Source organism: Streptomyces sp. NPDC047072, from assembly GCF_040643855.1.
Lineage (GTDB): Bacteria > Actinomycetota > Actinomycetes > Streptomycetales > Streptomycetaceae > Streptomyces.
The window spans coordinates 1-43,146 of record NZ_JBEYVC010000083.1; the positions used below are offsets into that span (position 1 = coordinate 1).

At 71.7% G+C, this 43,146-nt stretch carries 37 protein-coding genes and 1 rRNA gene; 26 read left to right on the forward strand and 12 right to left on the reverse strand.

All coding sequences use genetic code 11. The features are described from left to right. From ABZ896_RS29795 to ABZ896_RS29810, 4 genes are all read left to right on the forward strand, one after another. A 23S ribosomal RNA gene (locus ABZ896_RS29795) occupies positions 1-100 on the forward strand; the annotation flags it as partial. A gap of 244 nt (positions 101-344) precedes the next feature. Next, positions 345-887, forward strand: a complete 543-nt coding sequence (locus tag ABZ896_RS29800) for a sigma-70 family RNA polymerase sigma factor (RefSeq protein WP_360935855.1) — start codon at positions 345-347, stop codon at positions 885-887. Beyond that, positions 884-1,723, forward strand: coding sequence for an anti-sigma factor (locus tag ABZ896_RS29805; protein WP_360935858.1), 840 nt, complete (start codon positions 884-886; stop codon positions 1,721-1,723). The genes ABZ896_RS29800 and ABZ896_RS29805 overlap by 4 nt, the downstream gene beginning before the upstream one ends. A 126-nt stretch (positions 1,724-1,849) precedes the next feature. Further along, entirely contained in the window at positions 1,850-2,119 is a 270-nt protein-coding gene (locus ABZ896_RS29810) for a hypothetical protein (protein WP_059207754.1), read from the forward strand. Between the two features lie 140 nt (positions 2,120-2,259). Here ABZ896_RS29810 and ABZ896_RS29815 read toward each other — a convergent pair whose 3' ends face one another. Beyond that, on the reverse strand, positions 2,260-3,048 hold the full coding sequence (locus ABZ896_RS29815; RefSeq protein ID WP_360935861.1) for an ABC transporter permease: 789 nt from the start codon (positions 3,046-3,048) through the stop codon (positions 2,260-2,262). Then, entirely contained in the window at positions 3,045-3,983 is a 939-nt protein-coding gene (locus ABZ896_RS29820) for an ATP-binding cassette domain-containing protein (protein WP_360935864.1), read from the reverse strand. Before ABZ896_RS29820 ends, ABZ896_RS29815 begins: the two co-directional genes overlap by 4 nt. A gap of 63 nt (positions 3,984-4,046) precedes the next feature. Here ABZ896_RS29820 and ABZ896_RS29825 point away from each other — a divergent pair, with 63 nt between their 5' ends. Beyond that, positions 4,047-4,763: a TetR/AcrR family transcriptional regulator gene (locus ABZ896_RS29825; RefSeq protein ID WP_360935867.1), complete on the forward strand. Its 717-nt coding sequence runs from the start codon at positions 4,047-4,049 to the stop codon at positions 4,761-4,763. On the opposite strand, the gene ABZ896_RS29830 is transcribed toward ABZ896_RS29825, so the two are convergent. From ABZ896_RS29830 to hmgA, 3 genes are read right to left on the reverse strand one after another with little or no spacing between them, the layout of a single operon-like run. Continuing rightward, positions 4,760-5,923 (reverse strand): type ISP restriction/modification enzyme, encoded by a 1,164-nt coding sequence (locus ABZ896_RS29830; protein WP_360935870.1) that lies wholly within the window; start codon positions 5,921-5,923, stop codon positions 4,760-4,762. The genes ABZ896_RS29825 and ABZ896_RS29830 overlap by 4 nt on opposite strands. A 26-nt stretch (positions 5,924-5,949) precedes the next feature. Beyond that, complete coding sequence (locus ABZ896_RS29835) at positions 5,950-6,699, reverse strand: GntR family transcriptional regulator (protein ID WP_360935873.1); 750 nt, start codon at positions 6,697-6,699, stop codon at positions 5,950-5,952. Positions 6,700-6,727: 28 nt separating this feature from the next. Beyond that, on the reverse strand, positions 6,728-8,053 hold the full coding sequence (gene hmgA, locus ABZ896_RS29840; protein ID WP_360935876.1) for a homogentisate 1,2-dioxygenase: 1,326 nt from the start codon (positions 8,051-8,053) through the stop codon (positions 6,728-6,730). Between the two features lie 172 nt (positions 8,054-8,225). Between hmgA and ABZ896_RS29845 the strand changes: the two genes are divergently transcribed. The 12 genes from ABZ896_RS29845 to ABZ896_RS29900 all read left to right on the forward strand — a co-directional run bounded on the left by ABZ896_RS29845 (position 8,226) and on the right by ABZ896_RS29900 (position 26,694). After that, positions 8,226-8,756 (forward strand): hypothetical protein, encoded by a 531-nt coding sequence (locus ABZ896_RS29845; RefSeq protein ID WP_360935879.1) that lies wholly within the window; start codon positions 8,226-8,228, stop codon positions 8,754-8,756. Positions 8,757-8,820: 64 nt separating this feature from the next. After that, positions 8,821-9,450 carry a TetR/AcrR family transcriptional regulator gene (locus tag ABZ896_RS29850; protein WP_360935882.1) on the forward strand — a complete coding sequence of 210 codons (630 nt, stop codon included), beginning with the start codon at positions 8,821-8,823 and terminating at the stop codon, positions 9,448-9,450. Between the two features lie 24 nt (positions 9,451-9,474). Then, entirely contained in the window at positions 9,475-10,335 is an 861-nt protein-coding gene (locus ABZ896_RS29855) for a hypothetical protein (protein ID WP_360935885.1), read from the forward strand. Further along, positions 10,316-15,673 (forward strand): caspase family protein, encoded by a 5,358-nt coding sequence (locus tag ABZ896_RS29860; RefSeq protein WP_360935888.1) that lies wholly within the window; start codon positions 10,316-10,318, stop codon positions 15,671-15,673. The genes ABZ896_RS29855 and ABZ896_RS29860 overlap by 20 nt, the downstream gene beginning before the upstream one ends. A gap of 80 nt (positions 15,674-15,753) precedes the next feature. Beyond that, a complete protein-coding gene (locus ABZ896_RS29865) occupies positions 15,754-17,985 on the forward strand; it encodes a molybdopterin oxidoreductase family protein (protein ID WP_360935891.1) in 2,232 nt (743 codons plus the stop codon). A 121-nt stretch (positions 17,986-18,106) separates the two neighbouring features. Beyond that, on the forward strand, positions 18,107-19,522 hold the full coding sequence (locus ABZ896_RS29870; RefSeq protein ID WP_360935894.1) for a citrate:proton symporter: 1,416 nt from the start codon (positions 18,107-18,109) through the stop codon (positions 19,520-19,522). Positions 19,523-19,547: 25 nt separating this feature from the next. Continuing rightward, positions 19,548-20,825 (forward strand): MFS transporter, encoded by a 1,278-nt coding sequence (locus ABZ896_RS29875; RefSeq protein WP_360935897.1) that lies wholly within the window; start codon positions 19,548-19,550, stop codon positions 20,823-20,825. A gap of 81 nt (positions 20,826-20,906) precedes the next feature. Continuing rightward, on the forward strand, positions 20,907-22,244 hold the full coding sequence (locus tag ABZ896_RS29880) for an ABC transporter ATP-binding protein (RefSeq protein ID WP_360935900.1): 1,338 nt from the start codon (positions 20,907-20,909) through the stop codon (positions 22,242-22,244). Between the two features lie 53 nt (positions 22,245-22,297). Next, positions 22,298-22,756 (forward strand): DUF3574 domain-containing protein, encoded by a 459-nt coding sequence (locus ABZ896_RS29885; RefSeq protein WP_360935903.1) that lies wholly within the window; start codon positions 22,298-22,300, stop codon positions 22,754-22,756. 86 nt (positions 22,757-22,842) lie between these two features. Further along, complete coding sequence (locus tag ABZ896_RS29890; protein WP_360935906.1) at positions 22,843-24,231, forward strand: aldehyde dehydrogenase family protein; 1,389 nt, start codon at positions 22,843-22,845, stop codon at positions 24,229-24,231. A gap of 13 nt (positions 24,232-24,244) precedes the next feature. Then, complete coding sequence (locus ABZ896_RS29895; RefSeq protein ID WP_360935908.1) at positions 24,245-25,324, forward strand: Zn-dependent alcohol dehydrogenase; 1,080 nt, start codon at positions 24,245-24,247, stop codon at positions 25,322-25,324. Positions 25,325-25,530: 206 nt separating this feature from the next. After that, complete coding sequence (locus tag ABZ896_RS29900; RefSeq protein ID WP_360935912.1) at positions 25,531-26,694, forward strand: MFS transporter; 1,164 nt, start codon at positions 25,531-25,533, stop codon at positions 26,692-26,694. On the opposite strand, the gene ABZ896_RS29905 is transcribed toward ABZ896_RS29900, so the two are convergent. Next, complete coding sequence (locus ABZ896_RS29905; RefSeq protein ID WP_360935946.1) at positions 26,680-27,618, reverse strand: DMT family transporter; 939 nt, start codon at positions 27,616-27,618, stop codon at positions 26,680-26,682. The genes ABZ896_RS29900 and ABZ896_RS29905 overlap by 15 nt on opposite strands. 131 nt (positions 27,619-27,749) lie before the next feature. Continuing rightward, positions 27,750-28,391, reverse strand: a complete 642-nt coding sequence (locus ABZ896_RS29910; protein WP_360935915.1) for a TetR/AcrR family transcriptional regulator — start codon at positions 28,389-28,391, stop codon at positions 27,750-27,752. Between the two features lie 76 nt (positions 28,392-28,467). Between ABZ896_RS29910 and ABZ896_RS29915 the strand changes: the two genes are divergently transcribed. The 3 genes from ABZ896_RS29915 to ABZ896_RS29925 all read left to right on the forward strand — a co-directional run bounded on the left by ABZ896_RS29915 (position 28,468) and on the right by ABZ896_RS29925 (position 30,650). Further along, complete coding sequence (locus tag ABZ896_RS29915) at positions 28,468-29,622, forward strand: acyl-CoA dehydrogenase family protein (RefSeq protein ID WP_360935918.1); 1,155 nt, start codon at positions 28,468-28,470, stop codon at positions 29,620-29,622. Positions 29,623-29,707: 85 nt separating this feature from the next. Beyond that, complete coding sequence (locus ABZ896_RS29920; RefSeq protein ID WP_360935921.1) at positions 29,708-29,953, forward strand: YiaA/YiaB family inner membrane protein; 246 nt, start codon at positions 29,708-29,710, stop codon at positions 29,951-29,953. Positions 29,954-30,023: 70 nt separating this feature from the next. Beyond that, positions 30,024-30,650, forward strand: a complete 627-nt coding sequence (locus tag ABZ896_RS29925; protein WP_360935923.1) for a TetR/AcrR family transcriptional regulator — start codon at positions 30,024-30,026, stop codon at positions 30,648-30,650. Between the two features lie 11 nt (positions 30,651-30,661). Here the strand turns inward: ABZ896_RS29925 and ABZ896_RS29930 are convergent, their stop codons facing one another. Beyond that, positions 30,662-31,123 (reverse strand): MaoC family dehydratase, encoded by a 462-nt coding sequence (locus ABZ896_RS29930; RefSeq protein WP_360935925.1) that lies wholly within the window; start codon positions 31,121-31,123, stop codon positions 30,662-30,664. Positions 31,124-31,230: 107 nt separating this feature from the next. On the opposite strand from ABZ896_RS29930, the gene soxR reads away from it, so the two are divergent. Together soxR and ABZ896_RS29940 are read left to right on the forward strand one after the other, a co-directional pair. Then, positions 31,231-31,731: a redox-sensitive transcriptional activator SoxR gene (gene soxR, locus ABZ896_RS29935; RefSeq protein ID WP_360935927.1), complete on the forward strand. Its 501-nt coding sequence runs from the start codon at positions 31,231-31,233 to the stop codon at positions 31,729-31,731. Positions 31,732-31,919: 188 nt separating this feature from the next. After that, a complete protein-coding gene (locus ABZ896_RS29940) occupies positions 31,920-32,651 on the forward strand; it encodes a hypothetical protein (protein ID WP_360935929.1) in 732 nt (243 codons plus the stop codon). Here the strand turns inward: ABZ896_RS29940 and ABZ896_RS29945 are convergent. Together ABZ896_RS29945 and ABZ896_RS29950 are read right to left on the reverse strand one after the other, a co-directional pair. Continuing rightward, positions 32,597-33,325, reverse strand: a complete 729-nt coding sequence (locus ABZ896_RS29945; protein WP_360935931.1) for a 3-keto-5-aminohexanoate cleavage protein — start codon at positions 33,323-33,325, stop codon at positions 32,597-32,599. The genes ABZ896_RS29940 and ABZ896_RS29945 overlap by 55 nt on opposite strands. Before the next feature lie 115 nt (positions 33,326-33,440). Next, complete coding sequence (locus tag ABZ896_RS29950) at positions 33,441-34,043, reverse strand: hypothetical protein (protein ID WP_360935933.1); 603 nt, start codon at positions 34,041-34,043, stop codon at positions 33,441-33,443. A 232-nt stretch (positions 34,044-34,275) separates the two neighbouring features. Here ABZ896_RS29950 and ABZ896_RS29955 point away from each other — a divergent pair, with 232 nt between their 5' ends. Continuing rightward, positions 34,276-37,056: a penicillin acylase family protein gene (locus ABZ896_RS29955; protein WP_360935935.1), complete on the forward strand. Its 2,781-nt coding sequence runs from the start codon at positions 34,276-34,278 to the stop codon at positions 37,054-37,056. 22 nt (positions 37,057-37,078) lie between these two features. Here the strand turns inward: ABZ896_RS29955 and ABZ896_RS29960 are convergent, their stop codons facing one another. Together ABZ896_RS29960 and ABZ896_RS29965 are read right to left on the reverse strand one after the other, a co-directional pair. Further along, positions 37,079-38,383, reverse strand: a complete 1,305-nt coding sequence (locus ABZ896_RS29960) for a serine-threonine protein kinase (RefSeq protein WP_360935937.1) — start codon at positions 38,381-38,383, stop codon at positions 37,079-37,081. Positions 38,384-38,455: 72 nt separating this feature from the next. Beyond that, complete coding sequence (locus tag ABZ896_RS29965) at positions 38,456-39,688, reverse strand: DUF1343 domain-containing protein (RefSeq protein ID WP_360935939.1); 1,233 nt, start codon at positions 39,686-39,688, stop codon at positions 38,456-38,458. Between the two features lie 111 nt (positions 39,689-39,799). On the opposite strand from ABZ896_RS29965, the gene ABZ896_RS29970 reads away from it, so the two are divergent. Genes ABZ896_RS29970 through ABZ896_RS29980 form a run of 3 tightly spaced genes read left to right on the forward strand, consistent with a single transcriptional unit; the run spans position 39,800 to position 42,854 of the window. Continuing rightward, complete coding sequence (locus tag ABZ896_RS29970; RefSeq protein ID WP_360935940.1) at positions 39,800-40,573, forward strand: SDR family oxidoreductase; 774 nt, start codon at positions 39,800-39,802, stop codon at positions 40,571-40,573. Further along, the gene (locus ABZ896_RS29975; RefSeq protein WP_360935942.1) at positions 40,570-42,234 is read left to right on the forward strand and encodes an AMP-binding protein; all 1,665 of its coding nucleotides are present in this window, start codon (positions 40,570-40,572) and stop codon (positions 42,232-42,234) included. The genes ABZ896_RS29970 and ABZ896_RS29975 overlap by 4 nt, the downstream gene beginning before the upstream one ends. Before the next feature lie 26 nt (positions 42,235-42,260). Then, entirely contained in the window at positions 42,261-42,854 is a 594-nt protein-coding gene (locus tag ABZ896_RS29980) for a TetR/AcrR family transcriptional regulator (RefSeq protein WP_360935944.1), read from the forward strand. Positions 42,855-43,146 lie beyond the last annotated feature (292 nt).

A 43,146-nucleotide genomic window follows, 5' to 3' on the forward strand; every position in this document is an offset into this window, starting at 1 on the left:
GTCGGCTTGTCGCATCCTGGGGCTGGAGTCGGTCCCAAGGGTTGGGCTGTTCGCCCATTAAAGCGGCCGGCTCGTCGCGCTCGTGGGGCGGGTGCGCGCGGTGCTGCTCGCCGGGACCGCCCAGATCGGCGCCCTCGTCGTCATGGGCTCGGTGCGCAGCCGAAACGCCCGCGTGACTCCGCCACGCGGGCGCTCCGGCGCCTTGCGATCGCACGCCCCAGACGACGCGCGCTGATCCGGCCGGGAAGATGACACAGGCTCAACCCCATCCGGAGGTGTGTGCGTTGCGAATACCACGTGGGACGGGACGGCCCAGGTGCGGCTTTGCGGGAGGGGGCGGCGAGTTGGAGGCTGATGAGCTTCTGGTGCTCGTGGCGGGCGGGGACCAGAACGCGTTCGAGGAGCTCTACGGGCTCGTGGCCGGGCCGGTGTTCGGCCTGGTACGGCGTGTGGTGCGCGATCCGGCGCAGTCCGAGGAGGTGTCGCAGGAGGTGCTGCTCGAACTCTGGCGCTCCGCCGCGCGGTTCGACCCCCGCAAGGGCAGTGCCCTGTCCTGGATCCTCACCCTCGCCCACCGCCGGGCCGTCGACCGGGTGCGCAGCGCCCGCGCGGCCGGCGAGCGCGAGCAGCGCGAGGCACGCCGGGCGCACCACCCCGCCTTCGACCATGTGACCGAGGAGGTGGAGGCGGGCCTGGAGCGCGAGTGGGTGCGCCGCTGCCTGGAGCGGCTCACCGAACTCCAGCGGCAGTCGGTGACCCTCGCCTACTACGACGGCTACACGTACCGTGAAGTGGCCGAGCGGCTCTCGCTGCCGCTGGGGACGGTGAAGACGCGGATGCGTGACGGACTGACCCGCTTGCGGGAGTGCCTGGGAGGTGTGGCGTGAGTCTGTTCCGCCGAGAAGACCTCCACTCCCTCGCGGCCCCGTACGCCCTCGACGCGCTGGAGCCCGCCGAGCGGGCCCGCTTCGAGAAGCACCTCAAGGAGTGCGACAGCTGTCCGGCGGAGGTGCGCACGCTGGCCGAGGACGCCGTACGGCTCGCCTGGTCGGCCGCCGCCCCCGCGCCGCCCGCGATGCGCGACCGGGTCCTCGCCGCCGTCCGCGCGACGCCCCAGGAGCAGTCGCCGCAGCGGGCGTCCGACTGGGGGCGGGAGTCCGTCCGGCGGCCGGAGCCGGTCCGGGCGCGCAAGTCGCAGCTGCCGCCCCATGTGTGGGGGGTCCAGCCGCCGCCCAGGAAGCGGCAGCGGCGTCCGCTGTTCGCGCCCTTCGCGACGGCCACCGCGGCCGCGGCGCTGGTCGTCGCCTCGCTCTTCGCCGTCCAGGCCAACCGGACCCAGGACGAACTGGACGCGCAGAAGGCCCAGGCCAGTGAGATCGCCCACGTTCTCCAGGCCTCGGACGCGCTCGCGACCCGCGGTCAGGACGCCCAGGGCCACACCATCGGAGTGGTCGCCTCCGCATCGGAGGGGCGCGCGGTGGTCACCCTGAGCGGGTACAGCGCGCCACCGAGCGGCAGGGTGCGCCAACTATGGCTCATGCGCCCCGACGAGCAACCGCGCTCCCTCGGGCTCTTCAGCGCCGACACGCCCTTGGTCGCGACGGGTCTCGACAAGTCCGCAACATCACTCGCTGTGACCGTCGAGCCCGATGGTGGCTCTCCGCAGCCCACAAGCCAGCCGATTGTCCAACTCGCCCTGAAATCGGTTGGATTCGGAGAGTAATCAAAGAGGGGTCGTCAACACCCTTACGGGGAAGGTGAATCCTGTGACGCCGATACACGTGTGCCCCGGCGGGGCGATAGGGTTAACCTGCCCGGGCCGGGTGGACTCGTACGGGTGGGGAGTGACATGGAACAGATAGCAGTGCGCAGGGCGAGGGTCCCTGCGATCACCTGCGGCAGCAGCGCGACCAGTTCGCGCCTCGACCGCCATCTCTCGGTGCTGTCGGGACCCGCGGTCCCACAGCGGGAGGCGGCCGAGGCGACGTCACTGATGCGTGAGCTGACCGCGCGGGACACCACGAAGCAGGAGCGCAGCGACCGGGGCGCCCGCGTACGCCGTGTCTCGCTGTTCGCGCCGCTGCGCCGGCTGCGCCGTTCGCTGTTCGGCGGGCGCTGAGCCCTACGGCTCGACCGGGCCCACCGGCCCGGGCGCCCCGCTCGGCCGGTCCACCGCCGGCAGCTCGGTGCTGCGCACGTACCGCTCCCTCCCCGCCCGCAACACCCGTGTGCATCACGTCCGTTGACCCGGCGGCGTGATCACCGCTCGCCGTGCGCGTATGTCCGTACGGCGAGCGGAGCGAACACCGCCAGCAGTACCGCACACCAGATCAGCGACCCGGCCACCGGATGCGCCACCGGCCAGGCCGCGCCCTGAGGCACGGGCGCGTTGCCGAACAGCTCCCGCAGGGCCGTGGTCACCGCGCTGATCGGATTCCACTCCGCGACCGTGCGCAGCCAGCCCGGCAGGCCCTCGGTCGGGATGTACGCGTTCGACAGCAGCGGCAGCACGAAGGTCGCCCCGCCCAGCTGACCGGCCGCCTCCTCGCTCCCGGTGAGCAGCCCCAGGAAGATACCGATCCAGGTGGTGGCGAACCGGAACAGCAGCAACAGGCCCACCGCGCCCGCCGCTTCGAGCGCGGCCCCCTCGACCCGCCAGCCCACCGCGAGCCCCACGAGCAGGAACGGCACCATGCCGGCCGCCGTGACCAGCACATCCGCGACCGCCTGTCCGAGCGGTACGGCGGCCCGGCTGACCGGCAGCGTGCGCAGCCGGTCCGTCACGCCCCGGTGGACGTCCTGGGCGGCCTGGAACATCCCGGTCATGATCCCGTTCGCCGCCGTCGCCACCAGCAGCCCCGGCACCAGGAAGGACCGGTACTGGGCGCCCGGCATCGCCAGCGCGCTGCCGAAGACGTAGCCGAAGAACAGCAGCATGGTGATCGGCATGGTCTGGGTCAGGATCAGCAGGCCCGGGGTGTTGCGCACCCGCCGCAGCTGACGTCCGAGCATGGCCGTGCTGTCGTGGGCGTGGGTCAACATGCTCATGCTGCACGCTCCTTGGTGAGCCGGAGGAAGACGTCGTCGAGGGTCGGCGGGCGGATGCTCGCGTCGAGCAACGGCACGCCCGCCGCGTCCAGTTCACGCACCACACGCGGGAGCGTGAGGGTCGTGTCCCGGGTGACCGCGCCGACCGATCCGCGCTCGTGGTCGAACACCGGCTCGCCGCCGGTCAGTTGGTCGAGCACGTCCGCGGCCTTCACCAGGAGGTCCGGGTCGGCGACAACCGCCTCGACGTACGTCCCGACGACCGCCTTGAGCTGGGACGGTGAGCCCGTGCGCGCGACCTGCCCCTGGTCCACCAGGGCGATGTGGTCGGCGAGTTGGTCGGCCTCCTCCAGGTACTGCGTGGTCAGCAGGACCGTCGTGCCCTCCTCCTTCAGCGCGCGGACCGCGCCCCAGATGTCGTTGCGGCTCGCGGGGTCCAGCCCGGTCGTCGGCTCGTCGAGGAAGAGGATCTCCGGGCGGCGGACCAGGCTCGCGGCGAGGTCGAGACGGCGGCGCATCCCGCCGGAATAGGTGGACGCACGCCGGTCGGCGGCCTCGGTCAGCCCGAAGCGGTCGAGCAGTTCGGCGGCCCGCTCCGCCGGCCCCCGCACCCGGTGCAGCCGGGCGAACAGCCGCAGGTTCTGCCGCCCGGTCAGGTCCCCGTCGACCGACGCGTACTGCCCGGTGACGGCGATGGACCGCCGTACCGCCTCCGGCTCGCGGACCAGGTCGTGCCCCGCGACCCTGGCCGACCCGGCGTCCGGGCGCAGCAGCGTGGTCAACAGCCGGACGGCCGTCGTCTTGCCCGCGCCGTTGGGGCCGAGGATGCCGCAGACCGCGCCCCGCTCGACCGCCAGATCCAGGCCGCGCAGGGCGTGGATGGCACCGAACCGCTTCTCCAGACCCTCACTAAGTACAGCGTACGTAGAAATCATGGGTCGACCATAGCGCACTACGTACGCTGTACGTAACTAGGATGGTGTCCGAGGTGATGATCGATGGCAGGCCGAGCGGCCGTACCCGAAGTGATCTGGGCCCGCCCCGAGCGCGCGGGCCGGGGTCCGAGACCGGCGTTCACCCGCGCCGACATCGCGGCCGCCGCGGTGCGGCTCGCCGACGCCGGGGGTCTGGAGGCCGTGTCGATGCGCCATGTCGCGGCCGAGCTGGGCTGCGGGACGATGTCGCTGTACAACTACGTCCCCCGCAAGGAGGACCTGTACGAGCTGATGATCGACGCGATCGGCGCCGAGCACGAGATCCGGGAGCCCACGGGGGACTGGCGCGCCGACATGCGCTACAACGCACTCCAGACGCGCGCGATCATGCTCCGCCACACCTGGGTGCCCCGCCTGATCTCCGGGGTGTACGGCTTCAGCCCGCACACCCTGCGCTACCTGGAGCACTGTCTGCACTGCCTGGAGCCGCTCGCCCAGCCCTACAGCGTCAAGATGGAGCTGGTCGCGCTTCTCAACGGCGTGGTGACGACGTACACCGGCAACGAGATCGCCACCGCCGAGCGCACCCGCAACCTCCCCTGGACCGAGGAGGAGGAGAACGCGGTCCGGATGGCCTACCTCGGCAGCCAGGTGGCCACGGGCGCGTATCCGCGGCTCGCGGCGGCCTTCACGGAGAACAGTGAACCCGTCGACCTGGAAGCGGTGTTCGGGCTCGCGTTGGAACGGGTGTTGGACGCGTTCGACCCCGACTTGCGTTAGATCAGGGCGAGTTGGCCCTCCGGGCCCTCCTCGTGGCCGTCCAGGACGGACGCCGGTCTGCGCGCCGGGTCCGGCACGGGCAGTACGCCGGCCTCGCGCAGCTCGCGCGCGGTGACGGGGGAGGCCAACTCGTTGGCGGGAGGCTCCACTTCGCCTGAGGCTTCGGCCAGCAGCGCCAACACCGTGATCAGCTCCAGCAGCTCCGACGTCCACGCCTGCTGCCAGGTCGCCGGGCGGATCGCCGCGAGCGTGCCCGGCTCCGGCTCGGCGACCCGTGCGCCGAACCACTGCTCCAGGACCCGGACTCCGCCCGCCTCGAAGTCCCAGGACTCCGGCGGCACCGGGGAGATACGGCCCTCGTCGAGCAGCAGGGCCTCCTCCTCGCGGTCGTAGGCCACGGTCAGCGGGCGGGAGGGCAGCGGGGCGCGGACGTAGGGCCGACGGCCGCCGGGCAGCTTCGGGCGGTCGCCGTCGCGGCGCATCAGCCAGAGCGTGCGGCGGCCCGACTCGACGCCCCGCGCCCAGAGTTCGGGATCCGCGGTGAGCGGGACGGTGAGGTCGGGGCGGACGGCGGCGAGTATCCAGGCGAGAAGGTCGAGCGGCCGCACCGGGCTCCCGAGCCGGTCGGTCAGGAACTCGGAAAGACCCGGCGCCAGGTTCGGCTCCGCACCGCCCGGGCGCCGGAAGAGCGGCCGGATGCGACCGGGCCGCAGCAGCGGGAGCACCGATGTGGCGAGGAGTACCGGGCCCGGACCGTCCCCCGACTCCACGACGAACACCTGGTGTTCGTCCGCCACCCGCCACAACTCGGGGCGGGCCGCGTCGATCAGCCGGTGGTCCGGGATCAGCCACTGCTCGTCGAAGGGCGCGTGCAGCACCCGTACGGGCTCGGGGCAGGGACCGGTGGCGCGCGCCAGCCTCTCGGTGCCGCCCGACTGCCCCGGCAGCTGCCCCACCGCCGAGCGCAGGGTGCGGGAGCGGGTCGGCTCGAACAGGGCCTCCCGGTCCGGGCCCTCGGCCTTCGTCAGCGCGTCCCAGCGGGCCTTGAGGGATGCGGCGTCGGGGCCCGTCGGCCACCCCCGGCCGAGCCGCGGCGGTGCGACGGACCACGGCATGAGGTCCGCCAGCGGCGGAGCGTCGTCGTGCGTCACGCTGGGCATCGTACGACCTGCTACGGACAGTGGACTCATGAGGCGTCCAGAGTGACGGTGAAGGAGAACCGGTCGCCGCGGTAGTGGATCACCGCCGCGTCCAGCACCCTTCCCTCCCGGTCGTACGTCACACCCGTGTAGTGCAGGATCGGGCTGAGCAGCGGGACGTGCAGCAGCCGGGCCGTCTCCGGGTCGGCGAGGCGGGCCTGGACGGTGTCCGTGATCCGGCCGATGTCCGCCCCGACCACGTCCCGCAGCACCTTGGTCATCGGCCAACGCGCCAGGTCCGCCGGGTCGATGAGGGCGGCCACCTCCGGACGGACGTAGTTGCGGGCGTGGTTGGTCGGCTCGCCCGTCTTCTCGTCGCTGCGCAGCCGGTGGTACGTCGCCACCTCGTCGATCTCCGGGTAGTACTCGGCGAGTTCGGCCGGCACCGGGCCCTTGCCGTGCTCCAGCAGTTCCGTCGTCATGCCGGACTGCTGGGCCACGATCGCGTCCACCGAGCCGAGCAGCCGTACCGGGCTGGCGCGGCGGGCGTCCGGCTCGATGAAGGTGCCCCGGCGCCGGTGCCGGGTGATCAGGCCCTCGTCCTCCAGCTCCTTCAGCGCCTGCCGCATGGTCAGCACGCTCACCCCGTAGTGCCCCGCCAGCTGCTCCTCCGTGGGCAGCCGCAGCGGGTCCCGCGGCGAGCGGCCGAGTATCGAGGCGCGCAGCGACTGCGACACCTGGTACCAGAGCGGCAGCTTGCGGTTCAGGACGACGGAGTCCGGCGCGAAGGAGGTCACGGGGCTATCCGTACCTTTTACGGATCGCTCAGTGCAACGGGCGGAAGTGCCGCTGAAGGCCCCGCCACACGTCGTCGTAGTGCGGTTGCAGATGGTCCGCGCGGGCCGCCTGGGCGGTGAGGGTGACCGGCCAGCGGGTCTCGAACATGAAGGCGAGGCCGTCGTCGACCTTCTGCGGCCTCAGCTCGGCCGCGCTCGCCCCGTCGAAGGTCTCCCGGTCCGGGCCGTGCGCCGACATCATGTTGTGCAGCGAGCCGCCGCCCGGCACGAAACCCCCTTCTCCGGAGGCCTTCGCGTCGTAGGCGCCCTCGATCAGGCCCATGTACTCGCTCATCACGTTCCGGTGGAAGTACGGCGGCCGGAAGGTGTCCTCACCGACCAGCCAGCGCGGCGCGAAGACCACGAAGTCGACACCGGCCAGGCCCGGGGTGTCGGACGGGGACGTCAGCACCGTGAAGATCGACGGGTCGGGATGGTCGTACGAGATGGAGCCCAGCACATTGAAACGGCGCAGGTCGTAGGCGTACGGCACATGTGTGCCGTGCCAGGCGACAACGTCGAGCGGGGAGTGGTCGTAGGTGGCCGCCCACAGGTTGCCGCAGAACTTGTTGACCACCTCCACCGGCCCCTCGACGTCCTCGTACGCGGCGACGGGGGCCCGGAAGTCGCGGGCGTTGGCGAGGCCGTTGGCGCCGATCGGGCCCAGGTCGGGGAGCTGGAAGGGGGCTCCGTAGTTCTCGCACACATATCCGCGGGCGGAAGCATCCAGCAGCTCCACACGGAACCGCACCCCACGAGGGATCAGCGCGATATGTCCCGGCTCCACATGCAGCAGCCCGAACTCGGTGCGCAGCAGGAGGCCGCCGTGCTCCGGGACGATCAGCAGCTCGCCGTCGGCGTCGCTGAAGACGCGGTCCATGGAGTCGGTGGCGTGGTAGAGGTGCACGGCCATGCCGGTGCGCTGGGTCGCGTCGCCGTTGCCGCCGAGGGTCCACAGGCCGGCCAGGAAGTCGGTCCCCTCGCCGGGCGCCGGGAGCGGGTCCCAGCGCAGCCGGTTCGGGTCGGGGACGGACTCGGTGAAGGGGGCGGTGCGGATCCGGCCGTTGTGGGTGTGGGTGAACGGCGGGTGCGCGGCCGAGGGGCGGATCCGGTAGAGCCAGGAGCGGCGGTTGTGGGCGCGGGGTTCGGTGAAGGCCGTACCGCTGAGCTGCTCGGCGTAGAGGCCGAGAGGCGCGCGCTGGGGGGAGTTGCGGCCGTCGGGCAGGGCGCCCGGGACGGCCTCGGAGGCGTGTTCGTTGCCGAAGCCGTGGAGATGGGCCAGGCCCTCGGCGGTCTTCCGCGCGTCCCCGCTCATGGTCGCTCCTTCGCGTCCGATTCCTATGGGACACCATAGGAATGCGATTTCCGGCTCGCAAGAGGGCGCCGAACGGAACCGACCCCGACGCCGTGACCTCCTCAGGGAGGAGGATGCAAACCAGACTCCAGGGGGATTCGACGTGTCGCACCCGTGTTCTACGCTCCAGCTCATGTCGTGGATGCGGGGACTTCTTGCCGTGCTCGCGCTCTGTGTCCTCCTGCTGACCGGTGTCGCGAGTTGTGGGAGCGGTGGGGCGGAGGAGGGGGGCGGTGGCAAGGCGGTGACACCCGTGGGGAAGGTGCTCGACGACACCGACGACGAGGGGCGCCACTACCGCGAGGTGGGCAAGGGCAACGCCCCCGAGGTGGGCATAGAGGTGCAGCCGAACGACGACGACAGCTGGTCGGTCCGGCTGACCGTGAAGGACTTCCGCTTCTCGGACGCGGGGGCGGGCGAGAAGGCGGTGGCCGGCCGGGGCGTCGCCGTCCTCCTCGTGGACGACCGCCCGGTCACCACCCTGCGCACCCCCTCCTACCGCCTCGCGGCCTCCTACGTCCCGCAGGGCACCCACCGCGTCACCGCCCGCCTGTACGCCGACGACGGCACGGTGTGGGCCGTGGACGGCGACCCGGTCGAGAGCACGGCGGACGTCACGGCCTCGGAGCTGCAGCCCACGCACAGCCCGCAGGGCGGGCGATGAGTACCGCACGCCTCCTGCCCCGTACCGGAGGGCAGGCTTCACCGGACCACGGCGGAAAGGCATCATGAAGCCCGTGCCCCAAGCGACCTCGCTGCGCCGCGCCCCCGTGCAGCGGCGCAGTGCCGAACGGCTGACCAGAATCCTCGACGCCTGCGCCGACCTCCTGGACGAGGTCGGCTACGACTCCCTGAGCACCCGCGCCGTCGCCCTGCGGGCCGGCGTCCCCATCGGCTCGGTCTACCGGTTCTTCGGCAACAAGCGGCAGATGGCCGACGCCCTCGCCCAGCGCAACCTCGAACGCTTCACGGCCAGCGTCACCGAACGCCTCAGTGCGACGGGCGAGGACGGCGACGAGGGCGGCTGGCGCACCGCGATGGACGTCGTCCTCGACGAGTACCTGTCCATGAAGCGCACCGCCCCCGGCTTCTCCCTCGTCGACTTCGGCAACCAGATCCCGGTCGGCGCCCGCCACGCCGAGCCCAACCACCGCGTCGCCGACCGCCTGACCGACCTCCTCTCCGGCTACCTCGACCGCACCCCCGACGACGACCTGCGCCGCACCTTCCTGATCGCCGTGGAAACCGCCGACACCCTGGTCCACCTCGCCTTCCGGGTGGCCCCCGAGGGAGACGAGCGGATCATCCAGGAGATGCGGGAGATGTTGCGGGCGTATCTGGCGCGGGTACTGGACTGACACGGGGGTCCACGGGGGGTACGGATGGCTCGGGTGGTCGGCGTCCACGGCATCGGGCACCAGCACGCGGGGGAGCGGCATCTGCACGCCTCCTGGTACCCCGCGCTCGCCGACGGCCTTGCGCGGGCCGGCTCCGAGGCCGCCTTCGGCCCGGACGACCTGCGCTGCGCGTTCTACGGCGACCTGTTCCGCCCGCCCGGCCGCACCCTCTCCGTCCTGGATCCGCCCCTGACCGCCTCCGACGTCCAGGAGGGCTTCGAGACCCACCTCCTGCTCGCCCTGTGGACGGAGGCCGCCCGCACCGACCCGGCCGTCGTGCCGCCCGACGCCCGCACCCTCGCCCGCGTCCCCGGCACCGCTCAGCGCGCCCTCAACGCCCTCAGCCGCTCCCGGTTCTTCGCCGACGTGGCCCTGCGCGCCCTGGTCCTCGACCTGAGACAGGTCCGCGCCTACCTGTGCGACCCCGCCGTCCGGGACGCCGTACAGGAACGGCTCGCCGCCGCCGTCACCGACGACACCCGGGTCCTCGTCGGACACTCGCTCGGCAGCGTCGTCGCTTACGAGGCCCTGTGCGCCCACCCCGAGTGGCCGGTCCGGACCCTGGTGACCCTGGGCTCCCCGCTCGGTATCCGGAACCTCGTCTTCGACCGGCTCCGAGCGGGCCCCGACGGCAGACCCGGCGACTGGCCGGGCGGCCTGCGCACCTGGACGGCCATCGCCGACGAGGGGGACGTGGTCGCCCTCGTGAAGGACCTGCGCCCCCTGTTCGGGGACCGGATCGCCGGCCACCTCGTCCACAACGGCGCCCGCGCCCACGACGCGACCCGCTACCTCAACACCCCGCAGACCGGCCGGGCGGTGTCCGATGGCTACGGCCCCGGCTGAGCCGCCCGCGCCGCGGCGCTTCCTCATCACCACCGCCGTCACCGACGTCCGCGCCCACCCCGAGGCCGAACGCCCCGAACTCACCGACGACGTCCACCGCATCGACGACCTCTTCCTCGGCGGCCTCGGACTCGGCTACGTCCGTGGCGCGGACCCCGGCCTCAACCCCACCCGGGACCGTCTGACGGCCACCCTGCGCGCCTTCGCCACCGACCCCGACCGGCGCCCCGACGACCACGTCGTCCTCTACCTCGCCGCCCACGGCGTCACCGCCGAGCACAGCGGCCGGCACTACCTCCTGCTCCACGACAGCGACGCCCGCGACCTGCGCGGCACCGCCCTGCCCACTGAGGACCTGGTGTCGTACCTCTGGGAGGACACCGCCGTCGAACGCCTGCTCGTCCTCATCGACGCCTGCTATGCCGAGGAGGGCACCGACCGAGCCCTGCGCCGTGCCCTGGAGGACCGGCGCTTCCGCGAACCCGGCACCGGCCACGGCGGCACCGGGCTCGTCCTGGTCGCCTCGTCCCGCCGCAAGGAGGAGACCTGGACCGGAGCCCTGGCCGCCGCCTTCGACCGGGCCGTACGACGCGAGGCGGTCGCCGGGCACGCGCCCGACCGGATCGCCCTGGACCAGGTCATGGCCGCCATCAGCGCCGACCCCGAGGTCCCGCCCTCCCAGCGCCCCGTCTGGTCCCTCACCCACGCCACCGGCGACATCCCCGCCTTCCTGCCCAACCCCCGCCACCTTCCCGACGCGGACGGGCTCAAGCTGGACGAGATCGACCGGATCGTCGCCGTCCGCACCCGCGAACGCGACACCCGGGAACAGGACATGCGGGGCTTCTTCCTGCCCCGCGCCCGAGGCACCGACGTCCCCACCGAGGAGGTCTGGGACTTCACCGGCCGCCACACCGCCCTGGGGGACCTCACCACCTGGCTCGACCCGCGCCGCACCGAGGAACGCCTCTGCGTGGTCACCGGCGACCCCGGCTCCGGAAAGTCCTCGCTGCTCGGCATGGCCGCCGTCCTCACCGACCCGCAGCGCGCCGCCGCCGTACCCCGCCGGGAACTGCCGTCCGTGCTGCCCCGGCCCGACGACATCGACGTTCGTATCAACGCGAGCCACCTCTCCACCCGGCAACTGCTGGACGCCCTCTCCGCCGCAGCCGGCTGCGCCGCCGACTCCCTGGGCGCCCTCACCGCCCACCTCCAGACCCGCGCCCGCCCCCTCGTCGTCCTCATCGACTCCCTCGACGAGGCCCTGGCCCCCCACGAGACCGTCGACGAACTCGTCGCTCCCCTCGCCGACCCCGCTCGCCGCCTCCCCGTCCGCCTCCTCGTCGGCGCCCGCCCCCACATCGCCGCTCGCCTCCCCGCCGACGCGCCCCGCATCGACCTCGACTCCGACCGCTACGGCGACCCCGGTGCCGTCCGCGCCTACACCCGCAAGCTCCTGGGCGCCCCCGGCTCCCTGCTGCGCACCGCCGACCCTCGCCTCCTCGACGCCGTCGCCGAAGCCGTCGCCGAGGCGGCCGGGCGCTCCTTCCTCGTCGCCCGCATCACCGCCCGCACCCTCGCCCGCGACCCCCATCCGCCCGACCCGCACGACCGGCGCTGGCGCGAGGAACTCCCGCGCCTGCCCGGTGAGGCCATGGAACGCGACCTCGTCCAGCGCCTCGGCCCCCTCGCTTCCCGGGCCCGCGAACTCCTCCTCCCGCTCGCGTACACCCAGGGCGCGGGCCTCCCCTGGGCGGGCGTGTGGCCGCGCATCGCCACCGCCCTCACCGGCCGGGAGTACGGCGACGAGGACATCGTCTGGCTCAGACACGCGGCCGGGTCGTACGTCGTGGAGAGCGTCGAGGAGGGCGGGTCGGTGTACCGGGTGTACCACCGGGCCCTCATCGAGTACCTGCGGGAGGGACGGGATTCCCGCGCCGTCCAGCGGACCGTCACCGAGGTCCTGCGGGGAATCGAACACCCTTATGTGCGACGGTACTTGGCACTCCACGCCGGCGAGGGAGGGGTGCTGGACGCACTGGTCCAGGACGCCTCCTTCGTCCTCGGCGCGGAGCCGGGGCGTCTGCTGGGCGCACTGCCCGGACTCCGGACCCGGGAGGGGCGGCGGGCCGGGCAGGCGGTGCGGGATCTGGAGCCTGTGCTGCGGGAGCGGGCGGGGATCGGAGCGGATCCGGAGGGGAGGGCGCGGCTGCGGCTGGCGGCGGTCTGCCGGAAGGCGGAGGAACTGGCGGAGTCGTGTGATGCGGGGGAGGCGGGGGTGCCCTGGCGGGCCCGGTGGGCGGCGTGGAATCCGCATGAGGGGGATCGGCGGTACGACGGGATGAGCGTAGGGCTCGGCTCCGGGGTGGTGGTGCCGAGGGAGGACGGGGCGCGGTTCCTGGACCTGGTGCACAGGGGCGGCGGGCGGTGGGTGGACCTGGACCAGGGCTCGAGGACGCGCGCTTCGCAGGCGCGGGCCGACTGGTACACGAGCGCGCTGACTTGGGTTCCCCAACTGGCCGACAGCGTGGCCGGTCTGTGGTTCGACCGGCAGCTCGTGCTCGACAACGGCCGGGTGGAGGGCACCGGTTACGCGCGGCTTCTGCATGTCTGGCAGCAGGACCGGATGCGGACGTGGCTGCTGCCGACGGACGCGGCTCTGGACGCGGCGCATCGGATCCTCCCCGTGCTCGCGGACCAACTGGCCGTGCTCGTGGGACAGGACGGATCTCCGGGTATGGCGGCCCTGCTCTTCGACACCGGCCATCTCCTCGTCTACTCGCTCACCACCGACCCGCTCTACCCACCGCTCGACCGCCGGGCCCGCCGAAAGCTGTTGTCCTGGGAGATCGACGACTGGCAGGAGCGCTCCGCCCAGTTGACGGCCCTTTGCGTCCGGGTGCTCTCCCCGGACGACGGCCGGCACATCACCGCGTGTGCTGCACCCCGTGAACTGCCCGTAGGAAGACTGCTGTTGGGCCACGCAGACGGCAGAGTCACCCAGTACTGGCCGCTGGGCGGGGAGACCGAGGAGGAGGCGGTCACCGGCCACACGGGCCATGTCACCGAGATGGCCCCGGTGTACGGCCACCCCCTGGGCCGGCTCCTCGTCACCGCAGGGAACGACGGCACCGTACGGCTGACCTCCCTCACCACGGGCGAGCCCGTCGGAACCCTCCTCCACATCCCCGCCTGGATCGCCTCGATCGCCGTACACCGGGTCGGCCGCCAGTGGATCGTCGCCGTGGTCTCGGCCGACGGCCAACTGCACCGCGTCGACCTCGACAGCGGCCGGCCCATCGGCCTGCCCCTGCGCGTCGACCGGGGCACCTCCGTCCGGGCGGAGACCTTCGACCTCGGCCTCACCCCCTGCGTCTCGGTCCAGGGCAACAACCGAGGCGTCCAGGTGTACGACCTCCTCACCGGCGACCGCGTCGGCGGCCAGGTCCGGGACCACGAAGCCGCTGCCCTGTGCCGGGCCGCCGGCACGGTCTGCGTCGGCGGCACCGACGGCGTCGTACGCCTGTGGCCGTCCCCGCACGCGGCGGACTCCACGTATCTGACCGCCCATGAGCGCGAGGTGCTCGCGGTCGGGGAGATCCGGGGGCCGTCCGGGGCACCCGCGCTGGTCAGCGTCGGCGCGGACCACTGGATCCGGTGCTGGGACCTGGACCGGCCCCACGAGCTGTGGCGCCACCAGCACCCTGCCGACCGGAGCGGCTGGCAGGACCCGCTGGTGTATCGCGCCGCCGTCGGTCGGGACTTCGTCGCCACCGCCGAATACCGGGGGCAGGTCAGGATCCTGGTCCTGAAGGACGGACTCCCGTGCGCCGAGCAGAAGTTCACCATCCCGGAGATCCCGACCGCGCTCACCACCGGCCGGGTGCGCGACCGGGACATCCTGGTCGTCGGCACCGACACCGGGCGGCTGGCCTGCTGGGACATGAGCAGCGGCCGTATGTACGCCTACGGCCCCCAGCCGGACGCCGACCTGTGGGTCAGCGCCCTCGCCCTGCACCCCGACGGCTCCGGAAGGCTCGCCGTGGGCGGGCTCGACGGATCGGTGCGGGAGTGGACCCTGCCGTCCTGCCACCCGCTCGGGCCGGCCCACGCCGGGCACCGGGGGGCCGTGCGGGGGCTCGTGTACACGCCGTCCGGGCTGGTGGGATGCGGGCTCGACATGCGGCTCGTCTCGTACGACGACGGGTGGGAGCGGCGGATGCCACGCCCCCTCGTCTCCCTGGACCTGGCGGAGGACGGGCTGCTGTGCGGGGACGACCGGGGACAGATCTGGCGGCTGCGCGAGGCGCCGGCGGGGCGTCGGGTGGTGGAAGGGCTGGACGCGGTCCGTCCGGTCACGGCCGTCGCCGCGCTCGCGGTCGCCGGGGAACCCGCCGTCGTGGTGGGCGGCCGGGACGGGGCGCTCCAGGTGCGGGAGGCGGAGCGGGGCACGCTGGTGCGACGGCTGCGGCCGGTGGGGGAGGCCGAGGTGGTCCATCTGGTCGGCGGGGGAGGACGGTTGTTCTCCCTCGACCACGACGGACTGCTCCAGTACTGGGACTTCGGGCCGGACGGGCCGGTCACCACGGAGGGGACGCCGCGGTACCTGCCGCTGCCGCACACCGACCGGGACACGATGCTGACGGTGCTGCGGGAGGGCGGCGGGCCTGCGACCCTGGTGTCGGTCTCCTGTCCAGACTATGACCGGGTCTGGGTGCACGACGTGACCGGGGACCGGTCCCTGGCCGACCGGTTCCCGGTCCACGAGGCCGCCTACCGGCCACAGGCCGTGCACTGCGGGGGCGTGCTGCTGGTGGTCATGGCCGTCGGCGACGGCTTCGCACACGTGTACGACGTGGCGGCGGCCCGCTGGGCGCTCCTCCCGGTGCCGGACACCTGGCTGCTCGCGGTCTTCGTACTGCCCGGCCCGGACGGCGACGAACTGCTCCTGGTCAGCGACGACGGCACCGCGATCGTGCCCTGGGCGGCGCTGCGGACCCGGTTCGGGGCACCCGGCGCGCCACCGCCCCGGCCCCGGCGGCTCCGGTGGCTCGGCCCGCTCCGCCGGTACGTCCCCCGTTCCCTCCTCCTCTCCGGCACCGCGCCGATCTCCACCCACGAGCACGCGCTGCCCCTCCCCTACCCCGACCGGGTCGTCCTCTTCCCGGACCACGACACCTACGCCATGGCCGAAGGCCCCCGCGTCGCCGTCCTCCGGGTCCGCTCCGGAGAGGTCCTCCACACCATCGACCTCCCCTCGTACTGCACCTCCCTCGCGGTCGGCCCCGAGGGCGAGCTGATCGTCGGCACCGACAACGGCGTAATCCTGTTCGACTGACCGGCGGGAACCCCCTCGCCGTCGTGCGTACCGGTCGGTATGCTCGCGGCACCAGGCAACGCCGCCCCCCGGGAGGACCCGTGTCCCGCACCGCTCTGCGTATCTGCCCGCTGTGTGAGGCCACCTGTGGGCTGACCCTCACCATCGAGGGCACCCGAGTCACCGGCGCGCGCGGTGATCGTGACGACGTGTTCAGCAAGGGGTTCATCTGTCCCAAGGGTGCCTCCTTCGGGGCCGTCGACGGCGACCCCGACCGGCTGCGGACCCCGCTCGTGCGCCGGGACGGCGAGCTGCACGAGGCCACCTGGGAAGAGGCCTTCGACGCGGTCGCCGCGGGGATCCGGGGCGTGGTCGAGCGGTACGGCGCCGACTCCGTCGGGGTCGTCCTCGGCAACCCCAACGTGCACACCGTGGCCGGCGGTCTCTACCCGCCGGTGCTGCTCGCCGGACTCGGCACCCACAGCGTCTTCACCGCGTCCACCGTCGACCAGATGCCCAAGCACGTCTCCAGCGGACTGCTCTACGGCGACGCGAACGCCATCCCGGTGCCCGACCTCGACCGCACCGACCACCTGCTCCTCCTCGGCGCCAACCCCCTGGAATCCAACGGGAGTCTGTGCACCGCCCCCGACTTCCCGGGCAAGCTCAAGGCGCTCAAGGTCCGCGGTGGCACCCTCACCGTCGTCGACCCGCGCCGCACCCGCACCGCGAAGCTCGCCGACCGCCACCTCGCGATCCGCCCCGGCACCGACGCGCTCCTCCTCGCGGCGATGGTGTACACCCTCTTCGAGGAAGGCCTCGTGGACACGGGGGAGTTGACCCCTCATCTTCAGGGGCTCGACGAACTCCGGGAAGCCGTAAGGGACTTCACCCCCGAGGCGGTCGCCGACGCCTGTGACGTGGACGCCTCGTCGACGCGTACTCTCGCTCGCGAACTCGCCGCCGCCCCGACCGCCGCCGTATACGGCCGCATCGGCAGCTGCACCGTCCCGCACGGCACCCTCGCCAGCTGGCTCGTCGACGTCCTCAACATCCTCACCGGCAACCTCGACCGGCCCGGCGGCGCGCTCTTCCCGCAGGCCGCCACCGACCGGACCCCGCGCCCCGCCGGACCCAGCCACGGCTTCGCGCTCGGCCGCTGGCACTCCCGGGTCGGCAAACACCCCGAGGCCAAGGGCGAGTTGCCGCTCTCCGCGCTCGCCGAGGAGATCGACACCGCGACCGCGGAGGGCGAGCCGATCCGCGCCCTGATCGCGATCGCCGCCAACCCCGTGCTCTCCGCCCCCGACGGCGACCGCCTCGACAAGGCCCTGGACTCCCTGGACTTCATGGTCAGCGTCGACCCCTACCTCAACGAGACCTCGCACCACGCCCACGTCGTGCTGCCCCCGCCGCCCCCGTCCCAGAGCCCGCACTACGACTTCGCCCTCACCACCCTCGCCGTGCGCAACCAGGTCCGCTACAACCGCCCCGCCGTCCCCCTTGAGCCCGGCAGGATGGCCGAGTCGGAGATCTTCGCCCGGCTGATCCTCGCCGCCACCGGCATGCACGGCGCCGACCCGGCCGCCGTCGACGACATGGTCGTAGGGCAGACCCTCGGCAAGGCCGTGAAGACGCCGTACTCCCCGGTCCACGGCCGTGATCCGCGGGAACTCGCCGCGCTCCTGACGGGCGAGTCCGGCCCCGAGCGGCGGCTCGACCTGATGCTGCGCCTCGGTCCCTACGGCGACGGGTTCGGCGTACGACAGGACGGGCTGAGCCTGGAGAAGCTGCTCGCGCGTCCGCACGGGATCGACCTCGGGCCGTTGGAGTCCCGGCTGCCGCAGCCGCTGAAGACCGCGAGCGGCAAGGTCGAGCTGCTCCCGCGGCCGATCGCGGACGACCTGCCCCGGCTGCGGGCCGCCCTCAGGCGGAAAGCGGACGGACTCGTCCTCATCGGCCGCCGGCATCTGCGCTCCAACAACAGCTGGATGCACAACGTCCCTTCCCTCACCGGCGGCACCAATCGCTGCACGCTGCACATCCACCCCGAGGACGCCGAGCGGCTGGGCGTGCTGGACGGGAGCGCGGTGCGGCTCAGGGGCGCCGGGGGAGAGGTCGTCACCGAGGCGGAACTCACCGACGTGGTACGACCGGGCGTGGTCAGCCTCCCGCACGGCTGGGGCCACAACCGGCCCGGCACCCGGCTGAACCACGCGGCCCAGGACCCCGGTGTCAACGTGAACCAGCTGCTCGACGGCAGTCTCCTGGACCCGCTGTCAGGCAACGCGGTCCTCAACGGAGTACCCGTCGAAGTGATCGCAAAGCCGTGACCAGCAGTTTTGCGCTTATTGCTCGCACGTCAACGTCTTGTTAACGTCACTTGACGGGTCCTAACGTCATCGCACTGCCGACTCCGGTGGGAGTTCAAGGGCGAACGTTAGGTATCCACTCATGTTGACCATCCTCGGCTTCGCCATGATCGCGACCTTCCTGGTCCTGATCATGATGAAGAAGATGTCGCCGATCGCGGCGCTCGTCTTGATCCCGGCACTGTTCTGCGTCTTCGTCGGGAAGGGCGCCAAGCTCGGTGACTACGTCATCGAAGGCGTCACCAGCCTCGCCCCCACCGCGGCGATGCTCATGTTCGCGATCGTCTACTTCGGTGTGATGATCGACGTCGGCCTCTTCGACCCGATCGTCCGGGGCATCCTGAAGTTCTGCAAGGCCGACCCGATGCGGATCGTCGTGGGCACCGCGGTGCTCGCCGCGATCGTCTCGCTCGACGGTGACGGCTCGACCACCTTCATGATCACCGTCTCGGCGATGTACCCGCTGTACAAGCGCCTGAAGATGAGCCTGGTCGTGATGACCGGTGTCGCCGCCATGGCCAACGGCGTGATGAACACGCTGCCCTGGGGCGGCCCGACGGCCCGCGCGGCCACCGCGCTCAAGGTCGACGCCAGCGACATCTTCGTCCCGATGATCCCGGCCCTGGCCGTCGGCCTGCTGGGCGTCTTCATCCTGTCGTACGTCCTCGGCATGCGGGAGCGCAAGCGGCTGGGCACCCTGACGCTGGGCGACGTGCTGGTCGAGGAGAAGGTCGAGGAGACCGAGACGGTCCTCGTGGGCGCCGGCGGCGGTTCGGGCACCTCCGGCACGGTCAAGACCACCGGCGGATCCGGTTCCGGCACCGACGCCCCCGAGGAGGACGGCGACGAGGAGCGGTTCCAGGTCCTCGACCCGAACCGCCCCACCCTGCGCCCCAAGCTGTACTGGTTCAACGCGCTGCTCACGGTCGCCCTGCTGACCTGCATGATCATGGAGTGGCTGCCGATCCCGGTGCTGTTCCTGCTCGGCGCCGCGCTCGCGCTCACCGTGAACTTCCCGCACATCCCCGACCAGAAGGCCCGCCTCGCGGCCCACGCGGACAACGTCCTCAACGTCTCCGGCATGGTCTTCGCCGCCGCCGTCTTCACCGGCGTCCTCCAGGGCACCGGCATGGTCGACCACATGGCCCGCTGGATGGTGGACGTCATCCCCGGCGGCATGGGCCCGCACATGGCCCTCGTCACCGGCGTGCTGAGCCTCCCGCTCACCTACTTCATGTCGAACGACGGCTTCTACTTCGGCGTCCTGCCGGTCCTCGCCGAGGCCGGCGCCGCGCACGGTGTCACCCCGCTGGAGATGGCCCGCGCCTCCCTCGTCGGCCAGCCCCTGCACATGTCGAGCCCGCTCGTCCCGGCCGTCTACGTCCTGGTCGGCATGGCCAAGGTGGAGTTCGGCGACCACACCAGGTTCGTGGTCAAGTGGGCCGCGCTCACCTGCCTGTTGATCCTCGGGGCGGGCATCGTCTTCGGCATCATCTGACCAACTCTCCACGGAGGACTCGCACATGGCGCCCGGTGGGAACCGCGGCTGGCTGCTCCGCCTCGTCATCGCCTTCAGCTTCGCGCAGGGGGCGGTGTCGATGGCCCGGCCCGCCGTCTCCTACCGGGCCCTCGCGCTCGGCGCGGACGAACGGGCGATCGGTGTCATCGCCGGTGTGTACGCACTGCTCCCGCTCTTCGCCGCGGTACCGCTGGGCCGCCGTACCGACCACGGCCGGTGCGCGCCCCTGCTGCCGGTCGGCGTGATCCTGATCTCCGGAGGCTGCGCGCTGAGCGGACTCGCGGGCTCCCTCTGGGCGATGGCGATCTGGAGCGGGGTGATGGGCCTCGGCCACCTCTGCTTCGTCATCGGCGCCCAGTCGCTCGTCGCCCGCCAGTCCGCGCCGCACGAACAGGACCGCAACTTCGGCCACTTCACGATCGGCGCGTCGCTGGGCCAACTGGTCGGGCCGATCGCGGCCGGCGCGCTGATCGGCGGCCACGACATGGCGGGCACGAGCGCGACGGCACTGGTGGTGGCGGGTGCGGGGGCGGCGGTCGCGTTCACGTCGCTGTGGCGCATCGAGCACCGGACGGCAGCCAAGTCCCGTACCGAGCAAGGCGATCGCGTCCCGGTCGGCTCCATCCTGCGTGCCCGGGGCGTCCCCGCGGGCATGCTCATCAGCCTCTCGGTCCTGTCGGCCACGGACATCCTCACCGCCTACCTCCCGGTGGTCGGCGAGCACCGGGGCATCGCGCCGTCGGTGATCGGCGTACTGCTCAGCGTGCGCGCGGGTGCGACGATCGCCTGCCGCCTGGTCCTGACTCCTCTGCTACGACTGCTCGGCCGGCCCTTGCTGCTGACGGTGACGTGCCTCCTGGCCGCTGTCCTGTGCGCCGGCATCGCGCTGCCGGTACCGGTGTGGGTGCTCGGCTTGATGCTGGCGGTTCTGGGGTTCTGCCTGGGCGTAGGCCAGCCCCTCTCGATGACGACGGTCGTCCAGGCAGCCCCGGAGGGTGCCCGCTCCACAGCCCTGGCCCTACGCCTGACGGGAAACCGCCTCGGCCAGGTGGCAGCACCGGCAACGGCAGGTCTGGTGGCGGGGGTTGCGGGCGTGGCAGCGCCCTTCGTGATGCTGGGCACCTTGCTCCTGCTCTCGTCAGCGGTGGCACTGCGCTCTCCCGCACAAACGACCAAGGGCACGGTTTCCAAGCCAGGGGCGCGGGGCCGTATCGATTTGCGGCTCCGCCGCGGGGCGCGACAAGCCCCCACGGCGCCGCACCCGAAGACCCCACCGAACTGACCCCCGCACACGTCTTCCCCGCCGCGCTCACCATCCGTTAACTTCCGTAACTCACACACGTGAGCCCGCGGGGGCACCGCCATGACACGCGCCATCTCTCTGCACGACGTGAGCAAGGCCTACACGCGAGGCAACCGCGTAGTGGACCGGCTGACCCTGGACATCGAGCCCGGCGAGTTCCTCGTCCTGCTCGGCCCGTCCGGCTGCGGCAAATCCACCGTGCTCAGGATGATCGCCGGCCTGGAACAGATCGACGAGGGCGAGCTGAGACTCGACGGCGAGTACGCCAACGACCTGCTCCCCGCCGACCGCCGCCTCGCCATGGTCTTCCAGAACTTCGCGCTCTACCCGAACATGACGGGCCGCGGCAACATCGGCTTCCCGCTGCGCATCGAGACCCCCGGCGAGGACCCCACGCCGCGCGTGGACGCCACCGCCCGCAAGCTGGGCATCGAGGACCTCCTGGACCGCTACCCCGGCCAGCTCTCCGGCGGTGAACGCCAGCGCGTCGCGATGGGCCGGGCCATCGCCCGCCACCCCTCCGCGTTCCTGATGGACGAGCCGCTCTCCAACCTCGACGCCAAGCTCCGCAACCACCTGCGCGCCGAGATCGCCGCCCTCACCCGGGAGTTGGGCGTCACCACGGTCTACGTCACCCACGACCAGGCCGAGGCGATGTCCCTCGGCGACCGGGTCGCCGTCCTGCGCGGCGGGGTCCTGCAACAGGTGGGCACCCCGCGCGAGGTGTACGCGCTGCCCCGCAACGTCTTCGTCGCCGCGTTCATCGGCATCCCGCGCATCAACCTGCTGCGCGGCCTGGTCCGGGCCCCGCTGGACGGCGCGATGACGATCAGCCTCGGCAAGCAGTATCTGCGGCTGCCCGAACCGCTGTGCCTGGACCACCAGTTGCTGCGTGTGCAGCAGGGGCGCGAGGTGATCGTCGGGCTGCGCTCGGAGGCGATCCGGATCGCCAAGCCGACCTCCGCGCGCCCCGGGGAGGTGGCGATCACGGGGCTCGTGGAGCACGTGGAGTTCCAGGGGCACGAGGTCCTCGTCCACTTCAACACCGGGTCCCGGCCCGCCGTCGTACCCGATCTGGAGGCGCCGCGGCCCGTCGCCCGGCCGGACCGGCGGCGACGGCGTGAGGGGAGGGTCCTGGAGCGGCTGCGTGAGCGGGCGACGTCGCTGCGGGCGGGGCCGGTGGTGGTCCTGGACGAACCTCCCGAGCCCGAGCCGGAGCCGGCGCGGCAGGACCCTCGACTGCCGGGCGACCTCGTCGTGCGCACCACGCCCGACATCGACCTGCGCCGGGGCATGCAGGTTCCCCTGCTCGTCGACATAGCGCACCTCTTCGTCTTCGATCAACACGGTGAGCGGATCAGTCCCTCGCCCGCGAGACTTCCGGACCTGGAGGAGTGAACCCCGAGCGCGGCAACCGCCCTTGTACCGGTGAGTCCCGCTAGGCAGGGCACATGAACGTGCACCTCACCCGGACCCGGGCGATCCTCGCCACCGTCGGCCTCCTCCTCGCCGTCGCCGCCCCCACCGCCTACGCCACCCTCGAAGAGAGCGACGGCATCGCGCAGGCGCCGCAGCGCGGAACGCCGTACGTCGAGACCCGGCTCTTCTTCGGCACCGCGCGCCCCGACGGCGGACCCGCCGTCACCGACCGGCAGTTCATGGCCTTCGTGGACAGGGAGGTCACCCCGGACTTCCCGGACGGGCTCACCGTCCAGACGGGGCGCGGGCAGTGGCGGGACGCGAGCGGGGCGATCGAGAAGGAGCGGTCGTACGAGCTGATCCTGCTGTACCCGGTCGCGGCGGCCGCGGTGAGCGACCGGAAGATCGAGGAGGTCCGCCGGGCGTACGAGAAGGCGTTCGGGCAGGAGGCCGTGGCCAGGGTGGACGACCGGGCCCGCGTCGACTTCTGATGGTCCTCTAGCGTCTGGCTCCAGAAAACTAACATTGCTAGTTTGTGAGCCGGACGACAACCACGCCCGGCCCGGGAGGACGCACGATGAAGGCGCACGACGGCATGTACATCGACGGAGAGTGGCGCTCGGCCGCCAGTCCCGACGTGATCGAGGTCGTGAACCCGGTCGACGAGCAGGTCATCGGGCGGGTGCCGGCCGGCACCGCCGAGGACGTCGACAGCGCCGTACGGGCCGCCCGCGCCGCCCTCCCGGGCTGGACCGCGACCGCCCCCGCCGACCGGGCCGCCCGCCTCGGCGCCCTCCGGGACGCCCTGGACGCCCGCCGGGACGAGATCGCCGAGACGGTGACCGCCGAGCTGGGCGCCCCGCTGAAGTTCTCGCAGAACGTCCACGCGGCGCTCCCGATCACGGTCGCCGGCTCCTACGCGGAGCTGGCCGCGAGCTACTCCTTCGAGGAGAAGGTCGGCAACTCCACCGTCCACCAGGAGCCGATCGGCGTGGTCGCGGCGATCACGCCCTGGAACTACCCGCTGCACCAGATCGTCGCCAAGGTCGCCCCGGCCCTCGCCGCGGGCTGCACGGTCGTCCTCAAGCCCGCCGAGGACACCCCGCTGGTCGCCCAGCTCTTCGCCGAGGCGGTCCACGAGGCCGGGATCCCCGCCGGGGTCTTCAACCTCGTCACCGGCCTCGGCCCGGTCGCGGGACAGGCCCTCGCCGAGCACCCGGGCGTCGACCTGGTCTCCTTCACCGGCTCCTCCGCGGTCGGCCGGCGGATCGGCGCCACGGCGGGCGCGGCCCTGAAGAAGGTCGCCCTGGAACTCGGCGGCAAGTCCGCGAACGTCATCCTGCCGAGCGCCGACCTCGCCAAGGCGGTCAACGTCGGGGTCGCCAACGTGATGTCCAACTCCGGCCAGACATGCAGTGCCTGGACCCGGATGCTGGTCCACCGGGAGCAGTACGACGAGGCCGTGGAGCTCGCCGCCGCGGCCGCCGCCAAATACGGCGACCGCATCGGGCCCGTGGTCAACGCCAAGCAGCAGGCCCGGGTGCGGGGTTACATCGAGAAGGGCGTGGCCGAGGGTGCGCGGCTCGTCGCGGGCGGTCCCGAATCCCCGCAGGAGCAGGGCTACTTCGTCGCCCCGACCGTCTTCGCCGACGTCACCCCCGACATGACCGTCGCCCAGGAGGAGATCTTCGGCCCGGTCCTCACGATCCTGCGCTACGAGGACGAGGAGGACGCCCTGCGCATCGCCAACGGCACGGTCTACGGCCTCGCGGGCGCCGTCTGGGCCGGTGACGAGTCGGAGGCGGTCGCCTTCGCCCGCCGGATGGACACCGGGCAGGTCGACATCAACGGCGGCCGCTTCAACCCCCTCGCCCCCTTCGGCGGTTACAAGCAGTCTGGGGTGGGCCGCGAACTCGGCGCGCACGGGCTCGCCGAGTACCTCCAGACCAAGTCCCTGCAGTTCTGAGGAGTCGTCACAAGTGGTCCGCGCAGCCGTACTTCCCGCCATCGGCGCCCCTCTGGAGATCACCGACATCGACCTGCCGGACCCCGGCCCCGGCCAGGTCCGCGTCCGGCTCGCCGCCGCGGGGGTCTGCCACTCCGACCTGTCCCTGTCCAACGGCACCATGCGCGTCCCGGTCCCGGCCGTCCTCGGCCACGAGGGCGCGGGCACGGTGACCGCCGTGGGGGAGGGCGTCACCGGAGTCTCCCCGGGCGACGGAGTCGTCCTCAACTGGGCGCCCTCCTGCGGCACTTGCCACGCCTGCTCGCTCGGCGAGGTCTGGCTGTGCGCCAACGCCCTCAACGGCTCGGCCGACGTCTACGCCCGCACCGCGGACGGCACCGACCTCCATCCCGGCCTGAACGTCGCCGCGTTCGCCGAGGAGACGGTCGTCGCCGAGTCGTGCCTCCTGCCCCTTCCCGAGGGCGTCCCGCTCGCCGACGCGGCGCTCCTGGGCTGCGCGGTCCTCACGGGTTACGGCGCCGTCCACCACGCGGCGCGCGTCGGCGAGGGCGAGACCGTCGCGGTGTACGGCGTCGGGGGTGTGGGCCTGGCCGCGCTCCAGGCCGCCCGGATCGCGGGTGCTTCGAAGATCGTCGCGGTCGATGTCTCCCCGGCCAAGGAGGAGTTGGCGCGCGCGGCCGGGGCCACCGACTATGTGATCGCCTCCGAGAACACCGCCCGCGAGATCCGCGGCCTGACCGGCAAGCAGGGCGTGGACGTCGCCGTCGAGTGCGTCGGCCGCGCCGCGACCATCCGCGCCGCCTGGGACTCCACCCGCCGCGGCGGCCGTACGACGGTCGTCGGCATCGGCGGCAAGGACCAGCAGGTCACCTTCAACGCCCTGGAGATCTTCCACTGGGGCCGCACCCTCGCGGGCTGCGTCTACGGCAACTCCGACCCGGCGCGCGACCTGCCGGTCCTGGCCGATCACGTCCGCGCGGGCCGTCTGGACCTCGGCGCGCTGGTCACCGAACGGATCGGCCTCGACGGCATCCCGGCGGCCTTCGAGAACATGCTCGCCGGCAAGGGCGGCCGGGCTTTGGTGGTGTTCTGACGTTAGCTGGGCGGGCGAGGACGGCTGCAGACAGGGCGGTACCGACAGCGAGGGCGCCTTTCCCGTCTGGGCGAGTCATCTCAGCCCGTCCGGCGTTTGAGGACGAGGCCGTGCAGGCCGATCGGGGGTTTGGGGGCGGAGCCCCCAGCACTCACCGGTGCTCACGACGGCCCGCGGCGGTGAACCGGCGTTCCGCTGTTCGGTACTTGGACGGCTCCACCGCCGGCGTCCTCGCCGCGTTCGCCACCTTCGCCGTCGGCTTCCTGGCCCGCCCCATCGGCGGCATCGTCGCCGGCCAACTCGGCGACAGGCGCGGCCGCAAGCCCATGCTGGTCCTCGCGCTCACGCTCATGGGCCTCGCCACCACGGGCATCGGCCTGCTCCCCACCTACGACACGATCGGCGTCGCCGCCCCGATCCTGCTGGTCCTCCTGCGCGTTGTGCAGGGCGTCGCGGTCGGCGCGCAGTGGGGCGGCGCGATGCTGCTGGCCACCGAGTACGCCCCCGAGGGCAAGCGTGGGATCTACGGCAGCTTCGTCCAACTCGGCGTCCCCATCGGCGTGGTGACCGCCAACACCGTCTTCCTGCTGGCCGGGGCCTTCACCTCGGACAGCGCGTTCGCCGCCTGGGGCTGGCGCATCCCGTTCCTCGTCGGCCTGTTCGTCCTGGTGCTCGCCTGGTACATCCACACGCGCGTCGAGGAGACCCCCGAATTCCGGCGCGCCGAACAGGAGTTGGCGGAGCAGGAGAAGACCGAGCAGAACTCCCCACTGCGTACGGTCCTGCGCCACCACCTGGGCACGGTCCTGCTCGCCGGCGGCTCCTTCGCCGTGAACACCGCGACCTTCTACATCCTGATCACCGGTGTCCTCGACTACACGACCCGGGAACTCGGCATGAAGAAGAGCGCGGTCCTCATGGTCTCGCTCTGCATCAGCCTCACCCAACTGGTGCTGATCCCGGCCGCCGCCGCGCTCTCCGACCGGCTCGGCCGCATCCGGATCTACGCCCTCGGCGCGGCCGGCATCGCCCTGTGGGCCGTCCCGATGTTCCTGCTGATCGACACCGGCTCGCTGCTCTGGCTCGCGGTCTCCACCTTCGTCGCCGGCTGCTTCCTGAGCATCATGTACGGCCCCCAAGCCGCCCTGTTCGCCGAGCTGTTCACCCCCGAGATGCGGTACACGGGAGCCTCGCTCGGCTACCAGATCGCGGCGGTTCTCGGCGGCGGCCTCGCACCGTTCGTCATGGTGCTGCTCCTGGAGACCACCGGCACCTCCCTGGCGGTCTCCGGATACATCATCGGCCTCGCCGTGATCGCGCTGCTCTGCATCAAGGTCCTTGCGGACAGGGCGCGTTCACGCGGAGTCTGAAGCCTTCTCGGGCTGCGGCTCCGGGACCACGACCGGAGCCGCGGCCTTCCGCGGCCGGGACCGCGACACCGCCACACCCGCGAGGCACAGCACGCCACCGGCGAGCGTGAGCAGTCCCGGCACCTCGCCGAGCGTGACCCAGGACATCAGCACGACCAGGGCGGGCACGGCGTAGGTCGTGGCGCCCATCCGGCTGGCGGTCGTCCTCGCGAGGGCGTAGGCCCAGGTGGTGAAGGCCAGCGCGGTCGGGAACACGCCCAGATAGACCATGTTGAGCGTCGCCGAGACCGGTGCGTCGGCCGCCTCGGACATCAACTGCCAGGCGAACGGCAGACACAGCACCGCCCCGACCAGGCACCCGAACGTCGTCACCTGGAGGGGACTCGCCGCACCGAGGGCGGGCTTCTGCGCGACGACCCCGGAGGCGTACGCCACGGCCGCGAGCAGACACAGCGCCACCCCGAGCACGGACGAGCCACCGCCGTCCGACATCGACAGCCCCACGGTCACCGCCCCCGCGAACGACACGGCCATCCCCGCGAGCAGCCGCGGCGGCATCGCGTCACCCAGAATCCGGGCCCCGAGCAGCGCGATGAGAATCGGCCCGATGTTCACAACGAGGGCGGCGGTCCCGGCGTCCACCTGCTGCTCACCCCAGTTCAGGACGACCATGTACAGCCCGAACCAGAGCACCCCCGATATCGCGATGCCCCGCCAGGCGGAGCGCGGAGGCAGCCCTTCACGCCGTACGAGACAGATCACCCCGAGCGCGAGCGCCCCGGACAGCAGACGGCCGAGGGCAAGAGCACCGGGGGAGTAGGCAGCACCGGCACTCCGGATCGAGACGAAGGCGGAGGCCCAAAGGACGACTGTGACGGTCGCTGCGCCGGCGGCGAGCATTTCGGTACGGGGACGGGCGTTCATCATGCTTCCGAGGCTAGAAAGCGATGGAGAAGAAAGCTCGCGGATTTCGGACACGGCACCAGGAACGCCGTTAGGGGCGCGGGGAACTGCGCGACCAGCCACGATGCACCCGCAGCCGACGAACTACCTTCTCACGCCGTACGCCTGACCTGCTCGTACTGCCCCTCCAACCCATCCAGCAACGCACTCAGCCCCGTCTCAAAGGCCCGCTCATCAATCTTCTCCTGCCGCTCGGCAAGCAGATGAGCCTGCCCCAGATGGGGATAGTCCGCAGGATCGTACGCACTCGCATCATCAACGAACCCCCCCGCGAACGACCCCAGCGCCGACCCCATGATGAAGAACCGCATCAGCGCCCCGATGGACGTGGCCTGAGAGGGCGGCCACCCGGCCGCCACCATCGCACCGTAGACCGCGTCGGCGACCCGCAGCCCCGCAGGCCGCCGACCAGGACCCTGCGCGAGAACCGGAACGATGTTCGGATGGTCGCGCAGGGCGCCGCGATAAGAGACGGCCCAGTCGTGCAGCGCGGCCCGCCAGTCCCGCCCGTCCTCGAACATCGACAGATCGATCTGCGCGCTCACCGAGTCGGCGACCGCCTCCAGGATCTCGTCCTTGGTGCGGAAGTGGTTGTAGAGGGACGGCCCGCTGACCCCCAACTCCGCGGCCAGCCGCCGCGTGGAGACCGCGGCGAGCCCCTCCGCGTCCACGAGCGCACGGGCCGCCCCGACGATCCGGTCGGTGCTGAGGAGGGGCTTGCGCGGTCGGGCCATGGCGCACATAGTAGGGCTGCGCACCAGAAACTAGCAGTGCTAATTTAAATGTGTTCTTCCATGGAGAGGTGATCCCGTGGTCAGTCTGGGCCTCAATGACGAGCAGGCGGCCGTCCGCAGGCTGGCCCGGGACTTCGTAGAGCGCGAGATCACCCCGAACGTCGTCGCGTGGGACCGTGCCGAGGAGGTGGACCGCGCGATCGTGAAGAAGCTCGGCGAGGTCGGCTTCCTGGGCCTGACGATCGACGAGGAGTACGGCGGCTCGGGCGGCGACCACCTCGCGTACTGCCTGGTCACCGAGGAGCTGGGACGCGGCGACTCCTCCGTGCGCGGGATCGTCTCCGTCTCCCTCGGCCTGGTCGCCAAGACGATCGCCGCCCGGGGGAGCGAGGAGCAGAAGCGGCGCTGGCTTCCGGGGCTCACCTCGGGCGAGTCGGTCGGCTGTTTCGGCCTCACCGAACCCGGCACCGGCTCCGACGCGGGCAACCTCACCACGCGTGCCGTACGCGACGGCGACGACTACGTCATCGACGGCACCAAGATGTTCATCACCAACGGCACCTGGGCCGACGTCGTGCTGCTCTTCGCCCGCTCCACCGACGCCCCCGGCCACAAGGGCGTCTCCGCCTTCCTCGTCCCGACCGACACCCCCGGCCTGACCCGCCGCACCATCCACGGCAAGCTCGGCCTGCGCGGCCAGGCGACCGCCGAACTGGTCCTTGAGGGCGTGCGCGTGCCCACCTCCGCGATGCTCGGCGAGGAGGGCAAGGGCTTCTCCGTCGCCATGTCCGCGCTGGCCAAGGGGCGGATGTCGGTGGCGGCTGGCTGCGTGGGCATCGCACAGGCCGCGCTGGACGCGGCCGTGAAGTACGCGGGCGAGCGCGAGCAGTTCGGCAAGCCCATCGCGGGCCACCAACTCGTCCAGGAGCTGATCAGCGACATCGCCGTGGACGTGGACGCGGCCCGGCTGCTCACCTGGCGGGTCGCCGACCTGATCGACCGCGGGCAGCCCTTCGCCGTCGAGTCCTCCAAGGCCAAGCTCTTCGCCTCCGAGGCCGCGGTGCGCGCCGCCAACAACGCCCTCCAGGTCTTCGGGGGATACGGCTACATCGACGAGTACCCGGCGGGCAAGCTGCTGCGCGACGCCCGCGTGATGACCCTCTACGAGGGCACCAGCCAGATCCAGAAACTCGTCATCGGCCGTGCGCTGACCGGGATTTCGGCGTTCTGAGTACCGGCCGGGCGGCCGATTTTCTGAGTACCGGCTAGGTAGCTGCGCGGATGTGGCGCGGCTCCCGCCCGCCGACACTCGTCCCATGACCGACACACCGGGCAAGCAGCAGAACACGGCCGCCTTCTACGGCCAGGCCGTCGCCTCCTTCGCCATCGCCATGGCCGCGACCGCCATCGGCATCTTCAAGCTGAGCGCCGACGCCTGGGTGCGCGGCTTCCTCGCCATCGCCGTCCTGTATCTCGTCACCTCCGCCTTCACCCTCGCCAAGGTGATCCGCGACCGGCAGGACGCGACGGACCGCTCCTACAGCCCCTTCGAAAAGCTCTGAGCGGGCACACTAAGCGCTCGCTCAGCTTCGGCGGTATGGTGGGACGTCCGACTGTGGAGAGGGGCGAGCGATGAGTACGGCGGAGGAGACGGCCGACGGCGAGACGTCGGCGTGGGGCGAGGTCACGCCCGACGCGGCGCGGCGGCTGCTCGTGGCCGCCGTGGAGGCCTTCGCCGAGCGCGGCTACCACGCCACCACGACCCGTGACATCGCGGGGCGGGCGGGCATGAGCCCCGCCGCGCTCTACATCCACTACAAGACCAAGGAAGAGCTGCTCCACCGCATCAGCCGGATCGGCCACGCCAAGGCCCTGGAGATCCTCCAGGTCGCGGCCCGGCGCGAGGGCACCGCCACCGAGCGGCTCGCGGACGCGGTCGGCTCCTTCGTCCGCTGGCACGCGGGCGGCCGTACGACCGCCAGGGTCGTCCAGTACGAGCTGGACTCCCTCGGCCCCGACGCCCGCGCCGAGATCCTCGCGCTGCGCCGGCAGTGCGACGCCGAGGTGCGCGGGATCATCGAGGACGGCGTGGCCTCCGGCGAGTTCGACGTCCTGGACGTCAAGGGCACCACCCTCGCCGTGCTCTCGCTCTGCATCGACGTGGCCCGCTGGTTCAACGTGGCCGGACCCTGGACGCCCGACGAGGTCGGCGCGCTCTACGCCGACCTCGTGCTGCGGATGGTGGGGGCGGGGAAGTAACCGCCCCTCGCTCAGAGGTAGTAGCGGGAGACCGACTCGGCCACGCACACCGGCTTGTCCCCGCCCTCGCGCTCCACACTGAAGGCGACGGTCACCTGGACACCGCCCGCCACGTCGTCGACACCGGTGATCACGGCAGTGGCGCGCAGCCGCGAGCCGACCGGCACGGGCGCGGGGAAACGCACCTTGTTCGTCCCGTAGTTGACGCCCATCTTCACGTTCTCGACCTTGATGAGCTGCGGGCCGAAGAGCGGGAGCAGCGACAGCGTGAGGTAGCCGTGGGCGATGGTGGTGCCGAAGGGTCCGGCCGCCGCCTTCTCCGGGTCGACGTGGATCCACTGGTGGTCGCCGGTGGCGTCCGCGAACAGGTCGACGCGCTTCTGGTCGACCTCCAGCCAGTCGGTGTACCCCAGCTGCTCGCCGACCGCAGCCTTCAGGTCGTCCGCACCCGTGAAGATCCTCGGCTCTGCCATGTCCCCGGCCTCCTCGCCACTCAATGTCTAAGCAACTGCTTAGCATGGTCGTCCGTGGACCCCCTGTCAACGGACCGCGGTCCGTGTGGGTGGGTAGGGTTCGAGGGGTGCCTCAGATTCCCGAGAAGATCCATGAGCTCACGGTCGGCCAACTCGCCGCGCGCAGTGGCGCCGCCGTCTCCGCCCTGCACTTCTACGAGTCCAAGGGGCTGATCAGCAGCCGCCGCACCACGGGCAACCAACGCCGGTACTCCCGGGACGCGCTGCGCCGGGTCGCGTTCGTACGGGCCGCCCAGCGCGTCGGCATCCCGCTGGCCACGATCCGCGAGGCGCTCTCCGAACTCCCCGAGGAACGCACCCCCACCCGCGCGGACTGGGCCCGGCTCTCCGAGGCCTGGCGCTCCGAACTCGACGAGCGCATCCTGCAGTTGAACCGGCTGCGCGACCACCTCACCGACTGCATCGGCTGCGGCTGCCTCTCCCTGGAGTCCTGCGTCCTGTCCAACCCCGACGACGTCTTCGGCGACCGCCTGACGGGCTCCCGACTGCTGGCCGAGCCGGGCGGCCGACGGAAGGCGGGGACGGCGGAAGCGGAGGGGGACGCCTGAGTACGGCGGTGGCGGATCGGGGCGGCGGGAAACCGGCGACACCGGCAGATCGGCGCGCCGGAAACCGGGGAGGCGCCGGGGAGCCGGGGTGCCTGAATCCGTTGGTGTCCGCGGCCCCGCGCCTGGTAGCGTCGCGCTCTTCGGCCGACGGCCCTGCCGCCCCCGGAGTCCTGACAGGACCAAGTCCCATGTCCTCACCCGCACTTGACGCTGCGCTCGCCGACATCGACACCGTGTTCAACGGCTTCGCGAGCCCCACCGAGACCGGCTGCGAGCGGTGTTTCCGCCCGGAGGAGACGGCGTACCTGCGCACGCCGTACACGCGCGTCCCCGCGGACCTGTTGGCCAGATTCGTGTACAAGGTTCCCGACCACTTCGAGGACCACGCGGCCGTCATGCGGCGCCTCCTGCCGCAGGCGGCACACGCGATGGCCGAGGGCGGCCTGGACCGCGTCGGCTGGGGCCACCACGGGCTGAGCCGGGTCGACTGGCGCACCTGGCCCGCCGAACAGACGGCAGCCGTCGCGGCGTTCACCCACGCCTGGTGGCAGGACGTCCTCACGTCGAGCGCGCCGCCGTATCCCGTGGACGAGGTGTTTGAGACCTGCGCGACGATCTTCGGCACAACGACGCCACTGCTGGCCCGGTGGGAGGCGCACCCCGTGGCCGACGCCCATCTCGTGCGCTGCGTCCGCACCTGGCTGGACGGCCTGGTCATGGACGGCTCGCCGTTCGTCTGGTGGGAACACGACGCCCGGACGGTCGTCACCGAACTCCAGTCATGGCTGTCCGCGCACGCCCCGGCCCGTCTGCGCGCGCAAGGCGAGCCCGACCTGGCGACCCAGGCCGAACTCCTCGCCCTGCCCTACGACGAGCGCTGGGCGCATCCGTACTGGACCACTGCCTCGGCGACCAACTGAGCGTTGGACAGCGCCCGTTGACCGTCCGGCAGGACCAGCGTGTCCTCCAGGCCGATCCGGGTCGCGAGGCCCAGACGGCCGGCCAGCCGGAGCACCGGCCACGCGCCGCCGTCCTCGCCGTGCAGCAGGACCGGGCGGCCGTGGACGGCGCCGAGGTCGGTCAGCAGGATCCGGGCCGTGGACTCGGCCGTGTCCGCGTCGGTGTCCGTCACCTCCGCGAGGACCCGCAGCACCCGGGGTCCGAGCGGGGACACGGCGAAGCGCGCGGCCGCGTCCGTCCCGGACCAGATGCCGGCCTCCACCCCCACACCGCGCTCCATCAGTGCGGCGGCCACCTCCTCCGCACCCGGCTCGTGCCAGTTCACCGAGGCGTGGTCGGGCAGCACCGTCCAGCTCCGGATCCGGGCGAGCCGCGCTGAAGGGTCCGGCTCCGCCCACGCGCCCGTGGTCACCCCGACCGGCACCGACACCCGGGCACGGATCGCCTCCAGCGTCGGCGCGAGCACCTTCGGCGACAGACTGTCGTGCCCGCAGGGGTTCTTGGGGTGGACATGGACGTCCGTCGCCCCGGCTTCGACAGCCCGCGCCGCCGACTCCGCCATGTCCGCGGGAGTGAGCGGCACCATCGGACCGTCCGCGGCACCCCGCGGTCCGTTGAGACACACCTGCACCATCCCCCCATGGTGCAGGCCGCCACTGACAAAGGGGGCGCGGCATCCCCGGCACGCCCCCGGCTCACCCGGTCACCCGGCGCTCCGTGCTTCCGATGGCGCTTCGCGTCGGCGCCCGCTACGCCGACACCAGCAGCCGTCCCCGCCTGGACTCCGCCAGGGCCTCGGGGGTGAGCACGGGGCGGGGGACGAGGATCCCGCAGTCCGTGCAGACCGGACCGGTCGAGGGTTCGTGGTCCAGGTCGTACCTCCAGGAGAGCCGCTCCCCGCCGCAGGCCGGGCAGGAGGAACCCGGCTCGCGCTCCAGCGCGGAGATCAGCCGGCGCAGCACCTCGGCCAGTGGCTCGTCGGGGTGGACCCGGGGGTCGTCGCACCACGCGACACCGAAACCGCCCCAGGTCAGCCGGTGCCAGTCGTCCACACTGCCGGGCCTGCGCAACCCGTCGTGCTTCTCCTTCTTGCGCCGCTCGGCGAACTCCACCTCGTAGGCCAGCCAGACCGAGCGCGCCTCCTCCAGCTCCTCCAGTGCGGCCACGAGCCGCGCCGGGTCGGGAGAGCGGTCCTCGGGGCCGAACCCCGCCCGGGAGCTCAAGTGGTCCCAGGTCGCCCTGTGCCCGTAAGGAGCGAACCGCTCAAGGCACTTGCGCAGTGAGTAGCGCCGAAGCGCCAGATCGCACCGCGGGTCTCGCACCTGTCTCGCCAGACTCCGGAAACCGGCCATCGCCCTGCACCTCCGTCACACCTGCACCTGTACTTCGGTCACTTCGGCGTCGTCGTCCGGACTTCGCACGACGTTGCCGAATAGACGTATCGACAAGCGATTTGGCTCCATCCGATTTCCGATGCCCTCCATAAGCTCCGGAACGCCTGCCAAAACTTGACGCATGTTCATCTTCAATCCCGGGGATACCGGCGGTAACGTCCCGGCACACCCCCCGTCGGTTGGAGCTGCCATGCCACGGCGTAACTCGCGCACCCTCCTTGACAGACTGAGAACTCCCGGCAGACTCTCCGGGTTCCTGAAGTCGGCATCCATATGCGTCCTGGTTGCGGGTCTTTTGTCCCCGCTCGCTCAGGCCCCGGCCACCGCGGCGGCCTCCAACGACTACTGCGGCGGCCAGTGTTCCGACATCCTGCCGCCCGGTGAGAACGGCAACGCGACCCTCGCGCAGATCCTCCTCAACCAGGCCTTCGGCACCCAGCCCGACCACGCCGAGGACCAGCTCGGCCCCTACGCCAACCTGGCCAAGGGCTACTCCACGCTCACCAACGCGACGATCAACACCTTCTTCAACGACGCGTCCTTCGGGGTCGCATCCGATCAAGTCGCCTCCACCGAGAAGCCCGCGGGCCGCAGCGACGTGACGATCGTCCGAGACAAGAAGACGGGCGTGCCGCACATCACCGGTACCACCAGATACGGCACCGAGTTCGGGGCCGGGTATGCCGCCGCTGAGGACCGGCTGTGGCTGATGGACGTCTTCCGGCACGTCGGCCGCGGCCAGCTGACCACCTTCGCGGGCGGCGCCGCCGCCAACCAGGGCCTGGAGCAGCAGTTCTGGCGCAACGCCCCCTACACCGAGGCCGACCTCCAGGCGCAGATCGACAACGCCGTAGCGAACGCCGGCACCCGCGGCCAGACGGCCCTCGACGACGCCAACGCCTACATCGCCGGCATCAACGCCTACATCGACGCCTCCGACAGCGGCCGCTACTTCCCCGGCGAGTACGTCCTGACCGGCCACAAGGACTCGGTCACCAACGCCGGCACGATCGACCACTTCAAGCTCACCGACCTGGTCGCGCTGGCCTCCGTCATCGGCGCCCTCTTCGGCTCCGGAGGCGGCGGCGAGGTCAACAACGCCATCTCGCTGCTCGCCGCCCAGGAGAAGTACGGCGTCACCCAGGGCACCGCGGTCTGGGAGTCCTTCCGCGAGCGCAACGACCCCGAGGCCGTCCTCACCGTGCACAACGGCGAGAGCTTCCCGTACGCCACCAAGCCCGCCACCGCGCAGGGCCAGGCGCTGCCCGACAAGGGTTCGGTGAGCACCGAGCCACTCGTCTACGACCCCACGGGCACCGGCGCCGACCAGAGCGCCTCGGCCGCCTCCGCCACGGCCACCGCGAACGCCCTCAGCTCCGCCAAGCGCGGGATGTCCAACGCCCTCGTGGTGAGCGGCAAGTACACCGCGAGCGGCCACCCGGTCGCCGTCTTCGGCCCGCAGACCGGCTACTTCGCTCCCCAGCTGCTCATGCTCCAGGAGATCCAGGGCCCGGGCATCAGCGCCCGTGGCGCCTCCTTCGCGGGCCTGAGCATGTACGTCGAACTCGGCCGCGGCCAGGACTACTCGTGGTCCGCCACGACCTCCGGCCAGGACATCATCGACACCTACGCCGTCGAACTGTGCACGGACGACTACCACTACCTGTACCACGGCACCTGCACGGCCATGGACAAGATCGAGCAGAAGAACTCCTGGGCCCCGACCACGGCCGACGGCACCGCCGCCGGGTCGTACACGATGCGGGTCTGGAAGACGAAATACGGCCCGGTCGAATACAGAGCGACCGTCGGCGGCAAGAAGGTCGCCTACACCACCCTGCGCTCGTCCTACATGCACGAGGCCGACTCGATCATCGGCTTCCAGATGCTCAACGACCCGGACTACGTGAAGAGCCCGCAGACCTTCCAGGCCGCGGTGCAGCACATCAACTACACCTTCAACTGGTTCTACGCCGACTCCACGCACACCGCGTACTACAACAGCGGCGACAACCCGGTGCGCGCGAGCGGTGTCGACCCGGAGTTCCCGGTCTGGGCGCAGGCGGCGTACGACTGGCAGGGCTGGGACCCGGCCACCAACACCGCCACCTACACGCCGGCCTCGGCACACCCCAACTCGATCGACCAGGACTACTACATCTCCTGGAACAACAAGCAGGCGCTCGACTACTCGACGGCCTCCTGGGGCGACGGCTCCGTGCACCGCGGCAACCTCCTGGAGGACCGGGTGAAGAAACTGGTCGCCGCCGGCGGGGTCACCCGCGCCTCCCTGGTCAAGGCCATGGCGGACGCCTCCCTCGCCGACCTGCGCGCCGAGGACGTACTGCCGGACCTGCTGAAGGTGATCAACAGCTCGACGGTCACCGACTCCACGGCGGCCGCGGCGGTCACCAAGCTCCAGACCTGGCTCACCGCGGGCGGCAAGCGCACCGAGACGTCGGCGGGCTCCAAGGCGTACGCCAACGCCGACGCGATCCGCATCCTCGACGCCTGGTGGCCGCTGCTCACCCAGGGCATCTTCGAACCGGGCCTGGGCACCGACCTCTACACCGCCTTCCAGGCCAACCTGCCCGTCGACGAGTCCCCGTCGGCCGCGCACGGCCCGACCGGCGCCCACGCCGGCAGCTCCTTCCAGTACGGCTGGTGGAGCTACGTCGACAAGGACGTCCGGTCGGTGCTCGGCGAGAGCGTCCAGGGACCGCTCGCGCAGAAGTACTGCGGCGGCGGCAGCCTCAGCTCCTGCCGGGACATCCTCATCAGCACCCTGAAGACGGCGGCCGGCAAGACCGCGGCCCAGGTCTACCCCGGTGACAGCCTCTGCTCGGCGGGCGACCAGTGGTGTGCCGACTCGATCGTCCAGCGCACGCTCGGCGGCATCAAGCACTCCAACATCAGCTGGCAGAACCGTCCGACCTTCCAGCAGGTGGTGGAGTTCACCTCGCACCGGTAGGCGTACGGCAGTCGGCGGCGGGTCAGCGGATACGGCCCGCCGCCAGCACCAGTTGGGCCAGCTCGCGGTGGACGATGTCGCTGTGCGCCCCCGCGGGCGGCCCGCCGCGCCTGACCACGGCCGCCGCGTCGACGTTCACGCAGCCCTTCACGGGCAGCTTCCCGATCGCCTCGGCGAGCTTCAGCGACGGGGTGCCGGGCACCGCCTGCACCCCGTCGTGACCCATCGCACCCCACTTGGCGCCCAGCGCCCGCCCGATGTCGAAGGCCGCCACCCCCTGCGCGTCACCCGCCATCCGCGAGGCCAGCGGGTACATCGTGCCGAGCGCCGAGTCGTGACCGGAGTAGCAGCACACCAGCGGCCCGTCGATACGGTTCTGCTGTCCCTGGAGCACACCACCCGCGCGGGGGTCGTGCGGCAGCCGGGTCGCGAACGCGTAGTGCGAGAAGGCCCCTTGGAGCAGCGTCACCGACTTGACCGTGCGCACCCCCTCCGGCAGCCCGCGCAGCGCGAACGACACCAGCCGGCCGCCGAAGCTGTGCCCCACCAGGTGCACCCGCACCTGCGGCGCCGCCGCGGCGAGCTGTCCGATCACCCGCCCGAGCCCGCGTTCGCCGACCGTGCCCGCGCGCCGCTTCATCGCGTAGTACGTCCCCTGCCGCAGCAGTTCGTGCGCCCCGTCCCACAGCGAGGGGGGCGCCTCCACCCCGGGTGTATCAGCCAACCAGAGGGCCATCGCGAGCTCTTGGCAGATCGCCGCCGTGGACCCGGTGAGGATCTCCGGATCGTCCTGCGGCGACCCCTCCGCCAGGGTGTCCGCAGCGAACAGCGCCTGCGGCCCCGGCGGCACGATGTCCACGAGCAGCCGCAGCAGCCGCCCGAACTCCTCCAACTCGGCCTCTTCACGTGGCTGTTGGTCCAGCATTCGGGCCAACTGGTCGATCACCGTGGCCCGTCCGGGGAACGTCTCCAGGAGCGCGTGCCGGGAGTCCTTGTCGAGCGCCGGACGCGGCGGCAGTTCGGCGGCCACGGATCTCGGGAAGTCCGGGATCGGCTCGTCCGAGAACCGCATCGACGGCCAGACGACCCCGGCGTACCCGAGCCTCGCCGTCGGCGCGAGCGCCGGGAACGGCTCGAAGAAGCGGCTGTAGAGCCGGGTCGCGCCGGACCGGTCGCTGTTCCAGCCGTGCGAGAAGACCACCAGGTCCCTGACGCCCCGCTCGACGACCCCGGCCAGCAGCCGGTCCCGGCGGGCGCCGTCCGGGTCCCCGTCCGCGTCGAAGGTCAGCTCCCAGTACGGCGTCACGCTCATCGCCGGATCCGTCATGACGGGCCCCCTTGTCCCCCGTAGTGGTGCGTATCGTCCTGCTACCGGGCGAAGTTGGCCATACGCCACGGCTCATCCGTAGAGGAGGTAGTTCTTTCGAATCCGCCGGAACGCGCTCAGCTCCTCCTGCCAGCCCGCCACCACCTCGTCGGCGCCCGAGCCGCCGTCGATCATCGTGCGCACGAGGGTGGAGCCGGTGAGCTTGTCGATCCAGTTGTCGGAGCGCCAACCGAAGCCGGGCCACGTGCGTTTGGTGGTCACGAGCAGGGCGATGCCGGTGCGGACGGGGTCGTACGCCTTCCTGTCGTGGACGTGGATCTGCACCCCGCCGATGGTCTTCCCCTGGAACTTCGAGAACGTGGGCGCGAAGTACGCCTCCCTGAAGTGCGCGCCGGGCAGGGCGAGTTCGTTCGCGGCGGCGGCCCAGCGGCCGTCCAGGCCCTCGGCGCCGAGCAGTTCGAAGGGGCGGGTGGTGCCGCGGCCCTCGGAGAGGTTCGTGCCCTCGAAGAGGCAGGTGCCGGAGTAGACCAGGGCCGTGTCAGGGGTCGGCATGTTGGGGCTCGGCGGGACCCAGGGGAGGTTCCAGGCGTCGTAGAACTCCGAGCGCTTCCAGCCGGTCATCAGGACGGTGTCGAGGGGGACGGGGGTGGTCAGGAACTCGCCGTTGAAGAGGCGGGCCAGTTCCGCGACGGTCATGCCGTGCGCCTGCGCGATGGGCTGCCGGCCCACGAAGGTCGCGAACTCCCGGTGCAGGACCGGGCCTTGGGCGGCGCGGCCGGTCACCGGGTTGGGGCGGTCCAGGACGACGAAGCGCTTGCCGGCGAGCTGGGCCGCCTCCATGCAGTCGTACAGGGTCCAGATGTAGGTGTAGAAACGGGCGCCGACGTCCTGGATGTCGAAGACGACCGTGTCCACGCCGGAGGTTTTGAAGATGTCGGCGAGGGGCTGGCCGCTCTTGAGGTAGGTGTCGTAGACGGGGAGCCCGGTCGCGGGGTCGTCGTAGCGGTCCTCGGAGCCGCCGGCCTGGGCGGTGCCGCGAAAGCCGTGTTCTGGGCCGAAGACTGCGGTCAGGTGGACTCGGGGGTCTTTGTGCATCACGTCGACGATGTGCCGGACGTCTCGGGTGACGCCGGTGGGGTTGGTGACGATCCCGACCTTCTGATTGCTCAGCCGGGTGTAGCCGGAGGCCGCTAGATTCTCGAAACCGGTCCGGAAACGGTGGGGCTTCGCGGCGGCCGGGGGCGCGGAGGTGAGGGAGGCTGCTGCCGTTGTCGCCGCGAGGAGGGCTCGTCTGGAGAGGCGCATGAAGCGCACGCTATTGCGGCCACCGGCCGCAGGGAATCCGGACACCCTTCCTTACTACATACCGACCGGTTAGTCTGGCCGCAGAGCCGTGTGTCGCGTCGAAGGAGACCGATGGTGGAAGCCCTGCAGGATGCCGGAGTTGTCGTGACCGGAGCGGGAGGGGGCATCGGGGCTGCTCTGGCCCGGCGGTTCGCCGCCGAGGGGGCTCGGGTCGTCGTCAATGACCTGGACGCCGGTAAGGCGGAGGCCGTCGCCGACGAGATCGGGGGGATCGCCGTTCCCGGGGATGCATCCGCCGTCGTCTCCGACGCGCGGGACGCCCTCGGCGGGACCGTCGACGTGTACTGCGCCAACGCCGGTGTCGGCTTCGAGGGCGGAAACGTCGACAGGCCGCTCGACGAGAACGCCTGGGCCGCCTCCTGGGACGTCAACGTGATGGCCCATGTGCGGGCCGCCCACGAGCTGCTTCCCGCGTGGCTGGAGCGGGGCAGCGGGCGGTTCGTGTCGACCGTGTCCGCCGCAGGGCTGCTCACCATGATCGGGTCGGCCCCCTACAGCGTCACCAAGCACGGGGCGTACGCCTTCGCCGAGTACCTGTCGCTGACGTACCGCCACCGGGGCCTGAAGGTCCACGCGATCTGCCCGCAGGGCGTGCGCACCGACATGCTGACCGCCTCCGGCACCGCGGGCGACCTCGTGCTGAAGGCGACCGCGATCGAACCGTCGGACGTGGCGGACGCGTTGTTCAAGGGGATGGCGGAGGACCGGTTCCTGATCCTGCCGCATCCGGATGTCGCCGGGTACTACCGGGCGCGGGCCGCCGACCCCGACCACTGGCTCGCCGGCATGAACCGCGTCCAGCAGAAGTGGGAGGAGGTCCGATGAGCGCCCGTTACGCCGACAAGCCCTGGCTCGCCCTGCTCAGCGACGCCCAGCGCGCGGACATCCACCCCGCCGACACCCTCGTGCACGCCCTGCGCAGGGCCGTCGCCCAGGCCCCCGAACAGCCCTTCCTCGCCTACTTCGACGGCCGTCTGAGCTACCGCGAGGTCGACGAGCTGAGCGACTCCGTCGCCGGGCATCTCGCGGCGCGCGGGCTGGAGCGCGGGGACCGGGTGGCGATCCTGCTCCAGAACTCCCCGCTCTTCGTGCTCGCGCTGCTCGGCGCCTGGAAGGCGGGCGCGACCGTCGTGCCGGTCAACCCCATGTACAAGTCGGGGGAGGTCGCCCACGTCCTGCGGGACGGCGAGGTGGCCGCGCTGATCTGCTCCGACCGGGCCTGGGAGTCGTATCTGCGCGAGACGGCCGCCGAGTCTCCGGTGCGGATCGCGCTCACCGGGTGCGAGTTGGATTTCCAGACCCGCGGGGACGCGCGCGTGCTGGCCTTCGAGCGGCTGCCGCAGGCCCCGGACGCCGACGACCTGACCACCGTCGCCCGGGCCGGCCACAAAGCGCCCGAGGGGCGCGACCTCGGGCCGTCCGACATCGCCCTGATCAGCTACACCTCGGGGACCAGCGGAGCCCCCAAGGGCGCCACCAACACGCACGGCAACATCATGCACAACGCCGAGCGGCAGCGGACCGGCCTCGCCCTGCCCGAGCATCCCGTGTACTACGCGCTGGCGCCCCTCTTTCACATCACCGGGATGGTCTGCCAGCTCGGCGCCTGTCTCAACAGCGAGGGCACCCTGGTGCTCACCTACCGCTTCGAGTCCGGTGTCGTCCTGGACGCCTTCGCCGAGCACCGGCCGCACTACACCGTCGGCCCCTCCACCGCCTTCATGGCGCTGGCCGCCCACCCGGACGTCAGCCGCGAGCACTTCGGCTCCTTCGTGAACATCTCCTCCGGCGGCGCCCCGCTGCCGCCCGCCCTGGTGGAGAAGTTCCGGGCCGGCTTCGGGCCGTACATCCGCAACGGCTACGGGCTCACCGAGTGCACCGCGCCCTGCGCCTCCGTGCCGCCCCAGCTGGAGGCGCCCGTCGACCCGGCGTCCGGGACGCTCGCCGTGGGCGTGCCGGGGCCCGACACCGTCGTACGGATCGTCGACGACAGCGGAGCCGAGGTGCCGTTCGGGGAGCAGGGCGAGATCGTGGTGCGCGGCCCCCAGGTCGTGCCGGGCTACTGGCGCCGCCCCGACGCCACCGCCGAGACCTTCCCGGACGGCGAACTGCGCACCGGCGACATCGGGTTCATGGACCCGCAGGGCTGGCTGTACGTCGTCGACCGCAAGAAGGACATGATCAACGCGTCCGGCTTCAAGGTGTGGCCGCGCGAGGTCGAGGACGTGCTCTACACCCATCCGGCGGTGCGCGAGGCGGCCGTCGTCGGGGTGCCCGACGGGTACCGCGGGGAGACCGTCAAGGCGTACATCAGCCTCCGTCCGGGTGCCGAGACCGACCCCGACGCGCTCGCCGCGTACTGCAAGGAGAGACTGGCCGCCTACAAATACCCGCGCCAGGTGGAGATCCTGCCCGACCTGCCCAAGACGGCAAGTGGGAAGATCCTCCGTCGGGAACTGCGTTCCCAGGCGCACGACAGCGAATGACCTCTCGGAAGGCAGGTGGCGGCACAGTGCCCAGGACGACGGACGGAGACGGTACGCCCGTCCCGCAGCGGCTGCTGGCCGCCGCCACCCGGCTCTTCGCCGAGCAGGGCTACGACCGCACGTCGGTGCAGGAGATCGTGGAGGCGGCAGGCGTCACCAAGGGCGCGCTGTACCACTACTTCGGCTCCAAGGACGATCTCCTGCACGAGGTGTACGCGCGCGTGCTCCGCGTCCAGCAGGAGCGTCTCGACGCGTTCGCGAACGCGGACGAGCCGATCGAGAAGCGCCTCAGGGGCGCCGCCGCCGACGTTGTCGTGACGACGATCGAGAACCTCGACGACGCGATGATCTTCTTCCGGTCCATGCACCACCTGAGCCCGGAGAAGAACAAGCAGGTGCGCGCGGAGCGCCGGAAGTACCACGAGCGCTTCCGCGCGCTGGTGGAGGAGGGCCAGGAGTCGGGTGTCTTCTCCAGGGCGACCCCGGCCGACCTGGTGGTGGACTACCACTTCGGCTCCGTCCACCACCTGTCGACCTGGTACCGCCCCGACGGCCCGATGGCCCCGCAGGAGGTGGCCGACCACCTGGCCGACCTCCTCCTGCGGTCCCTGCGCCCCTAGGGCGTGTTGCGAAAGTCCCGTCTGCCGGGCGACGCCCGGCGCGCCCTCTCGCCGCACCGGACGAAAGCCCACGTTCGAGGCGTCCGACGGCGAGAGCGCGAGCACCTTCGCCTTCGCGATCCCGCCCCTGCAGCTGACCGTGGTCGCCCTGGTGGGCCTCGCCGCCGGAGCCCTGGCGGGCCTGCGCCCGGCCCGGCGCGCGGCCGGACTGGACGTGCTGCGGGCGATCGCCGCCGAGTGAACACACAGGTCAGGGTGCGCACGCCGGTCAGGACGCAGGTCACCGCCCGGT

What these genes read in the sequence shown, in the direction of transcription:
- ABZ896_RS29925 (WP_360935923.1), top strand. Translation starts at nt 30,024, where the DNA reads ATGAGTACGGCGGAGGAGACGGCCGACGGCGAGACGTCGGCGTGGGGC.
- ABZ896_RS29845 (WP_360935879.1), top strand. Translation starts at nt 8,226, where the DNA reads ATGTCGTGGATGCGGGGACTTCTTGCCGTGCTCGCGCTCTGTGTCCTC.
- ABZ896_RS29945 (WP_360935931.1), bottom strand. Translation starts at nt 33,325, where the DNA reads ATGGTGCAGGTGTGTCTCAACGGACCGCGGGGTGCCGCGGACGGTCCG.
- ABZ896_RS29820 (WP_360935864.1), bottom strand. Translation starts at nt 3,983, where the DNA reads ATGATTTCTACGTACGCTGTACTTAGTGAGGGTCTGGAGAAGCGGTTC.
- ABZ896_RS29965 (WP_360935939.1), bottom strand. Translation starts at nt 39,688, where the DNA reads ATGCGCCTCTCCAGACGAGCCCTCCTCGCGGCGACAACGGCAGCAGCC.
- ABZ896_RS29875 (WP_360935897.1), top strand. Translation starts at nt 19,548, where the DNA reads ATGGCGCCCGGTGGGAACCGCGGCTGGCTGCTCCGCCTCGTCATCGCC.
- ABZ896_RS29815 (WP_360935861.1), bottom strand. Translation starts at nt 3,048, where the DNA reads ATGAGCATGTTGACCCACGCCCACGACAGCACGGCCATGCTCGGACGT.
- ABZ896_RS29885 (WP_360935903.1), top strand. Translation starts at nt 22,298, where the DNA reads ATGAACGTGCACCTCACCCGGACCCGGGCGATCCTCGCCACCGTCGGC.
- ABZ896_RS29970 (WP_360935940.1), top strand. Translation starts at nt 39,800, where the DNA reads ATGGTGGAAGCCCTGCAGGATGCCGGAGTTGTCGTGACCGGAGCGGGA.
- ABZ896_RS29910 (WP_360935915.1), bottom strand. Translation starts at nt 28,391, where the DNA reads ATGGCCCGACCGCGCAAGCCCCTCCTCAGCACCGACCGGATCGTCGGG.
- ABZ896_RS29905 (WP_360935946.1), bottom strand. Translation starts at nt 27,618, where the DNA reads ATGAACGCCCGTCCCCGTACCGAAATGCTCGCCGCCGGCGCAGCGACC.
- ABZ896_RS29950 (WP_360935933.1), bottom strand. Translation starts at nt 34,043, where the DNA reads ATGGCCGGTTTCCGGAGTCTGGCGAGACAGGTGCGAGACCCGCGGTGC.
- ABZ896_RS29975 (WP_360935942.1), top strand. Translation starts at nt 40,570, where the DNA reads ATGAGCGCCCGTTACGCCGACAAGCCCTGGCTCGCCCTGCTCAGCGAC.
- ABZ896_RS29880 (WP_360935900.1), top strand. Translation starts at nt 20,907, where the DNA reads ATGACACGCGCCATCTCTCTGCACGACGTGAGCAAGGCCTACACGCGA.
- ABZ896_RS29920 (WP_360935921.1), top strand. Translation starts at nt 29,708, where the DNA reads ATGACCGACACACCGGGCAAGCAGCAGAACACGGCCGCCTTCTACGGC.
- ABZ896_RS29825 (WP_360935867.1), top strand. Translation starts at nt 4,047, where the DNA reads ATGGCAGGCCGAGCGGCCGTACCCGAAGTGATCTGGGCCCGCCCCGAG.
- ABZ896_RS29955 (WP_360935935.1), top strand. Translation starts at nt 34,276, where the DNA reads ATGCCACGGCGTAACTCGCGCACCCTCCTTGACAGACTGAGAACTCCC.
- ABZ896_RS29850 (WP_360935882.1), top strand. Translation starts at nt 8,821, where the DNA reads ATGAAGCCCGTGCCCCAAGCGACCTCGCTGCGCCGCGCCCCCGTGCAG.
- ABZ896_RS29930 (WP_360935925.1), bottom strand. Translation starts at nt 31,123, where the DNA reads ATGGCAGAGCCGAGGATCTTCACGGGTGCGGACGACCTGAAGGCTGCG.
- ABZ896_RS29890 (WP_360935906.1), top strand. Translation starts at nt 22,843, where the DNA reads ATGAAGGCGCACGACGGCATGTACATCGACGGAGAGTGGCGCTCGGCC.
- ABZ896_RS29870 (WP_360935894.1), top strand. Translation starts at nt 18,107, where the DNA reads ATGTTGACCATCCTCGGCTTCGCCATGATCGCGACCTTCCTGGTCCTG.
- ABZ896_RS29855 (WP_360935885.1), top strand. Translation starts at nt 9,475, where the DNA reads ATGGCTCGGGTGGTCGGCGTCCACGGCATCGGGCACCAGCACGCGGGG.
- ABZ896_RS29830 (WP_360935870.1), bottom strand. Translation starts at nt 5,923, where the DNA reads ATGCCCAGCGTGACGCACGACGACGCTCCGCCGCTGGCGGACCTCATG.
- ABZ896_RS29860 (WP_360935888.1), top strand. Translation starts at nt 10,316, where the DNA reads ATGGCTACGGCCCCGGCTGAGCCGCCCGCGCCGCGGCGCTTCCTCATC.
- hmgA (WP_360935876.1), bottom strand. Translation starts at nt 8,053, where the DNA reads ATGAGCGGGGACGCGCGGAAGACCGCCGAGGGCCTGGCCCATCTCCAC.
- ABZ896_RS29810 (WP_059207754.1), top strand. Translation starts at nt 1,850, where the DNA reads ATGGAACAGATAGCAGTGCGCAGGGCGAGGGTCCCTGCGATCACCTGC.
- ABZ896_RS29960 (WP_360935937.1), bottom strand. Translation starts at nt 38,383, where the DNA reads ATGACGGATCCGGCGATGAGCGTGACGCCGTACTGGGAGCTGACCTTC.
- ABZ896_RS29940 (WP_360935929.1), top strand. Translation starts at nt 31,920, where the DNA reads ATGTCCTCACCCGCACTTGACGCTGCGCTCGCCGACATCGACACCGTG.